This is a genomic window from Nocardia sp. (genome assembly GCF_025465275.1).
Taxonomy (GTDB): Bacteria; Actinomycetota; Actinomycetes; order Mycobacteriales; family Mycobacteriaceae; genus Nocardia.
The window spans coordinates 1-44,035 of record NZ_JAODNK010000148.1; the positions used below are offsets into that span (position 1 = coordinate 1).

Here is a 44,035-nt window from a genome sequence, read left to right on the forward strand (position 1 = left end):
GCATCGAGGACGTCGAACGCGCCGCAGGAGTAGCCACTTTGGCGACCGGGGGCAGTGTCCCGGTCCAGGACGCAGTCAAGCTCGCGGCCCGCCGCTCCAAGACGTTCGTCCTGGTGAAAAACAAGAATGGCATGCCGTTGCACATCGGGGAAGCCCGGTTGGCGAACCCGGCACAACGGTTGGCGTTGACCGCCACCGAACACGGGTGCACCCGCCCCGGCTGCACCGCCCCCGCCAGCATGTGCGCGGTGCATCACGTGACCGAGTTCAGCAAGGGCGGCAAAACCGACATCGAAAACCTGACCTTGGCGTGCGATCACTGCCACGCCCTGGTCAACGACGGCCCCGGCGGGTGGACAACCATCAAACTCGGTCAGGATTCGGACTTCCCGGGCCGCACAGCGTGGATCGCCCCTGCCCTGATCGACCCGACCCGGACCCCACAGGTCAATCACCACCACCATCCAGGCGAAGTGGTGAGGATTGCCCCACCCTCCGTGCGCACCTTCTGTAATCCGGTTCGCCCGCAACCACTTCGGGGCCAGGTCGCCCACCGGACCGCGCCGCCACCGACGCAACAATAGGATTCCCCGCCCGGGTGCCACCGACAGGTTGATCCTGTCGGTGCTACAGGCCCTTGCCCGGCTGGGTTTTTCGGGTGTTGGTCTTTGGGTCCTTGTTCTTTTCGTTCTTCGTGTCCGGGCGTCTTTCGTCTTTCTCGGTTTGTCTTTTCGTGTTGAGTCTCTGAAACCGGACCACAACCAGTCGACCGAGCTGGTACCGCAGGTTCTTCCCGTACTGCGGGAGGTAAGCAGGGAGGTAAGCCGGGTACCCCTCCCGACGTCACCAGCACGGCCATCTCGAGCCCTGCTCGCACCCGGAAACCCAACACCCTCTTTCGACGCAAGAAACCCAGGTGCACCGGCTTCTCTCGGCCTCGACTCCCCCCGAAACGGGCACCACATACCCCTTCTCCTTGACCGCACAGCCCGTGTCCGTGCGGCACAGACCTGATAACCGTTGTGCCGCGCAGAGACCCGCTGTGCCGTCCCCGGTAGCCGACGGTTTCTATGCCGAAACGGTCGGTGCACCTGGGTTTCTTGCATCCCGAGCGGTTTTGCGCCCCCGGGTGCGAGCAAAGCTCGAGATGGCCGTCACTGGCACGTTGAGAGGGGTACCCGATTTACGGCTGTCGGGAGCAGAACTGGCGGTTCCAGCTGAGTCGACCGGCTGGGGTTCCGTTGTCGAGAACAGGAGACGAAAGAGGGAGAGCTGGAAATATGGTTCGAGTGGCCAGTTCTTGGAGCGAGCGATCAGTCGGTGGGCTGGGATTGGGATGTGGGCTATCGCTGGATCTTCGACGGCCGGGTGGGCTGCCCCGAGGGCGGAGATTGCCTCGTGACCGGGCGGGGGTGGGATCGGAGCTGGGTGAACGGGATTCGTGGCAGCGCTGGACGACCGATTAAACCCGTAGCCATGCGCTGTGTGGCCGCTTAGTATCTGCGCGAGATCGTTGAGCGCTGTTTGGGGGGTCTGCCGCCTCTTGCGAGGTTTCGACCTGCGGCGGGGTACGGACAGGGTGGTGTCGGCACGGGGGCGGCGGGCGCGGGGAGTGCTCGATTCCGATTATGTGACAGGGGGTTTCGCTGGTGCGGTGGTTAGCATCGTCGATTGTGCGTGCAGACTCTTCCGGATTCGTCCGAGTTCAGCTGGTCGCTCTCATTTCGGGGGTGCTCGGTATTTTGCTGGCGGTGCTTACACCGCTCCTTCCGGTCAGGCAGGATCGGGCGAGCTTGGATTGGCCTCAGGGGCAGTCGGTTCAGCTGACTGCGGCGTTGGTGGATTATGTGCCGCTGACGTTGGATGCGAGTGTGCCGTGTACGGCGCTGCGGGATTTGCCGAGTGGCACTGTGTTGTCGACGGTTCCGGGGCAGGGGCCCGGGGCGAGTTCGAAGGGGCTGCTGGCTCGGATCGAGGACAAGGCGGGTTCGGGGCGGACCCTGTCTGTGCTGCTGCGTGATATCCCGCTGTTGACCGCCTCGCTCACTGACATCACCGGTGTGGAAGCCGCATCCGGCGGCGCGACTCCACCGGCGGCCGGGACGGCTCCGGCACCGGGTGGGGCTCCGCCTAATGGAATCGGCTCCGGCGCACCGTCCGGCGCGACCCCGCCCTCCGGCGCTCCGCTGCCGCCCGCGGGCGCTCCCTATCCCCCGCCAGGCGGAACCCCGCCTCCGGGCGCCACCCCGCCGCCCGGGACGACCCCTCCGCCGGGCATGACTCCACCTCCCGGCACGGCCCCACCCGCAGGGGTAGCACCACCGGCGGGCGCAACCCCGCCAGCAGGCGCAACCCCACCTGCAGGCGCAACCCCGCCAGCAGGCGCGAACCCACCTGCAGGCGCGACACCACCGACAGGCGGCACTCCATCCGCAGGCGCCACACCGCCATCCGGCGGCACACCTCCCGGCACCAGTGGCGACTCCGGTGCGAATGCCGCCCTCGGGAATGGCGCTGCGCCCGTGGCGAATCCGGTGAATGCACCGGCTCCGCTCTGCTCGGCGCTCACGGTGCATTCGACCGCCACGGCCACCACTGCGGAGCTGACCGGCCTGAACCATAAGGACGGCACGGCTTTCCGCAATACGGTTACCAAGGATGTGCGGCCGCAGGTTGTCGGGATTTATACCGATCTCGATCGCGCCCGGCTCGGGGATGCGAAGCTGCATGCCGATATCGACTCCCGCTTCTCCTCCAGCCCGAGCCTGCTGAAGCTCGTGGCGATCGGCGGGGCGGTGCTGTGCACTCTCATCGCGCTGGTCTGCCTGCACCTCCTCGATACTGCCGACGGCCGCCGTAAGCGCCGGTTCCTTCCGGCTCGCTGGTGGCGCTTCAGCATTGCCGATGCTGTCGTCATGGGCACCCTGCTGGTGTGGCATGTGATCGGCGCCAATACTTCCGATGACGGCTACATCCTCACCATGGCCCGAGTGTCCAAACATGCGGGCTATACAGCCAATTACTACCGCTGGTTCGGGGTCGCGGAGGCCCCGTTCGGCTGGCCCTACGAGGTGCTGGCGCAGATGACGCGGATCAGCGACGCGAGTCTCTGGATGCGACTACCGTCGTTGCTGGCGGGGCTGTTGTGCTGGTTGGTGATCAGGCGGGAAGTGCTGCCACGCTTGGGTTCCCGTGTCCGCGCGAATTCCGTGGCGGTGTGGACGGCCGGACTGGTGTTCCTGGCCGTGTGGCTGCCGTACAACAACGGCCTGCGCCCCGAACCGCTGATCGCGCTGGGAGCGCTGCTGACCTGGTGCTCGATGGAACGCGCGATTGCCACCCGGCGACTGCTCCCCGCCGCCGTCGCGGTGCTCATCGCGGCATTCTCACTGGCAGCCGGCCCGAGCGGACTGATCTGCCTGGCCGCTCTGCTCGCCGGATCACGATCGATACTGCAAGCATTCATCACCCGCGCCCGCGCTGACTCCGACTCCTCGACGCGAATGCTCCTGCGCTACAGCGCTTTACTGGCACCGGTGCTGGCCGCGGGCACACTCGTCCTGGTTATGGTCTTCGCGGATCAGACCCTGGCCTCCGTACTGGAAGCCACCCGTGTGCGCCAGCTCGTGGGCCCCAACTTCTCCTGGATCGATGAACCCACCCGCTGGGAGTCACTGCTCTCGCTGACTCCCGACGGCTCGCTGTCGCGGCGCTTCGGCATTCTCGGCATGCTGCTCTGCCTGGCCGTGTGCGTGCTGGTGGCCCGAGGCAAGGGCGGGCGGATCCCGAGCACCGCACGCGGTCCGGTGGCGCGGGTCCTCGTCATCGTGTTCATGTCACTGCTGCTGATGATGTTCACCCCCACCAAGTGGACCCACCATTTCGGTGTGTACGCGGGACTGGCTGCCGCGCTGGCCGCGATAACAACAGTCGCAGTGAGCAGCAACGTAATTCGTGCCCGCTACACCCGCTCACTATTCGCCGCAGCCGTGCTGTTCCTACTTGCTGTCACTTTCACCGGTTCGAACGGCTGGTGGTACGTCTCCGGCTACGGGGTGTCCTGGCCCGATCGCGCACCCCTGCTGGACGGTATGGGAGTCGCCACGCTCTTCCTCTGCCTGGCGGTACTGTGCGTCGCAGTGGCGGGTTGGCAGTACTACCGTGAGCCGTACGCACCGGCTACCACGACCTCCAGCGGTGCAACACATTTCAGTCGTCTCACCTTCCGCCCGCTGACCGTCGCCGCCGCCGCGCTGGTGCTGTTCGAGGTGGCCTCGATGGCCCACGCCGCCTACGACCAGTACCCCGGCTATTCGGTCGCGCTGTCGAATCTCCACACCCTGACGGGCCGCTCCTGCGCGATGGCCGATGACGTTCTGGTGGAGACGAATACCGCAGACTCGCTACTGCATCCCTACACCGGCACGACCGCCGACAGCCTCGCCGCCGACAATGCCGGATTCACTGCCAACGGGCTGGGCGATCTCATCCCGGACGCGGGCGGTCCCGGCGGACCGCCCAGCGGCAGCGGCGGACCAGGCGGCAATAAGCCGGGTCCCCCGCCCGGCGGCGGTCCAGGTGGCCCCGGCGGTCCAGGTGGCCCCGGCGGCAATGCCCAGAAGGTGACCGGAATCAATGGCAGCACAACAGAATTACCATTCGGTCTGGACCCGGCACGCACACCCGTCCTGGGCAGTTACACCACCGGCGACAAGCAACCGGCCCACCTGACCACCCAGTGGTACCAGCTGGATCTGGCAACCGTACAAAAGGACTCCGCCTACCGCGTGCTGGTGCTGACCGCGGCCGGTCAGATCACCTCGGTCGACGACAGCGGCCGAGCGGTCGACGGCCAGCAGCTGACAGTGGAGTTCGCGCACCGCGCCGACGACGGCACCGTGAAGCCCTTAGGCAAGCTGGTGCCGCCGAGTATCGGCGGCGCCCCGATGTGGCGGAACCTGCCGATCGCACTGGACCGAATTCCCGCGCAGACCAATGCGATTCGCCTAATGGCCAAGGCCGACGACCCCACCGGGAAGCAGTGGCTGGCTGTCACCCCGCCCCGGCTCCCTCGCCTGGCCACGCTGAACTCCGTGGTGGGCAGTGCCGATCCGGTACTGGCGGATTTCCATGTGGGCCTGGCATTCCCGTGCCAGCACCCCTTCGATCACAAGGACGGCGTGGCGGAGGTGCCCGGCTGGCGCATTCTGCCCGACAAGCTCAATTCACAGGTCTCGGAGACCTGGCAGGGCGATACCGGCGGCGGCCCACTCGGCTGGATCGACCTGCTGTTGCAGCCCCGCACCGTCCCGGCCTATCTCGACCACAACTGGACTCGCGACTGGGGCGAACTGCAGCGCTATCAATTCGTCTCGAATGCCAGGGCGCCCCAGGCCGATATCACGGTGCGGGTCGAAAACCGCTGGGGCTGGACGAATGACGCACCCATCAAGACCAACTAGCTCTCTGACCTACTAGCTCGCCGACATGAAACAGATCCGCCGCTGCCCGACTACCGGACAGCGGCGGATATCTGTGCAGGACTGACTACTTCGCGGGCGGAGCGCCACCAGCCGGCGGCTGGCCGCCACCCGGAGGCCCATCGGCCGGGGCCGCCGGTTGCGCACCGGGGGGCAGCGGCTTCCCGATGTGCTGCGCGATATCGGGCAGTAGGCGGTTGGCCACCTGCTCCCAGTTACCCCAGTTGTGCACGCCGATGCTCGGGAAGTCGTACGTCACATTGTCGTAGCCCAGCCCTTCCAGCCGCGACTGGAATGCCTTGGTATTGGCCAGCGCAATCCCTTCCAACGGCATGCCCTGGATGACCGCATCCGCCGAGGACAGGTCCTGCTGCGCCGGAATCGCACTACCGGAGGCGATGTAGAGCCGGGTGTTATTGGCGACCAGCAGCGGTGCGAACGACACCGCGTCCAGTCGATCCCACGCCGGGCTACCCGCCGCCGCCATGGCGTCGATGTTGTAGCCACCGGCGGCGATCATCGCCAGGCGCAGCGCCTCGCGCATACCCGGCGCCGACGAGTGCAGGTAGCCGGAAAGCGAACCGGCATAGACGAACTGGTCAGCGTGGTAGGCAGCCAGTACTACCGCAGCACTACCACCGCTGGACAGCCCGAACACACCATTGCGGCTGTCGCTGAAGCCCAGCCGATCCCGCAGCGCATGACGCAGATCCTGCGTGAGGAACGTTTCCCACTTGTAGGTATTCGTCTTACCCTGCGTCTCGTCCCAGCCGCCCACGGCCGATCCGGAGTCCCGGCCCGGCAGCGCCGACGCATCGGGATTGACGCCGAAGAAGCTGCTCGGCTCGTTCCAGTCGGCATAAAAGCTGGATTCGCCGCCGACCGGCAGCACCACATTGATATTGAATTTGGCCAGTGCCGCCGGAATGCTGGTGTGCAGCTCCCAGCCGTTCAGATCGTTGTCTGCCCGCTCACCGTCCAGCAGGTAAACCACGCGGTCGGTATTGCCATCGGCCGCACGGAAGATGCGGGATTTGATCGTCCCCATACCGGAGTCGACCATGAAGTCGAATCCGGACGGGTCGTACTCCGCCGATGCCGGACCAGCCACTGCCACCGACGCCCCGAACGGCAGCAATACAGCCACAACGGCACCCGCCACAGTGCGTTCGAGCCACCCACCCCGGGATCTGTGGCGGCGCTCCTGCGCCCCTCGCACAGCCATGCCTCGCATATTCTGTTTCGGCCTTTCTTGTAATGCAGCCGAACCGGCCGCGTCCCCACGATGCTCCACCGCCGCCCCGGGATGCCGGGGCCAGCGGTTTCGCCGTGCAGCATAACGCGCGCAACAGGGACCGGTCCCCTCGAATTGAGATGCGACGCAGCTAGTTCGACTCGCCACCACACCGACCCGTGTCAGGCCGACCACAGGTCAATGCTGTGGTCTTTCACCAACGCGCCGATGTGCGAGACCACCACATCGGCAGGTTGAGCGGCGAACCGGCGCCCGTCCCGCAGCCGCACCGCGACCTCCCCGCTCACCGCTTCGATCGGCCCGATGACTGCTTGATACGGCACCAGGCGCGCAGTGCGCACCCGTGCACCGAGACTTCCGGCATCGAGCAGCTGTGCACGCAGTCCGGCCGCGATGCAGCGCTCCAGAAACTCGACGGCAGCCGAACTCTCGCTCTCGGAGACCGGCAACACCGCCACCTGGACCGGGGCCAGCCAGGCCGGGAACGCGCCGCCATGCTGCTCTATCAAATGGGCCACGGCCCGCTCGACACTCCCGATGATGCTGCGGTGCACCATGACCGGCCGATGCTTGCCGCCGTCCGCGCCGACATAGTGCAGGTCGAACTGCGCGGGCTGATGGAAATCCACCTGCACGGTGGACAGGGTCGACTCCCGCCCGGCGCCGTCACGCACCTGCACATCGATTTTGGGGCCGTAGAACGCCGCTTCCCCCTCCACCGCCTCGTACTCCAGCCCGGACCCGTCGAGCACGGCGACGAGCAGCTCGCTCGCCTGCTCCCACATATCCTGTCCCACAACATATTTCCCCTCCGGCCCCGGCAGCGAAAGCCGGTACCGCGCCGCACTGATGCCCATCGCGCGATACGCCGAGCGGATCAGCTCCAGCGCGGCGGCAGCCTCCTCCGCCACCTGATCCAGGGTGCAGAAGATATGCGCGTCATTGAGTTGAATAGCGCGCACCCGGGTCAAACCGCCCAGCGCGCCGGACATTTCGGAGCGATACATGCCGCCCAGCTCCGCAATCCGCAGCGGCAGTTCACGATAGCTGTGCGACCGCGATCGATAGATCAGCGCATGATGCGGACACAGGCCCGGCCGCAGCACCAACTGCTCCCCGCCGACCTCCATGGGCGGATACATATCGTCGCTGTAATGCTCCCAGTGCCCGGATATTTCGTACAGTACCCGCTTGCCGAGCACCGGCGAATACACATGCCGGTACCCGGCCCGCCGTTCCGCATCGCGGATGTACTCCTCCAGGGTGTGCCGCACGATCGCCCCATCGGGCAGCCAATACGGCAGTCCCGCCCCGATGAGCGGATCGGTGTCGAACAGGTCCAGTTCGCGGCCGAGTTTGCGGTGGTCGTGCACGGTCTCCTCCTGAAAGGTGAAGGCGAGTGACCATACGAGAAAGCCCCGGGCACTCGCCCGGGGCTCGATGTCAGAACATGAATCAGCGCGCCAGGACGTAGTCCGGCGTCGTAGTCGACTGTGCGCGCTGCATGCTCAGCACGGTACCTCGCCCGCCCGGCGCCGAACAACCGCAATACTTTTCGGCGCCCGGCGGGGCAGCGCTATGGCACGTAGAACGTGGCCAACCCCGGCGTGGTGGTACCGCCGCTCGCAGTGTTGAGAATGAGCGCGACCTGGCCGACGCCCGTCTGCAGCGTCGCCGCCGCCGGAATGCCGTTCAACCCATCGGAGAGAACCGCGCCTCCCGTCGCACCGTTCGAAAGGTTGATCCAACTCAGCGATGACGAGATCGAGCATCCCCAGCCACCGGGCATCGAACCGGTAATGACAACAACGCCCGGTTGTGTGCCGACCACGGCGGCGCAGCGGCCGGGGAAGGCATCGAAACTGCCGTTCGGATTCCCGAAAGGCGCCGGGTTGATCTGGAACGGAATCGCGACCGGATCCGCCGCAGCGGTACCGATAGCCGCCAATCCGGATACGGCAAACACCGTCGCACACGTGGCGAACGTACGAGCAAACCTCATGAAATGCATCTCCCTGCATGGTCGTATGAAGCTGTTCTCGGAAACCGGACGTCATCCCTATCGGAAACAGCAACAAGTCCGCTACCGAACCTTGCCATGTCTCCCGCACACCGGCGATATGCTCACCGTGATGGCGGAGCATGTTTCCTCCGGACCGCGACTCGCGGAACTTGTCGCGTCCCTGTCGCTGGCGACCGATCTCGGGCTGGGCCAGCCGGAAGAGCACGTGCTGCGCCAGACCGTGATCGCCACCCGGTTGGCCGCCGCCGCGGGGCTCTCCGAGGAGGATCAGGCCGCCGCGTTCTATGTCTCGCTGCTCGCCTGGGTGGGCTGCATCGCCGATTCCCATGAAATGGCCGAATGGTTCGGTGACGATCGCCAGGTTCGGGCGGACAGCTACCTGGTGGACAAGGCGGGGCTGCCCATGATGAGCTTCCTGCTCCGCCATCTCGGTCCCGACCTGTCTCTGATGCGGAGAATGACCATCGCGGGCCGCTTCCTGGCCGGAGGCTTCCGGGATGCGGCGAATTCCTTCGTCACCCATTGCCAGACCACAGCCGATATTGCCGACCGGCTCCAATTGCACGACTCGGTACGGATCGCCCTGCCTCAGGCCTTCGAGCGCTGGGACGGCAGAGGTGTACCGGGCAGCTTGTCCGGCCCGCAGATCGCGCCGGTAATGCGAGTGGTCCAGATAGCGGACGATGCGGAGGTCTTCTGCCGGCTCGGCGGGCCTGTGGCCGCTATCCAGATGCTGCGAGACCGTAGCGGCTCCGAATTCGACCCGGCACTGGTCGAGCTCTGCGCACAGCGCGACGACATCCTCGGCGGCATGGACACCGTCGACGCTTGGCGTGTCGTCATCGATGGCTGCGCGCCATTGGACCGGCCGATACCGGACCCCGAGCTGACTGCGGTCCTGGAAACCTTCGCCGACTACGCCGATCTGAAAGCCCCTTGTTTCCAGGGACATTCACGCGCCACCGCCGCACTCGCCGGCGCTGCCGCCCGGCACTGCGGCATGTCGCCGGCCGAGGTGACCGACATCGCGCGAGCGGCCCTGGTGTGCAGGCTGGGCGTTATCGGCGTTTCCACCGGCATCTGGAACAAGGCCGGTAAGTTGTCGGCCACGGAGTGGGAACGCGTGCGGATGGTCCCCTACCTGACCGAGCGGGTACTTTCCCGGAGCCCTCCACTTCGACAACTCGGTACGATCGCCGGGATGTGCCACGAGCGCATGGACGGATCCGGCTATCCGCGCGGATTATCCGGCGCCGCAATACCATTCGCGGCGCGGGTGCTAGCGGTCGCCCAGACCTATCAGGCGGTGCGCGAGGACCGCCCGCATCGGGGCGCGCTGACGCCGGACGCGGGTACCGCGCTGCTGAACAACGAGGTCTCCGCCGGTCGACTCGACGCCGACGCGGTGCGTGGAGTGCTCATCGCGGCCGGTCGGCCGATGCCCCGCCGCACCACACAGGTCGCCGGACTCACTGCCCGCGAGGTGGAGGTCCTGTGCCTGATGGTCCGGGCCCGCTCCAACAAGGTGATCGCACAACAGCTTTCGATCACCCCGCGCACCGTCGGCAGTCATATCGAACACATCTACACCAAAATCGGCGTCACGACCCGGGGCGCCGCAGCCATGTTCGCCATGCGCCACGGACTGATCACCACCGAGACGGACACTGCCGAAAGATCGGGTAATCACCCGATGTAGCCGTGGCCCCGCGCTCGTAGAAAGAGCGTATGACTACAACACACCCCACCACCGAGACCGGCTGGCCCGTCTCTGGACTCTTCCTCGAAGCACTCGCCAACCGCGACTTCAGCGCACTATCCGCCTGTCTCGCCCCGGATGTCCGCTTCCGCGGCCTGATACCGCCCGGGCCCTTCGACGCTGAGGGCGCCGAGGCGACGGAGGCCCGCTTCCGCCAGTGGTTCGGCGGCGGCGACACCTTCGAAGTCCTCGATGCCACCGCCGGCCGACTCGGCTCAAAACTCTACCTGCGCTGGCGAATTCGCATGTGTGATGCCGATGGCGCGGCACGGGTGGCCGAACAGCACGTCTTCGCCACCGCCACCGACCGCATCAAATCCCTCGACCTCCTGTGCTCCGGCTGGAACCCCGAGTCGATGCCGTGACAGTGGGTTGCTTCCATTTCGAACTGTTTCGCGGCCGGTGGCGGCAACGCCGCCGGCCGCACCGGCCCGCGGTTTACCGGAGTGAGTGTCGCTCGATCTGCGTCTGTACCGCGGTGCCGTTGATGTCCAGGTAGAGCAGGCGCTCGGTGATCGACAGGGTGACGTTGTTGCGGCGCTGGATGGCCGGAACCGCGGACTCGATGAAGCCGGGGTCGAAGCTGTAGAGCGGAATCTGCGCCCCGTTGTGGATCCGCTTGGCAGGGAGCTGCGAGAGGACCTTGGCCGGATCGTGGTGGGTGTAGATGGCGACGCGACCGGCCAGCTTGCTGCCGCGATGCACGCGGTCCACATCGGGCGCCCCGACCTCGATCCAGGCGGTCACGCTCGTGGTGAGATCCCGCACCACTACCGCGGGTTCCTTGGTCGCGGAAATGCCGCCTTCGCTGAAGGCAATTCCCTCCTCGTATTCGAGGCAGTAGGCCAGCACCCGAGTCAGCATGTATTCGGCGGTCTCGGACGGGTGGCGCGCGACCCGCAAATCCAAATCCACGTAGACGCCGCGATCGACGTCGGCCAGTTGGACGGCGAAGGTGTGCAATGTTGCGCTTAGGGCCATGGAAACAGGAGCCTAGTTGACCACGCCGAGCGCGCCGACACGCGCACTCAAAGGAGTTGCGGGCTAGCTGTTCCCGCAGGTGGCAACCTTTCGGCTGTGACCGAATCGCTGACGATGGCTGCGATCGAGAATATTTCGCAGACGGTGAACTCCTATGCGGCCGCAGCCGCGGGAGTGCCGCTACCGCACGTGACATGGATGTGGGATTGCTGCGGCCGGTTCGCCTCGCATGCGGCCGGGTCCGCCGAATTCTGCGGAACAATTCATCCCGATATGCCGGAAATCGAGGCGAAGGCGCAACTGATGAAGTGGGCCATCGCCTTGAATATGGTGGATGCCACGACAGCACGTGAGGCCGCCGACGGCCGGCGCGCATTCACGGGCGAGATCGGAGATTCCCGCATCCGACTAACGGCCGTAGTCGAATCCTCCTGCCCCTCAACCGAAACCCAGCCCCTGATGATCATCTCCTGACCTACCCGCACCAGCGGGTCCAGTTGAAACAGAGCCCCGTAGTCGGCATGCAGCACATGCCATCGACGGGGCTCGATCGTCTCTCCGGACAATCGTTATTTCTGCATGGTGTGCACCGAACCGTCGGTGCGGGCGTGCTGGTGCTCGATCAAAATGACTGCGGCGCCCGCCAATAGACACAGTGCGCTGATCAGCGACCAGGTGATCGTCCAGCCGTCGAAGCCGTCGGTGGCCGCGGTCAGGCTCGATCCGAGAATGATGATGCCGCACAGCAGAAGTGCGAGGCCGGAACAGTTGACAGAATCCAGAAGGGACTCTCCGGTACGGGTGGTGGTCTCCGGAAAGTGGGCTTGGTGACTCATCGAGGGGATCTCCTTCGGATAGCCGTGCTCCCCAACCCCTCTGGGGTGCCCGACCCGCGGCCGGACCAAACCGGCATCCGCGCGCCGCGATTCAGCGAGTCGTCACCACCACCCGCCGGCTAGCCGCGAGTAATCCAGGCGATGAGATCGGATTCGACCTCGTCCCGATTGATCTCATTGAGAATCTCGTGCCGGGCTCCGGCGTAGACACGGTAGGTGAGATCGGTCAGTCCGGCCTGGCGGTAGCGCTCGACCAGCCGATCGCTCAGGCGCAGACCATCATTGAGCGGATCGCGGTCACCGACCATGACGTAGAGCGGCAGATCGCTGGGCACAGTGATGGGTTTCGACAGGCGCTCGGACGCCACCGCCGCCAGCAGTGACATGTTCGTCGCATCGATGTTGAATCCGCACCACGGATGGGAGATATAGGCATCTACCTGGGATTCGTCACGGCTCAGCCAATCCGCGGGTGTTCGGGTCGGCTGGAATCCCGCATTGAAGAGCCCTAGCAGATCGCCATCGGCCGCGGCGATATTCACGAAGAGCTCGTCCACCGCTGTGGTGCCGCACAGTACGACATCGTCGACCAGCGCGGAGTGGTCGAGGATGTACTGCTGGACCGCGAAGGAACCGAGACTGTGGCCGAAGAGCACCAGCGGCACCGCGGGGTGCTTCTCGCGCAGCAGACCGGTGAGGGTGACCAAGTCCTCGACCAGCAGGTTCCAGCCGTTCACACCCAGCTCCCCCGGCGCGCCGGCCATGCTGTGCCCGTGGCCGCGATGATCGTCCGCGTAGACCGCATAGCCCAGGGCCGCAAGACGTTCGGCGAGATGGCCGTAGCGGGCGGCGTACTCCCCCATACCGTGCGCGATCTGGACCATGCCGACCGGTGCGGCGTCCGGTAGCCATTCCCGCACGTGGATGCCGATGCCGTCGCTACTGGTGAAGGTGAACACTGCCTGCTCCTGTGAGTCCGTGTGCGGACGATCGTCGCACCGAGCCGGACCCGAACCCATGGCTGCGCGGACAAGAACGCCGGTAGCCGATTGTCCTCAGCAACAATGACACCCGCAGTACGCTGGGACGATGCATCGCACCAAGCCATCCGAGGCAGTGCTCGAGCTTGCCGCCGCGCTGCTCGACCGCATCGACGATCTCGGGCTGGCGCTGGCGCATCGCTTCCAGCAGGAGCTGGAGTCCTACCGCAATGAGGCGCAGGTGCCGTTCGCATCGATCCGCACCTCGTGCACCCAGAACCTGACCCTGATGATCGAGCACTTCACCTCCACCTCGCCGGTGGATCCGGAACCGCCGAAGGAGACCGGTCGCCTGCGCGCGCAGCAGGGCGTGCCGCTGGCCGAGACCCTGCACGCCTTCCGGCTCGGATTCGAATTCCTCTGGTCCGAACTGGTTTCCGAGGCCCGCCGCCACCCGGGCGTGAGCGATGCGGTGCTGGTCTCGCTGGCCGCCGAGGTCTGGGCGCTCTCGGGCGAGTACTCGGTAGCGGTGGCCACGTCCTACCGGGAGAAGTCCTCGGAGCTACTGCTGCAACGCGAGCACGAGCGATCGGTGCTGGTCGAGGCGCTGTTCACCGGCGTGATCGCCGATCCGACCACACTGGGCGAAGCGACCCGCATTCTCGGCCTGCCGGTCAGCGGCCGCTTTCTCGTCGCCGCCGCAGACGTCCCCGCGCCCGGCCGAGAAGTCTTGCCCGGCATCGAATCCGCCCTGCGCGCGCACCGGATCACCTCGGCCTGGCGGCTGCTGCCCGATCAGCAGATCGGGGTGCTGGCCGTGCCCGCCGACAGTGAGGACGCGGTCCTGAAAACTCTGCGCAAATATCGCACCCGCGTCGGTATCAGCCCGCCGTACGAATCCCTGCCGGAGACCCCGCAGGCCCTGCACTTCGCCCGCCTCGCCCTGACCGGCCTGCGCGGACGCACCGGCGTCGCCCGTTTCGACGACAATCCCCTGGCCATGCTGATCGCCGCTGCTCCGGTCGAGGCCGAGCGCATGGTGCGTGTCCAGCTCGGCCCCCTGTTGCGGTTGCCGTTCGAGGAGCGACGCCGGCTGCTCGAAACCCTCGAAAACTGGTATGCCGCAGGCGGATCCGCCGCCGCGACAGCGGGCCGAATGTACCTGCACGCCAATACTGTTCGTTACCGCCTGCGGCGCGTCGAAGAACTCACCCGGCGCTCCCTGACCGATCCCGCGACCGTCACCGAATTCGGTACTGCCCTGCAGGCACTCGCCGTACTGGAAATCGCAAACATGCCGCTAATTCCTTGACCCAGCCGAAATCCTGTGCAGACACTGGGGGCTATGTCGTTCACGACGAGGTTCACCGAGATCTTCGGAATCGAGAGTCCGATCGCGCTCGCGCCCATGGGCGGTGCGGCCGGTGGCGCACTGGCCGCGGCGGTATCCAATGGCGGCGGGCTGGGCATGGTCGGTGGCGGGCGCGGCGACCACGACTGGCTCGAACAGGACCTGCGGCTCGTCGCGGAGTCGACCGATAAGCCTTGGGGCATCGGGTTTCTCGCATGGTCGGTGGATATCAGCACCATCGAAAGAGTCCTGGAGCACCGCCCCGCCGCGGTGATGTTCTCCTTCGGCGACCCGGCCCCCTTCGTACAGCGGGTACGCAGAGCGGGGATCCCGGTGCTGGTCCAGGTCACCGACCTCGACGAGGCGAAACACGCACTCGATCTCGGCGTCGACCTGCTGATCGCGCAGGGCGGCGAAGCCGGCGGCCACGGCCGGGTGGGATGGTCCACGATGTCGTTCGTGCCGACCGTCGTCGACCTCGCCGAGCACATCCCGGTACTGGCCGCGGGCGGCATCGCCGACGGTCGCGGAGTCGCGGCCGCCCTGGTTCTCGGAGCGGCGGGCGCGCTCATCGGTACCCGATTCCAGGCCAGTCTCGAGGCGCGGGTCCCCGCCGAGGTCGTCAAGGCGCTGATCGATGCCGGCGGCGGCGACACCGAGCGCAGCCGGATCACCGATATCCTGCGCGGCGCGGACTGGCCGCCGCAATACTCGGCCCGAACCGTGCGCACCGAGGATGTCGACCGCTGGCGTGGCCGGGAGGACGAATTGGTGCACGATCTCGACGCCCAGCGCGCCTATCGCACTGCCGCCCAGCAAGGAAACGGCCTGGTCGCGCCCGTATGGGCAGGTCAGTCCGTGGATCTCATCACCGATGCGCCGTCGGCCGCCGAACTGGTCGAACGACTCGCAGTCGAGGCCGAACACGCGCTGACTCGCGTTACCACCGGATGACGGCGGACTCGGCCCAAATCACCGTAGAGTGGCAGGTGTGGCGGCCGCACTCTTGACCCAGGGCCAGGCCGGCGAGCTCGGTCTCGCCGAACTCGTCGTTACCGTATTCCACAGTGCCCGCGTAGATTTGGCGGCACTGCTACTGACCACTCGGGGGCGGGTGCGCAATGACGAAGACCTCGTCTTCTACAACCAGCCCACCGGGCCGGGGGTGCGGCTGATTCCGGGACAGACCTCGCTCGCGATCAATCTGCGCGAGATCCCGGCCGATATCGGCTTCATCCGCATCGTGCTGGCGCTCGATGACCGCAATGCGCACTTCAACGATTACCCGCCGCCGCATCTCACCATTGCGGACGCGCAGGCGAATCCGTTGTACGAGTACGTAATCGATGGACTCGGCCCGGAATCGACCGTCGTGGCACTGGATCTCGATCGGGCTGGCAACGGCTGGCAGACGCGGGCTGTCGGAACCGGTTATGCCAGTGGGTTCGCCGCGCTGGTCGCCGCGCACGCCGTCTCGATCGGCAACTCCTCCCAGACTGCCCAATCCACCGAGCCTGCCTGGTCCGCGGTATTGCAACCCGGCCAGGATGTCGCGCTGCGGACGCACGGCGGCAAGGAATTGGCGAATGTGAAGATGGCGCTCGGCTGGGATCCGGTCCATGTACAGAGCCGCTGGGGAAGCCGCCCGGCGGAGATCGACCTCGATGCGTCGGCGCTGGTGTTCGCCGGGAGCGATCTCGTCGATGCCGCCTTCTACGGCCAGCTGTCCACCCGCGACGGCGCCATTCGGCACTCCGGTGACAATCTCACCGGCGAGGGCAAGGGTGACAACGAGATCATCACCGTCGACCTCACGCGGCTGCCGATGCGCGCGACCGCGATCGTCTTTGTCATCACCTCCTACGCCGGGCACACCTTCGAACGTGTCCGCAATGCCTACTGGCGGCTCATCGACGGCAGCAGCAGTGCCGAGCTCACCCGGGCCAATCTCAGCGCGGGCGGGCCGCACACCGGCATGGTGGTGGCCAAGGTGCATCGGCAGGACGGCGTCTGGAAGATCCAATCCCTGGGCCAGCCGATCCAGGCCGGTCACCCCATCGAAGCCGTCACCCAGGTCATCCCCTACCTCTGATCAGGGCAGAATCTTTACGGGCCCCGGCCCATACCGGCCTATATCGTGGTTTGGTGATCTCATTCCCTACCGAAGCGATCGCAGTACTCGGGGCCGATGGTGTCCCGGCGTACAGCACCACCGAGGTGTGGGTCGGCTCGGCGATCGTGCTGTTGCTCGTGCTGACGGTGGTGATCGCACTGCTGCGCTCGGGCCTGCACCGCGGCGTCGGCCCGAGCCGTCGCTCGCAATTGCGCCGCTCCCGCCGCCCACAGGCGTGAGAGTTATCCTCGACCGAGCTGAACTGCCTTGACCAGCAACAGGACTGCCCCGACCACGAGATAGCCGCGCAGGGCAAGCATGCCGAGTTTCGTTCCGGCAGACCAGGTCACCGGTTCCAGCAATGCCAGCGGCGGCATCCGCCAGCTGTCCTTCTCGGTGGCGCTGACCAGCGGCACCACGGGTGCGGGTGGGAGCGGCGAACGGCGGCGCTGCCATTTCAGGGCACCCATGGAGACAACGGCGAGAATGACCATGGCGACCGCCAGGTACTCGGCGGTGGCGACCACATCGATGTCCGGGAACAGCGTGGTCAGCATGAGAATGCCTGAGAGCAGCAGCAATACGGCGACAATGAACACCGCGACGATATTGAGCCAGGTGCGGTTCACCCACGGCCCCAGCACCTGCGGATCATTGCAGAGCAACAGCAGGAAGACGCTCGCGCTGGGCAGCAGCAGCCCGGCCAGCGCCTGCACGGCGGTGGTGATCAGGCCGAGCGGTGCGCCGGGGATCAGCACGATGCCCGCGGCCAAGGCGACCATCACAATGTAGGAGACGTAGAACTGCTTGGCGTCCTTGAACCCTCGATGCAGCGAGTGCTTCATGCCGAACACATCACCGAAGGCGTAGCTGGTCGCCAGGGTGACCGCGGCCGCGCCGATTATGGACGCGTCCAGCAGCACGATCGCAAAGATCGATCCCAGTTTCCCGTCCACATTGCCCAGCAGATGCGCGATATTGCCCGCGTCGATGAATTTGCCGACGGAATCGGTTGCGCGAGCGGCATAGTCGGCGGTCATGAGCACCGCGGCCGCGCCGATCACCACGACGAAGGCGCCCAGCGTCGTATCGGCGCGCTCATAGCCGATGAAGCGCGGGGTGATGCGCTTGTCGACGATATTGGACTGCTGGAAGAACAACTGCCACGGCGCGACGGTGGTGCCCACAATGGCGATGACCAGCAGGACCGCATCCGAGGTGAACCCGCCCGAAACGCCCGGCACCACAAAATCGTGTGCGGCACGGCTCCAATCGGGATGCGACAGCAGCAGCATCGGAATCTGCAGCAGCGTAATGGCGATGAAGGCGAACATGGCCCGCTCCCAGCGGCGGAAGCTGCCACTGGCCATGATCACGATCAGCGCCGCCGCGGCGGTCGGCACCACAATGTATTTGGAGATGCCGATGTAGTCCGCGGCCAGCGAGACACCGATGAATTCGGTGACGATGGTCAGGAAGTTCAGGATGAACAGGTCGCCGACCGAGAACCAGCCCCAGCCGCGGCCGAAGCGCTCATTGATCAAGCGGGCGTGCCCGACTCCGGTGACCGCGCCGAGCCGAACCACCATCTCCTGGTTGACGATCAGCACCGGAATCAACAGCACCAGCACCCAGAGCAGGCTGTAGCCGTAGTTCTGGCCGGCCTGCGCATAGGTGGCGACACCACCCGCGTCATTGTCACCGACCATGACGATGAGGCCGGGGCCGACAATCGCCAGCATGGTCAGCATCCGGGTGCGCATATCGCGCGGACGGTCGCTGTCGGACAGTTTGATTCGCCCGAGTGCGCCCTCGATATCACCCAGGTGCGCCGTATCGAGTACGGCCGACTGCCGGCGCGGTGGCGCGGGCGCCGGAACTTCGAAAGGGGCAGGAGGTGGTGCGACAGCAGGCGTTTCGATCTGCTCCACAGCGGACGGCCGCCCGCCCGGTGGTGCTACCGCATTGTCTTCATTTGCGGCAGAAAGGCTTTCGTCATCACTGCTCATGATCGCGCGGGACCGCCGGTCCCGCTGCCGGCGTTCTCTGCCGTGAGCGGTCCCGATTCCCGGGCCGGGCGGGGCGCGGGCTCGCGGCGACGCCAGTCCTCGGGAATGGTCGCCTCGAGAATGTCGTCGACGGTCACCACACCCAGGACATGATCGTCCTGGTCGACGACCGGAATGGTGTAGAGGTTGTAGTCGGCCATGAGCAGCGCGACATCGGTGAGGTCGGCCTCCGGTGCGACGCGCACCGGGTCGGAATCCATGAGATCGGCGACCCGGCTGCCGGGCGCTGCCTGCAGCAGGGCGACGAGTGAGATCACGCCGACCAGTTGTCCGGACTCGGCGAGGATGTGCATCTTCAACAGCGCCTCCGGCTGCAGCGCGCCCGCCGCCGCAATGACCGAGACAGCCTGCGCCGCAGTCGCATCGGTCCCACAGGAGACGATGTCGACATTCATGAGACCACCGGCGCTGGCGGGGTTGAAACCCATCAGCGTAATGACCTTGGTCCGCTGTCCGGCAGGCATCAGGTCCAGGACGCGCCTGCGCCGGGACTGCCGCAGATCCATGACCGCATCGGCGGCATCGTCGGCACGCATGCGGCCGAGCAGTGCGGCGACATCGGCATCACTCTTATCGTTGAGCAGCCGGCTGGCCTTGTCCGGATCCAATTCCTCGAAGACATCGGCCTCCAATTCCGGATCGCCGTGCACCCGATCCAGAATCTCGCCCTGCTCCCGCTTATCGGCGTCCTCGAGCAGATCGGCGAGCTGGGCCGGTTTCAAACCGCGCACCCGCCCGCTGACCCGCACCGTCATGGACTGGCTGTGCCCGATGAGCGGTTCGAAGGCCTTCCAATCCCGCGAGGCATGGCCGGACGAGGTCTTGATCAGGCCGAAGAACCGGGCGGGACGGCGGGTATCGAGCCGTGCCAGCACCCAGCCGGAACCGGTGTCGTCGAGTTCCACATCGTAGGCGCGGACCAGTTCGGCGGCAGCCACATCGATGAGCCGGTGGCCGAGGATATCGGCCCGCAGCAATACTTCGCCCTCGCGGCGTTCGAAGCCGGTCAGGTTGACCTTATTGCGCGTCAAGGTGATTCGGTCCACTGTGAACTCGGCGATATTCTCGGCGGAGACGTACACCTGCCGCCCGCCCACCCCGACCACTACTCCGGATACCCGAGGATAGGTATCACCGCCGGGCAGCCGGACGATCAGATCCTCGACGCGGCCGATGGACTCTCCGGACTCGGAGATCACCGGCGACTTCAACAGCTGCGACAGATGAATCGTCGCCACCGCCGGTTCGGAGGGTGCGGGCGTGGACTCTGTCATGGGGCACTCCTGATCGATGGCCGGATACCGGCCGGTCGCGGGACACGATGCCCTACGACCAGCACTTCCAGTTGATCAATGCCTGAACATAACGCGGCCGGGACCGCAACGCCGCAAATCGAAGCCGGACAGCAACATGGCGGCGGCCGAATTCCGGCCACCGCCACGCACTATGGGTTACTCAGAGATGCTCACGCACCCGGAGCGGCGGCCGGAGCCGGCGGGGTGGCCAGATCGTTGAAGAACTGGAACAGGCCCACAGCCACGACGGGTCCACCGACAAAGATGGTGCCGGCCACAAGGCCGATCGCCGCCATGGCCGCGCCGGTGACCAGGCAGCCACCGATGAAGCCCGGGATGGTCAGGGTGCCGATGCTGATCGCCGTGGCGCCGAGGGCAACTGCGGCGCCGCCCGCGATGCAACCGATGCCCGCGCCGATCACGGTGCCGATGAGGCTACCGACTGCGACACCGACGGAGACCGTGCTCGACAGGTTGCTCAACGCCTGGTTGAAGTTGGGGTTCGCGGTGGCGTCGACCTGCGTCAGCAGCGGGGTGCCCGGGGCGACCGGCTGCGCGGCGGCTGGATCGGTGCTCGGGGTCAGCGTGGCGGTATTGCCGTCGATCTGCGCCGCGATCGGGAAGGACTTGCCGTCCCGCTGGTAGCTCATCGGCAGGGTGGCCACAGCCGCGCCGGTGCCGTCCACGACCTGGATCTGGTTGTCCTTGACCGCCAGCGAACCCGCATCGGTGGCGATGACGACCGAGTGGTCGACAATGTTCGCCTTGTAGTGGATACCGGGCGCGAGATCCGTGGTGACCGAGCTGTTGCTGGACGAATCCGGCTGCGCGGAAGCGGTGTTCGCGGTGACAGCGGTGATCGACAGTGCGGCGATCGCGATAGAGGCGGTCGCAGCGATATTGCGGAACTTCATCAAGTTTCTTTCTGCAGGCGTGACTGATCCGCTTGCCGATAAAAGCGAATCGGCAAGCTGCACAGGATGTTTGCTTTCCGGCAACCTCCGCCTCGCGAAATGTTTGCCGGCGCCAATCATGAGTGGAGGATTCTGAAGATGTCAATCCCCGATCAGCAATAGTGACGCGCGCCGCATTTGCGACTTCGACACCAAAGATGTTGGGTCGTAAAAGAAACGGAGCAGGCCGTCAAAGTTCCGTAAGGGAATTCGAACCGGCCGGTCAGAACTTCATAATAGGCAGTGGTCAACCAGCAAAGTCGCTCTTCTACCGAGGCCAAAATGGACGAAATCGAACGCCAGATTCAGCTCTCCGCATTCCAAGTCCAATGGTCCCCGCCGGACGCCGCATTCGTCGCGCGCTCCTCGCAGTATCCCGGAGTCATATGCGCAGACGAAGGGTCCTCACTCGCGGCGGTCGACGGCCTGATCGAGACGATCCGGCATCGCGTCATGGCCGGGTAGTGCGACCGGGCGGAGTCAGCTCCCGAGCAGACGGGCCTTTTCGGCGGCGAATTCGGCGTCGGTGAGGGAACCGTCCCGGTGCAACCGCGCGAGTTCGGTGAGTTGCTGGATACGCGCGGCATCGGCCCTGGTCGCCTGCGCGCTCCAATCCACCCGGGGCGCATCGTATTTCACGGTACGCGGGACGGCGCCCGGCACGTAGCCGATGGTGCCGCCACGCTGTCCGCGGTCGATGGCAATACGCTTCCGGTTGTGCGGTGCGGCGTAGATATCGACGGTCTGGCCCGCACGGAGTCCGTAAGCGGCTATCCGGCAGAAGGTTTCGTACGGCTGCTGCTTCGGCAAGCTCACCCGCACCCCGTACAGATAGACCGTGCGACCCATCCTGCCCATATCCGAGCCGCCGCCGATCATGGTGTTGGTCGCCTTGGCGGAGAGTATGACGCCGGTACCGCGAATGCCACGTTTGAACAGCCGCTTGTCACCGCCGCCCATACCCACCTGCACCAGGTACATCCCGTAAACGAAAGGGCCCCACCACAGCACCGCCACGACGAATACGGAAAGTCCCACCCGCACCGGGTGGGCCAGCCCCGAAATCCGGTTCACCGCCAGCAGCGCGGGCATGAACCCGACGCACATCACAATGAACCAGGCCCAGAAAACCACGGCCAATTTTCCTACGGTCATCGCACACCCACCTGACCACCGGGTCGCGACCATACGACCTGTCCAGACAGTGTGAGCCGATCGGTCGGTTCACGCAGTGGAATCCCGCGAACCTCGAGGGTCAGTGGGCCAGTTTCAGCCCGACCACGCCGCCGACAATCATCACCAGCAGCACCATCTTCAATGCCGAGGCGCTCTCGGCGCCCGTGGCCATGGCGTAAGTCACCGTCAGCACCGCGCCGATACCGACCCACACCGCATACGAGGTGCCGATGGGCAGCGTCCGCATCGCATAGGCCAGACCGCCCATCGACAGCACCAGCGCGCCGGCGAACAAGGCAGTGGGTGCGAGTTTGCTGAAACCTTCGGATTTACCGAGCGCTGTGGCCCACACCGCTTCGAGCACACCGGAAATCGCGAGAATCAACCAGGCCATGACAAGTATTCCTTTCAGGAAATACCGTCTTTTCGATGCCTGGGTACGGTTCCGATCGTCCAGTAAGCCGCAGATCGCGACCTGCCTTCGACCATACCCAACCGATCCGGACCCGGGTGGAGACTCTCCTCACCACCGCACTAGAGAGCGGTGCCGCCGCTGGCGTCGAGGGTCTGGCCGGTGATCCAGCGGGCGTCATCGCTGACCAGGAAGGCGACTATGTCGGCGATATCGGCGGGGCGGCCGACACGACCGAGCGCGACATTCGACGACGCCTCGCGCTGACCGTCCGGGTTGTCGATAAGCCAGGCATTCATATCGGTGAGGACATAGCCGGGAGCTACGGCATTGACGGTGATGCCGCGCGGGCCGAGAGCTTGGGCGAGCACGCGGGTGAAGGTGTCGATCGCGCCCTTGGTCATGGTGTACGCGAGGATGTCCGGAATCGCGATCCGGGTGACAGCCGAGGACAGATTGACCACCCGACCTCCATCCCGCAGCCGGTCCCGAACACCCTGCACCAGGAAGAACGGGGCACGGACATTGGTGGCGAAGAGGGTGTCGAATTCCGCGGGTGTCATGGCCTCGACACCCTTCATGACAGTCATGCCCGCATTGTTGATCAGGATGTCCAGACCGGCGGGCGCACCGAGGTCGAAGAAGCCTTCGTCCACGGCGTCCAGGAGCGCCGCAAAGTCAGCGGAGCTCAGATCGCCCTGCACCGAGAAGCCGCGACCACCCTCGGCCTCGATGCCCGCGACCACCTCTTTGGCAGCGGCCTCGTCCCGACCGAAATGCACTGCTACGAACACACCTTCACGAGCCAGCCGCTCGGCGATGGCACGGCCGATGCCCCGGCTCGCACCGGTGACCAGGGCTGTTTTCTTTCTCTGCGTTCCGGTTTCGCTCATGACAGCTATTCAACGGACGAGTACATCCGGTGTCCGGCGGGATTCGGGCATCGCGTTCGCGATACAGTCAGCGACCGCACCGCAGTCCACTGAAGGAAGACCGAAACTTGCCTATCGCCACTCTCAATGGAATCCGGCTCAGCTACGAAGTGACCGGTACCGGCCCGCTGGTCTTGCTGATCATGGGCACCGGGAGTCCCGGGCGCGTCTGGCGGACCTATCAGGTTCCGGCCTTGGTGAAGGCCGGTTTCCGGGTTGCCACCTTCGACAACCGCGGGATCGCCCCATCCGATGAGTCCGCTGCGGGCATTCGCATCGAAGACCTCGTGGCCGATACCGCCGCACTCATCGAACATCTCGGTGGCGGCCCCGCGCACCTCGTCGGCACCTCGATGGGCGCCCGGGTGGCGCAGGAACTCTCACTCGCACGTCCGGAGCTGGTCGGCAAGGCCGTTCTGCTGGCCACGACCGGCCGCCCACATCCGGTGTCGCAGATGCTCAATCGTGGCGAGCAGGCGCTGCAGGACCAGGGCATCAAAATGCCGCCGGAGTACGCGGCGGCAATCAAGGCCATATTGAATTTCTCCCCGCACACCCTGCACGACCCGAACCGCGCGCAGGAATGGCTCGACATTCTCGAATACGGTGCGAGCACCGCTCCGTCGCCGGGGGTCCGGGCGCAGCTGGCCATGGATCGCTCACGTGACCGGCTCGCCGAATACGCCCGAATCACGGTACCCACTTTGGTCGTCGGGTTCTCCGACGATCGCATGCTGCCACCGGCCTTCGGTCGTGAGGTCGCTGCGGCCATCCCTCGCGCCCGCTTCGTCGAGCTCGAAAAGTGCGGGCACTACGGCTATCTGGAGCGTCCCGAGGAAGTCAATCGGGCGATCATCGACTTCCTCACCGCCGCGCCGAAGGGCTGACGAATGCCCCTAAGCGTCTTCAGGATCGACATCCAGGAGGCGCTTGGGGTGCATGCCGTCGACCTGGCCGATGAACGGCGGGTGGATGCTGTAGCCGAGCATGCGGCGAATGTCCTCGCCCACGGTGCGGACGATGTCGTGCGGGGTGGAGAGGGTGAAGGCCTCCTGCGGGCGCAGCCAGGGCTCGCAGTACTGCGCGGTGACGGCCAGCCTCGCGGCCTCGGTGCGGTTCGCGCCGCCGCCGTGCCACAGCGTGCCGATGAAGAAGACGCAGGATCCGGCGCTCATGATGACGGGCTGCCGGTCGGCATCATTCGACGGCAGGGTCTCGCCCCACTCGTGGCTGCCGGGAACGATGTCGGTCGCGCCATTGTCGGCGGTGAAATCGTCTATGGCCCAAATGGTTGCGGCGCTCAGCGCGGCCCGGGGGCGCGGCAGCGGATAGAAGCCGTCATCGGTATGCAGCATCTGCGCCGATTCCCCGGGCAGGATATTGATGACCTGCAGCATGGACAGCAGATAGTTCGGCATGAGCAGCCGGTCCAGCAGCGCGAGCACCCGTGGATGGGAGGCGAGCCGATCGCAGCTGCGGGTCTTGTTCAGCACGCTGTAGATGCGCTGCGTGGCATGGCCTTCGAAATTATTGCGGCCCTTGCGATTCAGGAGCTCCGTCGTGCTGTCACGGATGTCCTGCAACTCCTGCGGTGTGAGCAGATTCGGCAGGATGACGTATCCGTCGCGCAGTACCGCGGCCAGATCGGCGTCCACCACCGCGGGATCGACTGTGCTGCCACTGCTTTCGGTTCGGCGATACCTTCCGGCGAGATCACCGGAAAGATCGGTTACGGATGAAACCTCAGCGCCCACGACGCACCTCCGAAACATAACTGAGTTCTGTTATGCTCCGGAGCATGGCACGCGCTCCCCTCGGACGTCAACAACTGCTCGACGCCGCGCGCGCGGAACTGGTGGCGGGCAATGGCACCGTCGATCTCAATGCGCTCAAGCGCCGCTCCGGGCTGAGCACCGGCGCGCTGTATCACCATTTCGGATCCAAAGCCGGTCTGCTGGTGGCGATCTACGAGGAATTCCACGCCGGCCTGGTGGCCGCCATCGCCGACGAGACAATCACCGACTCGATCGGCTGGGGCGCACGCGAACGCGCCCGCACCCGCAATTTTGTGGCCTACCACTTCGCCGACCCACTCTCGGAACTCCTCCTCGGACCGATCAGCACCGAACCCGAGGTCGCCGAATTGGAGGCCGCCGCACTCACCCGCATTATCGAATCGGCGGCCCGCAATATTCGCACCGGCCAGCAATCGGGCGAACTCGACCCCACCATCGACCCGGACCTCGCCGGCGCCTGCGTCATGGGCGCACTACGCCACGGCATCTACGAACAACTCCGCCGCCACCCCCGCCCTTCGATCGACGAGGCAACCGAAGGATTGTGGCGCTTCATTGCCGCCGCGGTAGGCGCCGACCACCGCTGACGCAGGTCATGGATTCTTCTCCGGTCCGGGCTTACCGCGAAATGGCCCTGCGGGTGCGCCGAATTCTTCGGTTTGTATGTGAAGCTGAAGCCATAGGTCAGCCGTTGATAGACAGGAGAAACACCATGCTCGGTCTCGGCATTATCGGGTGGATCATTATCGGCGGACTCGCAGGCTGGATCGCGAGCAAGATCATGAAAACCGACGCTCAGCAGGGCATCGTGCTCAATGTTGTGGTCGGTGTCGTCGGCGGCCTGGTCGGCGGCTTCCTGCTGAAGGTCCTCGGCGTCGACGTCCGCGACGCCGGTCTATGGTTCAGCTTCTTCACCTGCCTCGCCGGCGCGGTAGTGCTGTTGTTCCTCTACAACCGCGTGGGCGGCCGCCGCTAGCCACACAAATCTGCACCAGCTTCGAATGTGCCATTGACAACTGGCACATTCATCGGTGACTCTAGGTGCATGACAAGGTCAACGAGGACCTCGGTCCCCGGCGTTCCGGCGGTAGCTTCCGCCCGATCCCGGCTCGCGGCTACGGCCTGCGGGATCGGGCTGCGGCCGCTCAATAATGCGGTACCGCTGAACGCACCGGGAGTGTGGTTCGCACGCAAGCTCATCGCGACGATTATGGCCACGGCAGGTCCGCCGGTGCCGGGCACGACCGTCATTCCGGTCAGGTCCGGCCCGGTGCGCGGGGAATGGGTGTGTGCACCCGGTGTCGATTCCCGGATCGTCCACCGCCCCGCTCCGAATGCCACTCGCGCCATCTACTACATCCACGGCAGCGGATATGTGCTGTGCTCGGCACGCACACACCGCGGCCTGGCCTCACAACTGTCGAAGAAGACCGGGCTGCCGGTCTTCCTGACCGACTACCGGCTCGCTCCCGAGCATCGTTTTCCCGCCGCCGCCGATGACGTCGAGGCCGGATATCGCTGGCTGCTCGAGCAGGGCATCGCCGCGGAAGATCTGGTCATTGCCGGTGATTCGGCGGGCGGGCATCTGGCACTCGATCTGCTGATCGAGAACGAACGCACCTCCCGGCCGCAGCCCGCCGGGGTGGCGCTGTTCTCACCGCTGATCGATCTCACCTTCGGCCTGGCTGCCGAACAGGAACGGCGACACCGGGATCCGGTGATCTCCGCTCGTATCGCTGCCCGGCTTCCGCACGCATACACCCGCGACCTGCCGGCCGATTCCCCCCGCCTGCGCTTGCGGTTGCCGAAGGGGATCGCCCTGCCGCCGATGCTGGTCCAGGTGGGCGGGGCCGAAATGCTCAGCGCCGACGCCCGTCACCTGCGCGATATGGTCCGCGCCGCCGGCGGCCAGTGTCAGCTGGAGGTCTGGCCCGGCCAGGTGCACGTCTTCCAGGCGCTCCCCCTGCTCGTCCCGGAGGCCGAGCCGGCTCTGGTCCGAGTCGCCGAATTCCTCGCTGCCGCACTGAATTCCAGCAAGACCGCCACGGAAAGAGTGGGCTGACATGTTCGGACTGGAAAAACTCATCCCCCTCAGCGTCCGCCCTCGGCGCAGCTACGACGCCCGGGCGGTGGTGACCGGAGCGGGCAGTGGCATCGGCCGGGCCTTCGCGCTCGAAATCGCCGCTCGCGGTGGACAGGTCATCTGCGCCGATATCGACGAGGTGCGCGCCGCGGAAACCGCCGCGCTCATCGAGTCGAACCATCCGGGCGCCGCACACCCCTTCCGCTGCGATGTCGCCAAGCGCGATGACGTGGAAGTCCTTGCGCGCTTTGCCGAATCGGTCTACGGCGGCCCGATCACGCTGGTGATCAACAATGCCGGTGTCGGCATCGGCGGCAAGCATGTCGGCGAGATCGGCTTCAGCGATTGGGAGTGGGCGCTCGGCATCAACCTGTGGGGTGTGGTGCACGGCTGCGAGATCTTCGCACCGCAGCTGCGCGCCGCCCGCCGCGGCGGGATCATCAATGTGGCCTCGGCCGCCGGTTTCGCGGCCGCGCCTTCGATGGCGGTCTACAACACCTCCAAAGCGGCGGTCATGTCGCTGTCGGAAACCCTGGCCGCCGAAATGAGCGGCACCGGAGTCGCCGTCACGGTGCTGTGTCCCACCTTCGTCAAGACCAATGTGGCCCGGGACGGCCGTATTACGCAGCAGTCGGCGCGCCTGGCCGACACCCTCATGCGCCTGACCGGCTTCTCCCCCGAGCATGTCGCGCGCACCACTCTCGACGCCCACGACCGCGGCCAGCTGTATGTGCTGCCGCAATTGGACGCGCACGTCGTCTGGCGTCTCAAGCGCTATTTCCCCGCGCAGTACACCTATGCGCTGGGCCTCCTGGATCGGCTACTGCCGCAGGAGCATCCGACCACCATCGACCGGACCTCGGTCTCCGACAAGACGGGAGTCTGACATGGCGAACGCTATGGATTACGACGATATGCTCCAGAAGATCAAGGATCGCCAGTGGGCGCTGGCCGATATCGACTGGGATGCGCCGGGCGCGGAAACGATTTCGCCCGAACTGCACGCCAAACTCAAGCCTTTCATGGCCGATCTCATGTGGATCGAGAATGTCGGCGCACGTGGTTTCGCGGCCATGGCGAAGAAGGCGCCCACCGAGACACTGCGGGAGATCTACCGCTACTTCCACGCCGAAGAGCAGAAGCACGCCAATGCCGAACTGGCGCTCATGCGGCGCTGGGGCATGCTCGACGGTGACGAGATCCCCGAGCCGAATATCAACGTCAAACTGGTCATCGACTTCCTCGACAAATACTCCGACGATATGTCGCTGTCGTTCCTGGGCACCGTGATTCCCATGCTCGAGGTCGCCCTGGACGGTGCGCTCATCAAGTTCATCATGGACGAGATCGAGGATCCGATCTGCCAGGAGGCGTTCAAGAAGATCAATTCCGACGAATCCCGGCACCTCGCAGTCGATTTCGCCGTCATGGATCTACTCGGGCACGCCGGAATGCGCAAACTGCTCACCGAACTGGTCGGCGGGTGGGTCAAGCCCACCTTCCTCATCGGCGTCCTGAGCTATGTGCCGCTGCTGAACAAGATGCGCGACAATATCGTCGAAATGGGCGTCGACGAGGAGAAGCTGTACGCCGCGTTCAAGCGATACGCCAATGTCGGCGAGCGCAGCGAATTCGCGCGCAGACTGCCCATGTTCCAGATCGTCAAGCGGCACAGCGGCTGGGTGATCAATCGCGAGCATCCGTATCACCTGATGGCCGACGCCCTGGTCAAGGTCTCCGCGCACGTACCGCAGCGGTGGCTGCGCCAGCCCACCTGGTCCAAGGAACTCACCTACGAGCCCGCGGCATGACGAAGGATCCGATGAACACCCAGATACTCGACGTCGCCATTATCGGTGGCGGGTTCGCCGGGATCGGCGCCGCGATTCGCCTGAAGCAGAAGGGGATCGGCGATTTCGCCATCTTCGAACGCGGCACCTCGATCGGCGGCACCTGGCGCGACAATACCTATCCCGGTGCGGCCTGCGATATTCCGTCGCGGCTGTACTCCTACGGCTTCGCGCCGAATCCGAATTGGTCGCACACATACTCGGGCAGCAATGAGATCCTCGGCTATATCGAATCGATGGCCACGCAGTTCGGCCTGCACCGGCATTTCCGGTTCGGGCACAACATCACCGGCATCGCCTTCGACGAGGACGCCGGCGTCTGGGATATCTCGGTCGAGGGTCGCGCCGACATCGTCCGGGCCCGCACCGTGGTGCTGGCCTCGGGACCGCTGGCCAATGCCAGCCTGCCGAGGATTCCCGGTATCGAGGATTACCAGGGGCACAAGATCCACAGCGCCCGCTGGGATCACGATTACGACTTCACCGGCAAGAAGGTCGCCGTCGTCGGCACCGGAGCCAGTGCGGTGCAGATCATTCCGGAGCTCGTCGACAAGGCCGCCTCGGTGAAGGTTTTCCAGCGGACGCCGGGCTGGGTACTGCCGCGAATCAACCGGCAGACCAGCCCGCTGACCAAGGAGCTCTACCGGCGGGTGCCCGCGGCCGAATCCCTTTCGCGCGCAGCCTGGTTCTACGGCCACGAGTCGGTCGCGCTCGGCGTCGTCTGGAATACGCCGCTGACACGGGTCGTCGAAATGGTCGGGCGTGCCCAGCTGCGGCGGCAGGTGAAGGATCCGTGGCTGCGCCGTCAGCTCACCCCGGAGTTCCGGGCCGGCTGCAAGCGGCTGCTGATGACCGACGACTACTACCCGGCCCTGCAGCGCGACAACTGCAAACTGGTGACCTGGCCGATCGCGCGCATCTCCGAACGTGGCATCCGCACGGCGGAAGGCATTGAGCACCAAGCCGATTGCATCGTCTTCGCCACCGGCTTCGAGGTGTCCAAGGCCGGGACGCCGATTCCGATCGTGGGCCGCGACGGACGGGTGCTCGCCACCGAGTGGCAGCGCGGCGCGTTCGCGTACAAGAGCATCGCGGTGTCGGGCTATCCGAATCTGTTCTTCACCTTCGGGCCGAACTCGGGGCCGGGGCACAATTCGGCGCTGGTGTACATGGAGGCGCAGATCAACTATCTCGTCGAGGCGATCAGCACCATTCTCGACCGGGACCTGCGCATGCTCGATGTGCGCCGGGAACGGCAGGACGAATACAACGCCGCCATCCAGCGCCGGCTGGACAGCACCACCTGGAACTCGGGCTGCCGCAGCTGGTATCTGACCGAGGACGGGTTCAATGCGACCATGTACCCGGGCTTCGCGACCCAGTACGTCGGTCAGTTGCGCACGGTCGAGCTCGACGATTACCAGGTCGTGCCCATCACCGCGCAGCGGACTGCGCCGCGGATCGTGGTGAATTCGTAGGTGACCGCGGCCGGCGGCCAGGACGATAGACTCGGTCGGTCCAGGACCGTGTTGTTCCGGCCGCCGGCTCGGCCGGCGTGCCCATGTCGAGGGAGGTGATATCGGTGCCGGAGTTCCGGATCGACGACCTCGCTCGCGCCGCGGGCACCACGACCCGCAATGTGCGCGCCTATCAGGAGCGCGGTTTGCTGCCGCCCCCGGCCGGAAAGGCCGGGCGCGCAAGCATTTACGACGACACCCATCTGGAGCGGCTGCGGCTCATCGACGCACTGCTGCAGCGGGGCTTCACCACCTCGCATATCGGCGACTTCATCACCAGCTGGGAGACCGGTAAGGATCTCAGCGAGGTGCTCGGCCTGCAACATGCGGTGACCGCCGCATGGGGGGAGGCCGAAACCTTCGAGGTACCGCGCGAACTCGTCGGCACCATTCTCGGTGCGGACACCGAGGAGCTGCTCGATCAGCTCGCCGAGATGAAGCTGGTGCGTATCGAAGGCGACAATGTCACCTTCACCGATACCGCCCTGCTCACCTCGTTCGCGGAGCTGCACGAGTACGGGCTGGAACTGCGCACTCTCATCGCGATCTACGCCAAGGTCGCCGACCGGATCGACGACATCACGTACACCATGATCACCGCTGCCAAACAGCACATCGAGGACAAGCACGGCAAGGGCTGGCTCCCGGAGACCAGCAGCGAAATCGCCGAGACCACGGCCATGCTCAATAAAATGCGTGAGCTGGCCGTCACCTCCGTGCATTCCACACTGGCGCGCTCGCTCGATGTCACCCTGCGCCGCGAACTCGGCGACTACCTCGCCAACGCCGCCGAACGCGAACAGCAACGCTCCCCGGCCGTACCGGAGACCCGGTCCTAGCGGACGACCCCTCGACGTCCGCCAGGACCATGTCAGCTGGTTTACCGGTAGCCGTACGTCTCCCAGTTGGCCAGCACACGCTCCTGAATCTCGGTGGGCCAGCCGTTTTCGAAGCTGCCCTTCACCGGGCGCTTGCCCTCCGGGTACAGATCGGCGAGCAGGCAGTTGTAGATGACCTTGCCCGCCATGAAGGTGTGCGACTCCTCCTTCGAGAGGTAGACCGCGAGCTGATCGGAAACCTTGTGGGCGTAGTGGAATTCGCCCCGATCGAGGTCCGGATGCGAGCGCGTCGCGAAGGCCCACACCACCTGTTCCAGATCGGTGATGTCGACATCGTCCTCGACCAGCAGGATCTTGGGCGCATTGACCGACGGCTTACCGGTGAAGATCACGTCGGCGATCTTGTCGACCAGTTCGTGTGAGCCCAGCCCGGTCGTCTCGTGCCAGTCCTGCCGGACCGACAGCGTCAGCCAGTGCACGGCGGCCTCGTAGTTGTACCAGGCCGAGGAGATCGGCAATTCCGCCTGACGCAGCAGGTACAGGATCTCGGCGGCACTGGTGGTGCCGATGATGGTGTGGTCCTCTTCCACCGGCGGACCGGCGGCGACAACCGGCTGAATAGCGCCGTCGCGGTAGGTGATCGCGGTGACCTTGAAGACCTGCTTGAGGCTGGCCTCGGTGGCGTTGTAGCCGGGGAACTCGTTGAACGGTCCCTCCATGATCGTCTCGTCGAGCAGGATGTGCCCCTCGATCACGATCTCCGCGGTCGCGGGCACCAGCAGATCGACGGTCTCGGCCGCGACCAGTTCGATGCCTTCACCGAAAAGCGCACCCAGGTAATGACTTTCGTCCTCACCCTCGGGAATCGGCATACCGCCGACAAACGGCAACCCCGGCTCGACGCCGATGGCCAGCGCGATCGGCATGGGCTCGCCGGCCTCGATCCACTTGGAGCGAATGATGCCCAGATGCTGCGGCGCCGGAATCAGGCAGGCCAGGGTGTTCTTGTCGGCGATCATCATGCGGTTGATCGACCAGTTGGTCCAGGAGCCGTCCGGCGTCTTGACGATATTCATGCCGTAGGTCTGAATGTAGCGGCCACCGTCGCCGCCGTGGATCAGCGGTGTGGGGAAGGCGAACAGATCGATATCGTCGCCGGTCACGATGTTCTGCTTGCACGGCGCATCGGCGGGCCACACCACGACCGGCGCGATACCCGGCTTGGCCCGCGCATCGGCCAGGGCCTCGACGATCTGCTGACCGGTCGCGTCGTAGGGCAGGCCGACCGCGAGCGCAATGCGCGCCAGCCGATGCTTCGGGCCGCTGAGCGCACCGGGCGCGCCCAGCACCCAGAACCCGCTGTCGCCGTAGCCGGTGATATTCGTGAAAAGCGGTGCGGGCGCACGCAGATCGTAGGATCGGCGAATCACCGCGCCCAGTTCCAGATTCCAGTCCACCTCGGCATCGATCTGCTGGATCTCACCGATGCTCTCCAGCTCCGAAATGAACTCACGCAGGCTGCGCAGGTGCGTCATACAGGATTCCTAACTGCGAATGGCGAACTGATCGAACAGGTTTCGGGGACTACTCGCCCCAGCGCGGCAGATCGGGAACGTCGATCCCGAGCAGGTCGAGGGCGCGGCCCGCGGTGTGGTCGACGATGTCCTCGACGGAGTCCGGCTTCAGATAGAACGCGGGCACCGGCGGCATGATGATGCCGCCCATCTCCGTGACGGCCGTCATCGCCCGCAAATGCGCCAGGGTGAACGGGGTTTCGCGCACCATCAGCACGAGCCGGCGCCGCTCCTTGAGCGTGACATCGGCGGCACGGGTCAGCAGATTGTCATTATTGGCGTAGGCCACCGCCGACAGCGTGCGCACCGAACAGGGCGCCACGATCATGCCCGCGGTGCGAAACGATCCCGAGGCGATGGCCGCGCCGATATCCGCGGGCCGATAGTTCACGTCCGCCATGGCGGCGAGGTCGCGGGCGCTCAGATCCGTCTCGTACGCCCTGGTCTGCTGCGCCGCAGGGGTGACAACAAGATGGGTTTCGACGCCGGCCTTGCGGGCCAGCTCCAGCACGCGGACACCGTAGGCAATGCCGGTCGCGCCGCTGATTCCCACGACGAGTCGTTGCGTTTTGTCCACCCGACAAGGATCGAGTCTCCTGCGTTGGCTATCAACGAAAGAATCGGCCACTATTGAGAAGCAGGGGTTATCAATGGCTGAGGAGTTATGGACACCGATCGAATAGATCTCACCGAACTGGAGATCTTCCTGACTCTCGCCGAAGAGCTCCATTTCGGCCGCACCGCAGTACGACTCGGCCTCTCGCAACCACGGGTGAGCCAGCTGCTGCGCGCGCTGGAGCGCCGGGTGGGCGGTCTCCTGTTCGAGCGGACCAGCCGCCGCGTGACCCTCAATCCACTGGGCGAACGCCTGCTGCGCGGCCTGCGCCCGGCCTTCGCCGAGCTGCAGCGGGTGGTCGCCGATACCCGCTCCGCCGCACAGGGTCTGCGCATCGGCTTTCTCGGTCCGTATGTCAGCACACTCACCGAACCGATTGCGCACCACGTGGCCCAGTTCCCGGATTGCCCCGTCGAGCTGGTCCAGGTGCCGTGGACCGACGTGTTCGGCGCGCTGTACCGCTCGGAGATCGACCTGCAACTGTGTCTGGCGCCCGTCGAGCAACCAGATTTGGTCATCGGACCGGAAATCGCCAGCTTCCCTCGCCTCTTGGCAATAGCCAAAACACATCCGAGGGCGAACTCGGCGGTCATCACCCTCGAGGACCTGGCCGATCTCCCCGTCATCGGTCCGTCCCCGCAGGTGCCACCCGAGTTGGCGCGCACCTTCTGGCCGCCCGCGCTGACCCCCGCCGGGCGCCCGATCCCCCGGCTACCGGCGGCCCGTACCGAACCGGAAATGCTCGGCACCGTCGCGAACAATCGCGGGGTGTTCCTGACCACCACCGCTATGCCGACCCACTTCTCGCACCCCGGTGTGCAGTTCATCCCGTTCACCGGCATGCCGGACGCCCGGGTGGTACTGGTCTGGCGAAAAGGTAATGACGACAGCAAGATTCGCGACTTCGCCAATCTCGCTGCGCCTTATCAGCTCACCCCGTCCGGGGCGCGAGCACCCCGGTGATCGCGCCGCCGGGCCCTGCGCCGGAAACCGGATCACGCGGCCTTGCGGATGGTTCCGGTGCCGGTGCTGGGATCGTCGTGCAGGGCACGGTGCATGGCGCAGCGGTGTACCGGACCCGGCCGGTAGAACGCGGGATCCAGCCGCTGGACAAAGGTGAGGTTGTCGCGGCGCCAGCAATCGATGCACACGGACTTGTTCATGGTGTCCTCCTTGGTCGCCGCTTCCGAAAAGCTTGCAGGGGTGGTGTTCCCGTTCCCACCCCTGCTCATGCATGACGTGTCCATCCGCTCACCACGACGCGGCCGGATCGTTATCCGAGGGTCCGCAATGATCGCTCGGGCAGCATCCGCGCGCCCTCGCCGGTGAGGGTGGAGAGTCTCGCGGTTCGACCGGCGATGAGCAGCAACAGGTCTGCAGCGGTCCCTTCGATGGCCGGGCCGGTCCCGACCGTCCATGCGGTGACGGTGGCGGCGAGGCGGAAACCGGAGAACCGCTCCTGTGCACGGAACAGCCACCTCGTCCGCCAGACCCGATCGAGAGCGAGACATGCTGATGCCGTGGGCATTTCATGCTCGAGCCCGAGAGGTAGAGCGATGTCCTGGATGTGGACGAGCACGTCCATCAGACGATCGACCGGGGTGGTGCCGGGAGGAGTGAGACGCAGCGGGACAACAGCGCGCAGATCGGCGAGAAGTTGCCTAGAGCTGGTCGCATCCGCATAGCGAATCGCCGTGTCGAGATTCAGCCGGGGGATGCTGCCGCGAGCGCGGATCACATTGGCCAGCAGCGAGAGGAACCTCGGCCGGCTCGACAGAATCACATGGGCGACCACATCGCGTACGCGCCAGCCGTCGCAGAGGGAAGCGTGGTCCCACTCCGCTTCGGGGAGTGATTCGAGCAATTCGACCAGAGTGGTGCGCTCAGCGGAGACCGCTCGCCAGATTTCATCGGGTGTGGTGATCATCGGGGTGAAGTCCTTTCCGGTAGGCGCTAGTACCGTAGGAACTCCACCCGAGTGGAGGTTCAAGGGATGGTGACCCACAACACACTTCGCGAGGCGTTGCTGACCATCGGCGAGCTCTCCGAGCTCACGGCGGTTCCCGTCCGCACGATTCGCTTCTATTGCGACAATGGTGTGCTGGAATCGGTCCGCAGCTCCGGCGGTCACCGCATGTTCGATCGGACTCCGGCGGTGGACCGACTGCTTCTGGTGCGCCGATTGCGGGCGGTCGGGCTGGGTTTGACGGCGATCACCGGGGTGTTGTCGGGCGAGCACTCGATGGCGGAAGCGGTCGCCGCCGAACGTGCGGCGGTCGATATCGAACTCGGCGCGCTGGCCTGGCGGCGAGCCTCCCTGTCCGCCATCGAGAATGCGACGCCTGCCGAGCGCGCGGCCCGGCTCGCACTACTGGCCGCGGTGCAGGACGGATTCTCCGCGCACGACACCCTGGTCGCGTTCTGGCGGCGGATGCTGACGCCATTGCCCCCGGACCTGTTCGAGGCCTTCCTCGACATGAATGTGCCGGAGCCGCTGCGCGACCCGACGCCCGACCAGGTGGTCGGCTATGCCGAACTCGTCACACTCACCGCGGACAGGTCGTTCGGTGTTGTTGTCTCGCAGCAGCTCTGGCGTTCCGACCCGGCCGCGATTCGCGACCGAGCCGGTCTGCTCGCCGGAGTCGCCGAGGCCTGCGGTATGGCCGAATCGCATATCGCCCTCGGCGTCGAGCCTTTCCCGTGCAAGGCGCTGGACCGGTTCGTGGACGCACACGCCACCGCCCGCACCATGCGTGACACCCCCGGCTTCCGCGAACGTCTCCACTCCGGCATGCACGACAATGACCAACGCATTCGGCGCTATTGGCACTGCGCGGGCGAGATCATGCGCAGCACAACCACAGCCGGTGCGGGACAGCTCTGGTTGTACAACGCACTCCTCCGGGCGACAGACGCACCTATCGCCGGGTAGCGGCCTGAATCAGGCGGCCGCGGCGGCGGTGCGCAGCGTGGCCATGGCCAGCTTCGGATCGGCCACGTCGACAACGAGGCGGGTGATAGGCCCACCGGAGAGTTCGATACGAATGCCCTGGCCGACGAATTGGGTGTCCCAGAATTCCTTGCGGCCCTTGCCTCGGAAGGTACCGGCCGCGATCACGCCGGGAAAGAAGGTGCCGGGCGCGCGCACCCACGGCGGGCGCAGATCCACTTCGGCCATGACGACCTGGGTGATCTGCGATAGATCGAAGGTGACATGCTCCCGCAGCGCCAGCACGCGATGCGCTCCGGTTACATGCACTGTCACAGTCGTCCCCGTGAGCTCGAACTCGACCATCGTGGACCTCGCTTTCACCGACACTGTTACTCCTTCCAGAGTGCCGCGCGGTCCTGGTCATAGCCTGAGGTTCTCCTGCGATTACGCACAGACTTTCGAATCGATCCAGGTAGAAGGCTTGCCATTTTCTCAGAACGCCTCAGATTCCAGTTTTGCTAGAAATTCGTGAACCACTCGGGTCGGGCTGTTCGGCGGGTGGCGCGAAGGGTTCGCGTATTTGCCCGTGGCCGTACGTGTTTCGGGGTTTCGGTGCCACTATTTTTAGGGGCGTCGACAGTTCGCTCGTCCGGCATCGGTCGGTGCGGTCCGGAGGTAGCCACGACAGGTCGAGTCGAACCAGGGGGCCGATCATGACCGGTCGATGGCGAACGTCCTCGCTCGCAATGTTTTTCGTGGCGGCGGCGCTGCTCGCGGCGTGCTCGATCGCCGGTACGCCGATCTCGAGGCCCATCGATGTGCGGGTACTGGATGTCGGTGCCTATCCGTTGACGCCCCACACCTACGATCGTCCGGCAGGGATCTACGGTGCGCTGGTCGAGGGCATGCGGATGTCCGCGGCGCTGGTTCCGGACGTGCAGGTCGATCCGATGCTCGCAGTGGGCCGGCCGAGCGGGGTGTTGCGCGATGACGACATGGCGGTAGAGCTGGGCGGCGTGCCTGACGCCGCGAAGACCGTACTGACGCGGGAAGGCATGCTGGTCGGCTATGCCGTGAACGGGTCCGATACGCAAGGTTCCCGACCGAGTCCCGCCGAGACCGCGCTGACCTGCACGCTGCTGCGGTTTCCCGATGCCGCCGCATGCCGAGCGGGCAGCGACCGAACTGGAGGCCGCCGATCTCGCCTCGGCGCCGGACCAGAATCGCAAGCTCACCCTCACCGATTATGCTGCCGCGCAGATTCATTGGCATCCGGGCACACCCGGCATCGGCGCGTATCTCGCGCACGGTGAGTTCGTGCTCCGGGTCTCGGTGCGGCGGCCCGTGGCGGACGAGAACGATCTACTCGGGTGGGTACGGCGGGCCTTCGATGTGCAACTCGACGCCGTGGACAAGTTCGTTCCCACTCCGGCAACGGATTTCGCGGCACTGCGCCTCGATAAGGAAGGCATGCTGGCCCGTTCCATGGTCGGGCTGCGCGACGATCGCAGTCCGGACATCGCGGCCTTCGCCGTCTACAGTACGAACTACCTCACCGCGACCTCCACGGATTCGGTCACCTGGCAGCGGATATTGCAGGACGCGGGGGCGGACGCGATGTCCTACCTGGAACACGATTTGTTGTTTCGCGTGCGCGATGCGCAAGCCGGCCATGGGCTCGCCGCCGCCGTGGTTCTCCTCCGCCACACCGAATACCGGGACATGGACGGCCCCGCCCATGTCCCCGATGCCCAGTGTCTGGCGCTGGATCCGAAGGCGCCTTCCGCGGGTTCTCAGCCCTACAAGTGCTATCTCGCCTACGGCCGGTATGTCGATGTGCTCAACGACTTCGACAAGACCGCCATCCTGCGTCGCACCGCCGCCGAATACGCCCTGTTGGCCGACAGCTTCTAGCCGCCCCTTGCGCTATTCCTCGGTCTTTTCGAAGACCGAGTTGCCGTCTTCGTCGACCCAGGCGGGCATGTCACTTCTCGAGCACGTTTCGCGGCGCGCCAGCTATGGCCACCGCCAGGATGCGCGATGTCAGCGCCATCCTGCATGCTGACGAGTAACCCGACCGTTCCACCCTCCCCGGAGCGCACCATGCCGACCCGCCACACCGCGTCGAGCTCGTTGTCCGACACCGAGATCCAGCACATCACCGCAGAAATCGCGGCAGGCCGCCCACCCCGCGTCTGGTTCACCGCCGAAGCCGTCGGCATGCCCGAAGGACAATCCGGCAAAGTGCGCGCCCTCGCCGACCCCAACGAGCCCGACTACCTGCGCGTGCAACCCACCGGATCCGACGACACCCTGGCGTTCTCCCCCACCGAACTCACCCTCACCAAACCCAGCCGCCGGCGCACAACGCACCAGCGCCCAGACACCGAACCACCCACACTGTTCGACGACATCGACGGCGAAGACCGTGCCAGTGGGTGGCCGTAAAAAAACAGCCTACGCTCCTGAGAAATCGATCACGCGCAGACATTACCTCCCCGACAATGGTTGCGGCACACCCGATTCGGGGGTCGGGGAACACCCACGAGAAAAGTCACGCTAAGCAGTTACCGCACATAGTGTCCTACTATGTGCGGTAACTGCCGAGACGAGCTGGCGCGATGGGCCTCTCGCGACGGGTCGACTCGGGAAACTATGTGCGGTAGCGCGGGTGGAGGTCCCCAATGGGTCAGGTTCGACGGCTGCCGCGGCCGACAAGCGGTGTGCGGCTGGCGGATGCGGTAAAGATCTACCTCGCCACGATCACGGTGCCCAACACCCGCGAGACCTACGCGACGGCATTGGAGCGCCTCGTCACCGACTTCGGTGCCGACACCGATGTGGCGTTGCTGGGCGAGGAACCCGATCGGGTGAGTGGCTGGTTCACGTTCGTGTGGGGCGCCACAGCAGCCAAGACGTTCAATATCAGGTTGACCGCGCTCGGTTCGGCGTGCGCGTACTGGCGCGAGCAGCAGTGGTTGAGCGGTGATCCGCTGGTGCGTTTGCGGGCGCGACCGGCACCGCCGGACACCAGCAAGGCGCTGAGCACGCAGCGGATCGCCGAGATCCTGGGATCGGATGTGCCGCTGCGGGAACGTGTTTTGTGGCATGTGCTCTATGAATCCTCGGCGCGCGCCGAGGAGGTACTGATGCTCGACGTGCCCGATTTGGACACGACGAATCGGTGTGCGGTGGTGACCCGCAAGGGCGGTGCCCGCGATCTGATCGCGTGGCAGACCGGCACCGCGCGGCTGCTGCCGCGGCTATTGGCCGGGCGCAAGTCCGGTCCGGTGTTCCTGACCGATCGCAAGGCCCGCTCGTCGGTCGCGCGCGCGGATGTCGACCCGTCGACCGGGCGCGGCCGACTGTCCTATCGCCGTGCGGCGGAGCTGTTCGAGGTCCACACCAGTGGGTTCGACGGCGGCCCGTACACGCTGCATCAGCTGCGACATTCGCGGCTCACCCACGCGGCCGAGGCCGGCGCCTCGACGCCGGTGTTGATGAAGTTGTCCGGGCACACCTCGGTGCGAAGTCTGACCAAGTACGCGAAGATTTCCGATGAAGGACTCGTTCGATACCAGGCAGAGAGCGATCCAGCGGCGCGGCGTCGACCGGGGCGATGACAGGCTCGGCGCTGGGTACGAGTTCGGGGTGCGTGTCCAGGAATCATGGTCACCGCCTCCCACCTGCGCAGAAGACGGGACCAGGTACGGCCGGTCGAACGCACCGTAATGCCTGCGGGCCTTGCGATACCCAGCACGCGAGGAGATCCCGCAGACCCTCGATCAGCCCCGAGTGAGCAGGAAATTCACTACTACATCGGCGAACTCGTCGCGATACGCCTCCGTGCTGGATGTATCCAGGCCACCATTGTTGACCCGATACCGACCGTTGACGAACACCGCTGGCACTTCGAGTTCACGGACATCCTCTACCACCCTGAGATCCTGTGCCGTCTTGTGCTGTTGGTCTGTCAGCATTCTGGTCTCAAAGGAGGTCATCGCGCGGTGATAGTCCTCGGCTGGGATGCCCGCGGCAACGAACACCTCACCGATATCGCTGGGGGTTTTTACCGTCTGGGTCTTCCGAATGCCTTCGTACAAGGGAACTTTGACCTGGTCCTGGACTCCCAGAACCGTGGCCGCAGCCCATGCCTGGGTCAACTGCTTTGCCAGGGGACCCATGAAATCCGCGTGATAGATGGCCTGCTTGGTCCCGCGGGGACAGCCTTGCTGATCGCGGCGGGGATGCGGTTCATCTCGAAGAGATTGCTGTTCGGACAATAGAAGGAAAAGAGCCGCAGTACCTGCGGCTCCATGATTACGGGTTCGCCCAGCGTCACATACTGCTTGCCGTTCACGTAGGTCATGTTCGTCGATCTCCTCCGGCGAGTTGTCCGGGTGCGCCACCGCTACCCATGGCGAACACCCGCTTCAAGGAAGCGCAATCTCTCTGTCCCGCAGCGCGAATCAGACTGTCCGGTGTGTAGCGGTGCCCCGGACATCACCCATGTTCGGTCAAGATCGATGCTCCGTGTTAGCTTTCGGCCGATCGGTCCGTGGCTGTGGACCTACCCGTGGGACCTACCCGAGCTGGTCGTCGTCCCGGCCGGTGTGCCGGTGCCCGAGACAGGGGCGAAGAACTCCGGCTCCTCGGCACTCATGGGGGTTCCAGTAGTAATCGCCGAAAAAACAACGGATATGGCGTAATGCCTTGGTGAGGTGGGGATTCGTTGGGTTCAGCTGCGCGACGAGGTGCTGATCTGGCCGCGTGGGCGGCCGGTAGTTGGGCGGCGATCCCGACCACCCCCGTCACTGGATCGGCCGCACACCTGACCGAACCTGACATCGCCCGCGAACTAGAGAGGTTCATCACCGCTGCGCACGCCATATCCCCGGGCCGACCCTGATGACCTGTCGATCGCGAGCCGCTGCATGAACGCCCGCGCAGGCGGGCGGGCGATGTTCCACTCGCACTGGAAAGGGGCAGTCGCCCGGCCACTTCGGCCGAGTGCACCGTGGCCGGCCGCTCGTGCGCGCCTAGGACAGCGAGATCTCATGTCACGAACTGTGAGGATCTTGCATCAGATCGGCGATCACGGTGCCGATATGGCGGTGTCCGACGAGTTCGAATCCCACCACGGTGACAAAAGGTGCGAGCGTGACCACCAGCAGGCAGATCGCCGCGTTGGTGCCGGTGGCGGCGAGGAAACTCGCCGCGCCGATCACCATTGCGGTGCCGGTGAGCAGCAGTACGAATAGTCGGTCCCAAACACGCACCAGCAGAACGTAATTCAGGTACACGGCACCGATGTAGAGCGCGACGGGCACCGCGACGGCAAGGACGGTACCGAATGTCCCGAGGTGCGATTTGTGTTCGATGGCGAAGGCCGCGGTGTGTAGTCCGGCGCCGGTGGCGACGATCGCCATGAATATGCCGATGTGTAGGTAGCAGAAGGTGAAGGCGCGCTGCCGCTGGATACGCAGGATCGGCCCGGCGGGGACGCTGAAGTACACCCACCACATGCCGAAGGTGAGTCCGATTCCCGCTGCTGCGAGTAGAACGGCGTCGCTCGACCAGCCTTGGTCGCCGACGATCGCGGAAACGGAGGCGACGGTGCCCGCTACGCCTTCACCCAGGGCGATGATGGCGAGCAGCCCATAACGTTCGGCGATATGGTCGGGGTGCCAGGGTGTCCCGTCGGCTGAGCGCGCCTCGGCGATCCGCGGTCCGATCATTTCGAAGGTACCGAGAACCAGCGCGGCACCCAGCGTCACCGGGACCGTCGAGTGCACGAGAATTATTGCGACCCAGCCGATTTGCGCGATGCCTATGATCGAGACGTAGGTCAGGCAGGTGGCCCGATGTCGCGGGTCCTGCCGGGCGGCGCGCAGCCACTGGAAGATCATGACCACCCGCATCACGACGTACCCGGCGACCATGACCTGGTTGTCGACGTGGCGACCTTGGTCGATGGAGTGGAACATTTGCGGGATGCCTAGGGCCAGTACGAGTACACCGACCATCTGCACCATCGTCGCGGCCCGATAGATCCAATCATCGGTGTCGTAGGCGGAGGAAAACCAGCTGAAGTTGATCCACGCCCAGCAGATCGCGAACGTAGCGAACACGAAACCCGTCAGCCCCGCGGCGAAATGCTTCTCCGCCAGCAGATCGGCGAATTGGGACGAGCAGACGCTGAACGCGACGACGAAGGTCAGATCGAACAGCAACTCGAGCGGTGTGGACGTCCGATGCTGCTGATCGGGATCGCGCCCGGACATCGGACGGAATCGATGATGTGGTGTGAGGCTGGGTCGATCGATCGCGTCTGACATCGGCTGGTCCTCACGGTCGGGTTCCGCTGTGGTGATCCAGAATTCACGGTGCCTTGTCGGAAGGTGCCCGGGTGATGCCGACGCGGTCAGCGTACGCCAGGCCATGTTCGAACCTCGGCGAGCGCCGAACATGGCCTGGATCTCATCGCGGGTGCGGAAGCGGCCGCAGCCCGGACCCGAGATCGAGGAACTGGTCGATTCCCGCGTTGCGAACCAGGAAGCGGCACACCCGGATCAGAAAGTCACGGTTTGCCCAGGCCAAGTCGGTGGCCTGCGGTGCGACGGCCTGCACCCGTGCGAGCCGCGGCATGAACGCCCGCGCAGGGGGGCGGGCGATGTTCCACTCGCACAGGCCGTTTCGATGCGAGCGGGCTACCGAACCGCTGGGGTTTCCTGCATCCACCGCCAGTTGCTGGTCTCAAGCATTCACTCCTCATCCGCGGGTAGGGGTGCCCGCAGTTCCTCGAGCCTGGAGAGGAACAGTTTGAGAATTGGGGAGGTGTTCGTCTTGCTATAACCAACGGCCAGATCGATCGTCGGAGTCTCGCCCGCCAGTGGCCGGCTCACTACAGACGAAGGCAGCAACTTCTTCGCGTAGGCGGGCATTAGCGCCAACCCTCGGGTTGCCACAACCAGGGACACGGCCATAGCGATGTTGTCCACCCCGTGATCCACGGTGATGTCGAGCCCGCAGCGGCGCAGATAGGCCTCGGTCACGGCGCGCAGCACTGTGGCTTTCTTCGAACCTCCGATGAAGATCTCACCGGCCAATTCCTGCGGGTGAACCGCTTCGTGGCCGGCGAGGGGATGGTCGCTCGGCATCAAGACGATCAGCGGCTCGGAATCGACCACCTCGTACCCCAGGTCGAAGGTCG

Annotated in this window: 47 protein-coding genes, 2 pseudogenes and 1 riboswitch; of the genes and pseudogenes, 26 read left to right on the forward strand and 23 right to left on the reverse strand. The window is 65.4% G+C overall.

Annotated features, from left to right (window positions below; all coding sequences use genetic code 11):
• From JWN03_RS31890 to JWN03_RS31900, 3 genes and pseudogenes are all read left to right on the forward strand, one after another.
• A partial coding sequence (locus tag JWN03_RS31890; RefSeq protein ID WP_297622751.1) for an HNH endonuclease signature motif containing protein occupies positions 1 to 584 on the forward strand: 584 nt, incomplete at its 5' end.
• A 1,167-nt stretch (positions 585 to 1,751) separates the two neighbouring features.
• Positions 1,752 to 2,048, forward strand: a pseudogene (locus tag JWN03_RS31895) (hypothetical protein); the annotation flags it as partial.
• A 486-nt stretch (positions 2,049 to 2,534) separates the two neighbouring features.
• Positions 2,535 to 5,462, forward strand: coding sequence for an arabinosyltransferase domain-containing protein (locus tag JWN03_RS31900; RefSeq protein WP_297622839.1), 2,928 nt, complete (start codon positions 2,535 to 2,537; stop codon positions 5,460 to 5,462).
• Between the two features lie 85 nt (positions 5,463 to 5,547).
• Here JWN03_RS31900 and JWN03_RS31905 read toward each other — a convergent pair whose 3' ends face one another.
• From JWN03_RS31905 to JWN03_RS31915, 3 genes are all read right to left on the reverse strand, one after another.
• On the reverse strand, positions 5,548 to 6,705 hold the full coding sequence (locus JWN03_RS31905; protein ID WP_441343096.1) for an alpha/beta hydrolase: 1,158 nt from the start codon (positions 6,703 to 6,705) through the stop codon (positions 5,548 to 5,550).
• 191 nt (positions 6,706 to 6,896) lie between these two features.
• Positions 6,897 to 8,108: a threonine--tRNA ligase gene (thrS, locus tag JWN03_RS31910; RefSeq protein WP_297622753.1), complete on the reverse strand. Its 1,212-nt coding sequence runs from the start codon at positions 8,106 to 8,108 to the stop codon at positions 6,897 to 6,899.
• A 203-nt stretch (positions 8,109 to 8,311) separates the two neighbouring features.
• On the reverse strand, positions 8,312 to 8,737 hold the full coding sequence (locus JWN03_RS31915; protein ID WP_297622755.1) for a hypothetical protein: 426 nt from the start codon (positions 8,735 to 8,737) through the stop codon (positions 8,312 to 8,314).
• 130 nt (positions 8,738 to 8,867) lie between these two features.
• Between JWN03_RS31915 and JWN03_RS31920 the strand changes: the two genes are divergently transcribed.
• Positions 8,868 to 10,457: an HD domain-containing phosphohydrolase gene (locus tag JWN03_RS31920; RefSeq protein ID WP_297622757.1), complete on the forward strand. Its 1,590-nt coding sequence runs from the start codon at positions 8,868 to 8,870 to the stop codon at positions 10,455 to 10,457.
• A gap of 29 nt (positions 10,458 to 10,486) precedes the next feature.
• Complete coding sequence (locus JWN03_RS31925) at positions 10,487 to 10,882, forward strand: nuclear transport factor 2 family protein (RefSeq protein ID WP_297622759.1); 396 nt, start codon at positions 10,487 to 10,489, stop codon at positions 10,880 to 10,882.
• 73 nt (positions 10,883 to 10,955) lie between these two features.
• On the opposite strand, the gene JWN03_RS31930 is transcribed toward JWN03_RS31925, so the two are convergent.
• The gene (locus tag JWN03_RS31930; RefSeq protein ID WP_297622761.1) at positions 10,956 to 11,498 is read right to left on the reverse strand and encodes a YaeQ family protein; all 543 of its coding nucleotides are present in this window, start codon (positions 11,496 to 11,498) and stop codon (positions 10,956 to 10,958) included.
• Between the two features lie 96 nt (positions 11,499 to 11,594).
• On the opposite strand from JWN03_RS31930, the gene JWN03_RS31935 reads away from it, so the two are divergent.
• Positions 11,595 to 11,972: a hypothetical protein gene (locus JWN03_RS31935; RefSeq protein WP_297622763.1), complete on the forward strand. Its 378-nt coding sequence runs from the start codon at positions 11,595 to 11,597 to the stop codon at positions 11,970 to 11,972.
• A gap of 95 nt (positions 11,973 to 12,067) precedes the next feature.
• Here JWN03_RS31935 and JWN03_RS31940 read toward each other — a convergent pair whose 3' ends face one another.
• Together JWN03_RS31940 and JWN03_RS31945 are read right to left on the reverse strand one after the other, a co-directional pair.
• Entirely contained in the window at positions 12,068 to 12,334 is a 267-nt protein-coding gene (locus JWN03_RS31940; RefSeq protein WP_297622765.1) for a hypothetical protein, read from the reverse strand.
• 119 nt (positions 12,335 to 12,453) lie between these two features.
• Entirely contained in the window at positions 12,454 to 13,293 is an 840-nt protein-coding gene (locus JWN03_RS31945) for an alpha/beta fold hydrolase (protein WP_297622767.1), read from the reverse strand.
• Between the two features lie 130 nt (positions 13,294 to 13,423).
• Between JWN03_RS31945 and JWN03_RS31950 the strand changes: the two genes are divergently transcribed.
• From JWN03_RS31950 to JWN03_RS31965, 4 genes are read left to right on the forward strand one after another with little or no spacing between them, the layout of a single operon-like run.
• Positions 13,424 to 14,626, forward strand: coding sequence for a PucR family transcriptional regulator (locus tag JWN03_RS31950; RefSeq protein ID WP_297622769.1), 1,203 nt, complete (start codon positions 13,424 to 13,426; stop codon positions 14,624 to 14,626).
• A 33-nt stretch (positions 14,627 to 14,659) separates the two neighbouring features.
• Entirely contained in the window at positions 14,660 to 15,619 is a 960-nt protein-coding gene (locus JWN03_RS31955; RefSeq protein WP_297622771.1) for an NAD(P)H-dependent flavin oxidoreductase, read from the forward strand.
• A 37-nt stretch (positions 15,620 to 15,656) separates the two neighbouring features.
• Positions 15,657 to 16,757 (forward strand): TerD family protein, encoded by a 1,101-nt coding sequence (locus JWN03_RS31960; RefSeq protein WP_297622774.1) that lies wholly within the window; start codon positions 15,657 to 15,659, stop codon positions 16,755 to 16,757.
• Between the two features lie 53 nt (positions 16,758 to 16,810).
• Positions 16,811 to 17,017: a hypothetical protein gene (locus JWN03_RS31965; RefSeq protein ID WP_297622776.1), complete on the forward strand. Its 207-nt coding sequence runs from the start codon at positions 16,811 to 16,813 to the stop codon at positions 17,015 to 17,017.
• Between the two features lie 3 nt (positions 17,018 to 17,020).
• Here JWN03_RS31965 and JWN03_RS31970 read toward each other — a convergent pair whose 3' ends face one another.
• From JWN03_RS31970 to JWN03_RS31980, 3 genes are all read right to left on the reverse strand, one after another.
• Complete coding sequence (locus JWN03_RS31970; protein WP_297622778.1) at positions 17,021 to 18,787, reverse strand: NRAMP family divalent metal transporter; 1,767 nt, start codon at positions 18,785 to 18,787, stop codon at positions 17,021 to 17,023.
• Positions 18,784 to 20,121 (reverse strand): magnesium transporter MgtE N-terminal domain-containing protein, encoded by a 1,338-nt coding sequence (locus JWN03_RS31975; RefSeq protein WP_297622780.1) that lies wholly within the window; start codon positions 20,119 to 20,121, stop codon positions 18,784 to 18,786. The genes JWN03_RS31970 and JWN03_RS31975 overlap by 4 nt, the downstream gene beginning before the upstream one ends.
• A gap of 191 nt (positions 20,122 to 20,312) precedes the next feature.
• The gene (locus JWN03_RS31980; RefSeq protein WP_297622782.1) at positions 20,313 to 21,056 is read right to left on the reverse strand and encodes a hypothetical protein; all 744 of its coding nucleotides are present in this window, start codon (positions 21,054 to 21,056) and stop codon (positions 20,313 to 20,315) included.
• 321 nt (positions 21,057 to 21,377) lie between these two features.
• Between JWN03_RS31980 and JWN03_RS31985 the strand changes: the two genes are divergently transcribed.
• On the forward strand, positions 21,378 to 21,560 hold the full coding sequence (locus tag JWN03_RS31985) for a hypothetical protein (RefSeq protein ID WP_297622784.1): 183 nt from the start codon (positions 21,378 to 21,380) through the stop codon (positions 21,558 to 21,560).
• Between the two features lie 15 nt (positions 21,561 to 21,575).
• Here the strand turns inward: JWN03_RS31985 and JWN03_RS31990 are convergent, their stop codons facing one another.
• The 3 genes from JWN03_RS31990 to JWN03_RS32000 all read right to left on the reverse strand — a co-directional run bounded on the left by JWN03_RS31990 (position 21,576) and on the right by JWN03_RS32000 (position 23,576).
• The gene (locus tag JWN03_RS31990) at positions 21,576 to 22,250 is read right to left on the reverse strand and encodes an SHOCT domain-containing protein (RefSeq protein WP_297622786.1); all 675 of its coding nucleotides are present in this window, start codon (positions 22,248 to 22,250) and stop codon (positions 21,576 to 21,578) included.
• Between the two features lie 100 nt (positions 22,251 to 22,350).
• A complete protein-coding gene (locus JWN03_RS31995) occupies positions 22,351 to 22,665 on the reverse strand; it encodes a DMT family transporter (protein ID WP_297622788.1) in 315 nt (104 codons plus the stop codon).
• Positions 22,666 to 22,683: 18 nt separating this feature from the next.
• Positions 22,684 to 22,751: riboswitch (guanidine-III (ykkC-III) riboswitch) on the reverse strand.
• 54 nt (positions 22,752 to 22,805) lie between these two features.
• The gene (locus JWN03_RS32000; protein ID WP_297622790.1) at positions 22,806 to 23,576 is read right to left on the reverse strand and encodes an SDR family oxidoreductase; all 771 of its coding nucleotides are present in this window, start codon (positions 23,574 to 23,576) and stop codon (positions 22,806 to 22,808) included.
• A gap of 107 nt (positions 23,577 to 23,683) precedes the next feature.
• Here JWN03_RS32000 and JWN03_RS32005 point away from each other — a divergent pair, with 107 nt between their 5' ends.
• Positions 23,684 to 24,502, forward strand: a complete 819-nt coding sequence (locus tag JWN03_RS32005; RefSeq protein ID WP_297622792.1) for an alpha/beta fold hydrolase — start codon at positions 23,684 to 23,686, stop codon at positions 24,500 to 24,502.
• A gap of 9 nt (positions 24,503 to 24,511) precedes the next feature.
• On the opposite strand, the gene JWN03_RS32010 is transcribed toward JWN03_RS32005, so the two are convergent.
• Positions 24,512 to 25,369 (reverse strand): phytanoyl-CoA dioxygenase family protein, encoded by an 858-nt coding sequence (locus JWN03_RS32010; RefSeq protein ID WP_297622794.1) that lies wholly within the window; start codon positions 25,367 to 25,369, stop codon positions 24,512 to 24,514.
• A 44-nt stretch (positions 25,370 to 25,413) separates the two neighbouring features.
• On the opposite strand from JWN03_RS32010, the gene JWN03_RS32015 reads away from it, so the two are divergent.
• The 7 genes from JWN03_RS32015 (at position 25,414) to JWN03_RS32045 (ending at position 31,700) form a co-directional block, all read left to right on the forward strand.
• The gene (locus JWN03_RS32015) at positions 25,414 to 25,998 is read left to right on the forward strand and encodes a TetR/AcrR family transcriptional regulator (protein WP_297622796.1); all 585 of its coding nucleotides are present in this window, start codon (positions 25,414 to 25,416) and stop codon (positions 25,996 to 25,998) included.
• Positions 25,999 to 26,123: 125 nt separating this feature from the next.
• Positions 26,124 to 26,387, forward strand: coding sequence for a GlsB/YeaQ/YmgE family stress response membrane protein (locus tag JWN03_RS32020; RefSeq protein ID WP_297622798.1), 264 nt, complete (start codon positions 26,124 to 26,126; stop codon positions 26,385 to 26,387).
• A 69-nt stretch (positions 26,388 to 26,456) separates the two neighbouring features.
• On the forward strand, positions 26,457 to 27,473 hold the full coding sequence (locus JWN03_RS32025) for an alpha/beta hydrolase (protein ID WP_297622800.1): 1,017 nt from the start codon (positions 26,457 to 26,459) through the stop codon (positions 27,471 to 27,473).
• Between the two features lies 1 nt (position 27,474).
• A complete protein-coding gene (locus JWN03_RS32030) occupies positions 27,475 to 28,380 on the forward strand; it encodes an SDR family NAD(P)-dependent oxidoreductase (protein ID WP_297622802.1) in 906 nt (301 codons plus the stop codon).
• Between the two features lies 1 nt (position 28,381).
• A complete protein-coding gene (locus tag JWN03_RS32035; protein ID WP_297622804.1) occupies positions 28,382 to 29,305 on the forward strand; it encodes a ferritin-like domain-containing protein in 924 nt (307 codons plus the stop codon).
• On the forward strand, positions 29,302 to 30,822 hold the full coding sequence (locus JWN03_RS32040) for a flavin-containing monooxygenase (RefSeq protein ID WP_441343097.1): 1,521 nt from the start codon (positions 29,302 to 29,304) through the stop codon (positions 30,820 to 30,822). Before JWN03_RS32035 ends, JWN03_RS32040 begins: the two co-directional genes overlap by 4 nt.
• A gap of 104 nt (positions 30,823 to 30,926) precedes the next feature.
• Complete coding sequence (locus JWN03_RS32045; RefSeq protein WP_297622805.1) at positions 30,927 to 31,700, forward strand: MerR family transcriptional regulator; 774 nt, start codon at positions 30,927 to 30,929, stop codon at positions 31,698 to 31,700.
• A gap of 41 nt (positions 31,701 to 31,741) precedes the next feature.
• On the opposite strand, the gene JWN03_RS32050 is transcribed toward JWN03_RS32045, so the two are convergent.
• Positions 31,742 to 33,235, reverse strand: a complete 1,494-nt coding sequence (locus tag JWN03_RS32050; protein WP_297622808.1) for a UbiD family decarboxylase — start codon at positions 33,233 to 33,235, stop codon at positions 31,742 to 31,744.
• Between the two features lie 49 nt (positions 33,236 to 33,284).
• Positions 33,285 to 33,851: a UbiX family flavin prenyltransferase gene (locus JWN03_RS32055; protein WP_297622810.1), complete on the reverse strand. Its 567-nt coding sequence runs from the start codon at positions 33,849 to 33,851 to the stop codon at positions 33,285 to 33,287.
• A gap of 87 nt (positions 33,852 to 33,938) precedes the next feature.
• Here JWN03_RS32055 and JWN03_RS32060 point away from each other — a divergent pair, with 87 nt between their 5' ends.
• Positions 33,939 to 34,853 carry a LysR family transcriptional regulator gene (locus JWN03_RS32060; protein WP_297622812.1) on the forward strand — a complete coding sequence of 305 codons (915 nt, stop codon included), beginning with the start codon at positions 33,939 to 33,941 and terminating at the stop codon, positions 34,851 to 34,853.
• 32 nt (positions 34,854 to 34,885) lie between these two features.
• Here JWN03_RS32060 and JWN03_RS32065 read toward each other — a convergent pair whose 3' ends face one another.
• Both JWN03_RS32065 and JWN03_RS32070 read right to left on the reverse strand, forming a co-directional pair.
• Complete coding sequence (locus tag JWN03_RS32065) at positions 34,886 to 35,053, reverse strand: hypothetical protein (RefSeq protein ID WP_297622814.1); 168 nt, start codon at positions 35,051 to 35,053, stop codon at positions 34,886 to 34,888.
• Positions 35,054 to 35,163: 110 nt separating this feature from the next.
• Positions 35,164 to 35,817, reverse strand: coding sequence for a maleylpyruvate isomerase family mycothiol-dependent enzyme (locus JWN03_RS32070; protein ID WP_297622816.1), 654 nt, complete (start codon positions 35,815 to 35,817; stop codon positions 35,164 to 35,166).
• 66 nt (positions 35,818 to 35,883) lie between these two features.
• Between JWN03_RS32070 and JWN03_RS32075 the strand changes: the two genes are divergently transcribed.
• Positions 35,884 to 36,822 (forward strand): MerR family transcriptional regulator, encoded by a 939-nt coding sequence (locus JWN03_RS32075; protein WP_297622818.1) that lies wholly within the window; start codon positions 35,884 to 35,886, stop codon positions 36,820 to 36,822.
• Positions 36,823 to 36,831: 9 nt separating this feature from the next.
• On the opposite strand, the gene JWN03_RS32080 is transcribed toward JWN03_RS32075, so the two are convergent.
• Positions 36,832 to 37,155 carry a hypothetical protein gene (locus JWN03_RS32080; RefSeq protein ID WP_297622819.1) on the reverse strand — a complete coding sequence of 108 codons (324 nt, stop codon included), beginning with the start codon at positions 37,153 to 37,155 and terminating at the stop codon, positions 36,832 to 36,834.
• 413 nt (positions 37,156 to 37,568) lie between these two features.
• On the opposite strand from JWN03_RS32080, the pseudogene JWN03_RS45865 reads away from it, so the two are divergent.
• From JWN03_RS45865 to JWN03_RS32095, 4 genes and pseudogenes are all read left to right on the forward strand, one after another.
• Positions 37,569 to 37,955: pseudogene (locus JWN03_RS45865) on the forward strand (DUF7373 family lipoprotein); the annotation flags it as partial.
• Between the two features lie 19 nt (positions 37,956 to 37,974).
• Complete coding sequence (locus JWN03_RS32085; RefSeq protein WP_297622821.1) at positions 37,975 to 38,736, forward strand: DUF7373 family lipoprotein; 762 nt, start codon at positions 37,975 to 37,977, stop codon at positions 38,734 to 38,736.
• Positions 38,737 to 38,862: 126 nt separating this feature from the next.
• Positions 38,863 to 39,270, forward strand: coding sequence for a hypothetical protein (locus JWN03_RS32090; protein ID WP_297622823.1), 408 nt, complete (start codon positions 38,863 to 38,865; stop codon positions 39,268 to 39,270).
• 236 nt (positions 39,271 to 39,506) lie between these two features.
• On the forward strand, positions 39,507 to 40,445 hold the full coding sequence (locus tag JWN03_RS32095; RefSeq protein WP_297622825.1) for a tyrosine-type recombinase/integrase: 939 nt from the start codon (positions 39,507 to 39,509) through the stop codon (positions 40,443 to 40,445).
• Between the two features lie 162 nt (positions 40,446 to 40,607).
• On the opposite strand, the gene JWN03_RS32100 is transcribed toward JWN03_RS32095, so the two are convergent.
• Both JWN03_RS32100 and JWN03_RS32105 read right to left on the reverse strand, forming a co-directional pair.
• Positions 40,608 to 41,006, reverse strand: a complete 399-nt coding sequence (locus tag JWN03_RS32100; RefSeq protein WP_297622827.1) for a DsbA family protein — start codon at positions 41,004 to 41,006, stop codon at positions 40,608 to 40,610.
• Positions 40,982 to 41,191 (reverse strand): hypothetical protein, encoded by a 210-nt coding sequence (locus tag JWN03_RS32105; protein ID WP_297622829.1) that lies wholly within the window; start codon positions 41,189 to 41,191, stop codon positions 40,982 to 40,984. Before JWN03_RS32105 ends, JWN03_RS32100 begins: the two co-directional genes overlap by 25 nt.
• A gap of 157 nt (positions 41,192 to 41,348) precedes the next feature.
• Here JWN03_RS32105 and JWN03_RS32110 point away from each other — a divergent pair, with 157 nt between their 5' ends.
• Complete coding sequence (locus tag JWN03_RS32110) at positions 41,349 to 41,531, forward strand: hypothetical protein (RefSeq protein ID WP_297622831.1); 183 nt, start codon at positions 41,349 to 41,351, stop codon at positions 41,529 to 41,531.
• 351 nt (positions 41,532 to 41,882) lie between these two features.
• Here JWN03_RS32110 and JWN03_RS32115 read toward each other — a convergent pair whose 3' ends face one another.
• From JWN03_RS32115 to JWN03_RS32125, 3 genes are all read right to left on the reverse strand, one after another.
• A complete protein-coding gene (locus JWN03_RS32115) occupies positions 41,883 to 43,160 on the reverse strand; it encodes a low temperature requirement protein A (RefSeq protein WP_297622833.1) in 1,278 nt (425 codons plus the stop codon).
• A 142-nt stretch (positions 43,161 to 43,302) separates the two neighbouring features.
• Positions 43,303 to 43,563 (reverse strand): SAM-dependent methyltransferase, encoded by a 261-nt coding sequence (locus JWN03_RS32120; RefSeq protein ID WP_297622835.1) that lies wholly within the window; start codon positions 43,561 to 43,563, stop codon positions 43,303 to 43,305.
• Positions 43,564 to 43,586: 23 nt separating this feature from the next.
• A partial coding sequence (locus tag JWN03_RS32125) for a LysR substrate-binding domain-containing protein (protein WP_297622837.1) occupies positions 43,587 to 44,035 on the reverse strand: 449 nt, incomplete at its 5' end.

Coding starts and splice junctions, on each gene's coding strand:
- JWN03_RS32020 (WP_297622798.1), top strand. CDS start 26,124: ATGCTCGGTCTCGGCATTATCGGGTGGATCATTATCGGCGGACTCGCA.
- JWN03_RS32000 (WP_297622790.1), bottom strand. CDS start 23,576: ATGAGCGAAACCGGAACGCAGAGAAAGAAAACAGCCCTGGTCACCGGT.
- JWN03_RS31995 (WP_297622788.1), bottom strand. CDS start 22,665: ATGGCCTGGTTGATTCTCGCGATTTCCGGTGTGCTCGAAGCGGTGTGG.
- JWN03_RS31950 (WP_297622769.1), top strand. CDS start 13,424: ATGCATCGCACCAAGCCATCCGAGGCAGTGCTCGAGCTTGCCGCCGCG.
- JWN03_RS32025 (WP_297622800.1), top strand. CDS start 26,457: ATGACAAGGTCAACGAGGACCTCGGTCCCCGGCGTTCCGGCGGTAGCT.
- JWN03_RS31940 (WP_297622765.1), bottom strand. CDS start 12,334: ATGAGTCACCAAGCCCACTTTCCGGAGACCACCACCCGTACCGGAGAG.
- JWN03_RS31985 (WP_297622784.1), top strand. CDS start 21,378: ATGGACGAAATCGAACGCCAGATTCAGCTCTCCGCATTCCAAGTCCAA.
- JWN03_RS31925 (WP_297622759.1), top strand. CDS start 10,487: ATGACTACAACACACCCCACCACCGAGACCGGCTGGCCCGTCTCTGGA.
- JWN03_RS32065 (WP_297622814.1), bottom strand. CDS start 35,053: ATGAACAAGTCCGTGTGCATCGATTGCTGGCGCCGCGACAACCTCACC.
- JWN03_RS32090 (WP_297622823.1), top strand. CDS start 38,863: ATGTCAGCGCCATCCTGCATGCTGACGAGTAACCCGACCGTTCCACCC.
- JWN03_RS32110 (WP_297622831.1), top strand. CDS start 41,349: ATGCTCCGTGTTAGCTTTCGGCCGATCGGTCCGTGGCTGTGGACCTAC.
- JWN03_RS32115 (WP_297622833.1), bottom strand. CDS start 43,160: ATGTCAGACGCGATCGATCGACCCAGCCTCACACCACATCATCGATTC.
- JWN03_RS31970 (WP_297622778.1), bottom strand. CDS start 18,787: ATGAGCAGTGATGACGAAAGCCTTTCTGCCGCAAATGAAGACAATGCG.
- JWN03_RS32015 (WP_297622796.1), top strand. CDS start 25,414: ATGGCACGCGCTCCCCTCGGACGTCAACAACTGCTCGACGCCGCGCGC.
- JWN03_RS32085 (WP_297622821.1), top strand. CDS start 37,975: ATGCCGCCGCATGCCGAGCGGGCAGCGACCGAACTGGAGGCCGCCGAT.
- JWN03_RS31915 (WP_297622755.1), bottom strand. CDS start 8,737: ATGAGGTTTGCTCGTACGTTCGCCACGTGTGCGACGGTGTTTGCCGTA.
- JWN03_RS32095 (WP_297622825.1), top strand. CDS start 39,507: ATGGGTCAGGTTCGACGGCTGCCGCGGCCGACAAGCGGTGTGCGGCTG.
- JWN03_RS31905 (WP_441343096.1), bottom strand. CDS start 6,705: ATGGCTGTGCGAGGGGCGCAGGAGCGCCGCCACAGATCCCGGGGTGGG.
- JWN03_RS31955 (WP_297622771.1), top strand. CDS start 14,660: ATGTCGTTCACGACGAGGTTCACCGAGATCTTCGGAATCGAGAGTCCG.
- JWN03_RS32100 (WP_297622827.1), bottom strand. CDS start 41,006: ATGGGTCCCCTGGCAAAGCAGTTGACCCAGGCATGGGCTGCGGCCACG.
- JWN03_RS31920 (WP_297622757.1), top strand. CDS start 8,868: ATGGCGGAGCATGTTTCCTCCGGACCGCGACTCGCGGAACTTGTCGCG.
- JWN03_RS32105 (WP_297622829.1), bottom strand. CDS start 41,191: ATGACCTACGTGAACGGCAAGCAGTATGTGACGCTGGGCGAACCCGTA.
- JWN03_RS31990 (WP_297622786.1), bottom strand. CDS start 22,250: ATGACCGTAGGAAAATTGGCCGTGGTTTTCTGGGCCTGGTTCATTGTG.
- JWN03_RS32030 (WP_297622802.1), top strand. CDS start 27,475: ATGTTCGGACTGGAAAAACTCATCCCCCTCAGCGTCCGCCCTCGGCGC.
- JWN03_RS32060 (WP_297622812.1), top strand. CDS start 33,939: ATGGACACCGATCGAATAGATCTCACCGAACTGGAGATCTTCCTGACT.
- JWN03_RS31980 (WP_297622782.1), bottom strand. CDS start 21,056: ATGAAGTTCCGCAATATCGCTGCGACCGCCTCTATCGCGATCGCCGCA.
- JWN03_RS31930 (WP_297622761.1), bottom strand. CDS start 11,498: ATGGCCCTAAGCGCAACATTGCACACCTTCGCCGTCCAACTGGCCGAC.
- JWN03_RS31975 (WP_297622780.1), bottom strand. CDS start 20,121: ATGACAGAGTCCACGCCCGCACCCTCCGAACCGGCGGTGGCGACGATT.
- JWN03_RS32050 (WP_297622808.1), bottom strand. CDS start 33,235: ATGACGCACCTGCGCAGCCTGCGTGAGTTCATTTCGGAGCTGGAGAGC.
- JWN03_RS32075 (WP_297622818.1), top strand. CDS start 35,884: ATGGTGACCCACAACACACTTCGCGAGGCGTTGCTGACCATCGGCGAG.
- JWN03_RS32070 (WP_297622816.1), bottom strand. CDS start 35,817: ATGATCACCACACCCGATGAAATCTGGCGAGCGGTCTCCGCTGAGCGC.
- JWN03_RS32035 (WP_297622804.1), top strand. CDS start 28,382: ATGGCGAACGCTATGGATTACGACGATATGCTCCAGAAGATCAAGGAT.
- JWN03_RS32040 (WP_441343097.1), top strand. CDS start 29,302: ATGACGAAGGATCCGATGAACACCCAGATACTCGACGTCGCCATTATC.